At 64.7% G+C, this 56,842-nt stretch carries 50 protein-coding genes, 3 pseudogenes and 1 riboswitch (1 of these 54 running past the window's edge); of the genes and pseudogenes, 30 read left to right on the top strand and 23 right to left on the bottom strand.

Going from position 1 to position 56,842, the window contains the following annotated elements; all coding sequences use genetic code 11:
* Nucleotides 1–131, top strand: the end of a protein-coding gene (locus U5775_RS23390) for an MFS transporter (RefSeq protein WP_322060476.1). The gene continues 1,141 nt to the left of window position 1, outside the view; the window shows 131 of its 1,272 coding nt (coding positions 1,142–1,272); its start codon lies off the left edge, out of view; its stop codon occupies nucleotides 129–131.
* Here the strand turns inward: U5775_RS23390 and U5775_RS23395 are convergent.
* Nucleotides 99–1,067 carry a LysR family transcriptional regulator gene (locus U5775_RS23395; RefSeq protein WP_322060477.1) on the bottom strand — a complete coding sequence of 323 codons (969 nt, stop codon included), beginning with the start codon at nucleotides 1,065–1,067 and terminating at the stop codon, nucleotides 99–101. The genes U5775_RS23390 and U5775_RS23395 overlap by 33 nt on opposite strands.
* Nucleotides 1,068–1,221: 154 nt before the next feature.
* The gene (locus U5775_RS23400) at nucleotides 1,222–1,374 is read right to left on the bottom strand and encodes a hypothetical protein (RefSeq protein ID WP_322060478.1); all 153 of its coding nucleotides are present in this window, start codon (nucleotides 1,372–1,374) and stop codon (nucleotides 1,222–1,224) included.
* Between the two features lie 284 nt (nucleotides 1,375–1,658).
* Between U5775_RS23400 and U5775_RS23405 the strand changes: the two genes are divergently transcribed.
* Nucleotides 1,659–3,509, top strand: a complete 1,851-nt coding sequence (locus tag U5775_RS23405) for an acyl-CoA dehydrogenase (RefSeq protein WP_322060479.1) — start codon at nucleotides 1,659–1,661, stop codon at nucleotides 3,507–3,509.
* A gap of 136 nt (nucleotides 3,510–3,645) precedes the next feature.
* Here the strand turns inward: U5775_RS23405 and ugpB are convergent, their stop codons facing one another.
* Nucleotides 3,646–4,932, bottom strand: coding sequence for a sn-glycerol-3-phosphate ABC transporter substrate-binding protein UgpB (ugpB, locus tag U5775_RS23410; RefSeq protein WP_415913636.1), 1,287 nt, complete (start codon nucleotides 4,930–4,932; stop codon nucleotides 3,646–3,648).
* A 409-nt stretch (nucleotides 4,933–5,341) separates the two neighbouring features.
* On the opposite strand from ugpB, the gene U5775_RS23415 reads away from it, so the two are divergent.
* A complete protein-coding gene (locus U5775_RS23415) occupies nucleotides 5,342–6,874 on the top strand; it encodes a PAS domain S-box protein (RefSeq protein ID WP_415913637.1) in 1,533 nt (510 codons plus the stop codon).
* A gap of 94 nt (nucleotides 6,875–6,968) precedes the next feature.
* Here U5775_RS23415 and U5775_RS23420 read toward each other — a convergent pair whose 3' ends face one another.
* Nucleotides 6,969–7,157 (bottom strand): CsbD family protein, encoded by a 189-nt coding sequence (locus U5775_RS23420; protein WP_322060482.1) that lies wholly within the window; start codon nucleotides 7,155–7,157, stop codon nucleotides 6,969–6,971.
* A gap of 339 nt (nucleotides 7,158–7,496) precedes the next feature.
* Between U5775_RS23420 and U5775_RS23425 the strand changes: the two genes are divergently transcribed.
* The 4 genes from U5775_RS23425 (at nucleotide 7,497) to U5775_RS23440 (ending at nucleotide 9,411) form a co-directional block, all read left to right on the top strand.
* Complete coding sequence (locus tag U5775_RS23425; protein ID WP_322060483.1) at nucleotides 7,497–8,195, top strand: sensor histidine kinase; 699 nt, start codon at nucleotides 7,497–7,499, stop codon at nucleotides 8,193–8,195.
* A gap of 66 nt (nucleotides 8,196–8,261) precedes the next feature.
* Nucleotides 8,262–8,615, top strand: a complete 354-nt coding sequence (locus tag U5775_RS23430; protein WP_322060484.1) for a hypothetical protein — start codon at nucleotides 8,262–8,264, stop codon at nucleotides 8,613–8,615.
* A 146-nt stretch (nucleotides 8,616–8,761) separates the two neighbouring features.
* On the top strand, nucleotides 8,762–8,980 hold the full coding sequence (locus U5775_RS23435) for a hypothetical protein (RefSeq protein WP_322060485.1): 219 nt from the start codon (nucleotides 8,762–8,764) through the stop codon (nucleotides 8,978–8,980).
* 47 nt (nucleotides 8,981–9,027) lie between these two features.
* Nucleotides 9,028–9,411, top strand: a complete 384-nt coding sequence (locus tag U5775_RS23440; protein WP_322060486.1) for a VOC family protein — start codon at nucleotides 9,028–9,030, stop codon at nucleotides 9,409–9,411.
* A gap of 30 nt (nucleotides 9,412–9,441) precedes the next feature.
* On the opposite strand, the gene U5775_RS23445 is transcribed toward U5775_RS23440, so the two are convergent.
* The 3 genes from U5775_RS23445 to betC all read right to left on the bottom strand — a co-directional run bounded on the left by U5775_RS23445 (nucleotide 9,442) and on the right by betC (nucleotide 13,297).
* Nucleotides 9,442–10,638 carry a porin gene (locus U5775_RS23445; RefSeq protein ID WP_322060487.1) on the bottom strand — a complete coding sequence of 399 codons (1,197 nt, stop codon included), beginning with the start codon at nucleotides 10,636–10,638 and terminating at the stop codon, nucleotides 9,442–9,444.
* A 68-nt stretch (nucleotides 10,639–10,706) separates the two neighbouring features.
* Nucleotides 10,707–11,702 carry a choline ABC transporter substrate-binding protein gene (choX, locus tag U5775_RS23450; protein ID WP_322060488.1) on the bottom strand — a complete coding sequence of 332 codons (996 nt, stop codon included), beginning with the start codon at nucleotides 11,700–11,702 and terminating at the stop codon, nucleotides 10,707–10,709.
* Nucleotides 11,703–11,758: 56 nt separating this feature from the next.
* The gene (gene betC / locus U5775_RS23455; RefSeq protein WP_322060489.1) at nucleotides 11,759–13,297 is read right to left on the bottom strand and encodes a choline-sulfatase; all 1,539 of its coding nucleotides are present in this window, start codon (nucleotides 13,295–13,297) and stop codon (nucleotides 11,759–11,761) included.
* Nucleotides 13,298–13,479: 182 nt separating this feature from the next.
* Between betC and U5775_RS23460 the strand changes: the two genes are divergently transcribed.
* Nucleotides 13,480–14,424, top strand: coding sequence for a choline sulfate utilization transcriptional regulator (locus U5775_RS23460; protein WP_322060490.1), 945 nt, complete (start codon nucleotides 13,480–13,482; stop codon nucleotides 14,422–14,424).
* Nucleotides 14,425–14,522: 98 nt separating this feature from the next.
* Here U5775_RS23460 and U5775_RS23465 read toward each other — a convergent pair whose 3' ends face one another.
* The gene (locus U5775_RS23465; RefSeq protein ID WP_322060491.1) at nucleotides 14,523–14,678 is read right to left on the bottom strand and encodes a hypothetical protein; all 156 of its coding nucleotides are present in this window, start codon (nucleotides 14,676–14,678) and stop codon (nucleotides 14,523–14,525) included.
* Between the two features lie 88 nt (nucleotides 14,679–14,766).
* Nucleotides 14,767–15,036: a DUF4148 domain-containing protein gene (locus tag U5775_RS23470; protein WP_322060492.1), complete on the bottom strand. Its 270-nt coding sequence runs from the start codon at nucleotides 15,034–15,036 to the stop codon at nucleotides 14,767–14,769.
* Nucleotides 15,037–15,631: 595 nt separating this feature from the next.
* Between U5775_RS23470 and U5775_RS23475 the strand changes: the two genes are divergently transcribed.
* From U5775_RS23475 to U5775_RS23485, 3 genes are all read left to right on the top strand, one after another.
* Nucleotides 15,632–16,804: a porin gene (locus U5775_RS23475; protein ID WP_322060493.1), complete on the top strand. Its 1,173-nt coding sequence runs from the start codon at nucleotides 15,632–15,634 to the stop codon at nucleotides 16,802–16,804.
* A 51-nt stretch (nucleotides 16,805–16,855) separates the two neighbouring features.
* A riboswitch (yybP-ykoY riboswitch) is annotated at nucleotides 16,856–17,043 on the top strand.
* Between the two features lie 66 nt (nucleotides 17,044–17,109).
* Nucleotides 17,110–18,120 carry a sodium:calcium antiporter gene (locus U5775_RS23480; RefSeq protein WP_322060494.1) on the top strand — a complete coding sequence of 337 codons (1,011 nt, stop codon included), beginning with the start codon at nucleotides 17,110–17,112 and terminating at the stop codon, nucleotides 18,118–18,120.
* 193 nt (nucleotides 18,121–18,313) lie between these two features.
* Nucleotides 18,314–20,110, top strand: a complete 1,797-nt coding sequence (locus U5775_RS23485; RefSeq protein WP_322060495.1) for a hypothetical protein — start codon at nucleotides 18,314–18,316, stop codon at nucleotides 20,108–20,110.
* Between the two features lie 12 nt (nucleotides 20,111–20,122).
* Here U5775_RS23485 and U5775_RS23490 read toward each other — a convergent pair whose 3' ends face one another.
* The 4 genes from U5775_RS23490 to U5775_RS23505 form a co-directional block, all read right to left on the bottom strand.
* Complete coding sequence (locus U5775_RS23490; protein WP_322060496.1) at nucleotides 20,123–20,839, bottom strand: MIP/aquaporin family protein; 717 nt, start codon at nucleotides 20,837–20,839, stop codon at nucleotides 20,123–20,125.
* A gap of 136 nt (nucleotides 20,840–20,975) precedes the next feature.
* Nucleotides 20,976–22,481: a glycerol kinase GlpK gene (gene glpK / locus U5775_RS23495; protein ID WP_322060497.1), complete on the bottom strand. Its 1,506-nt coding sequence runs from the start codon at nucleotides 22,479–22,481 to the stop codon at nucleotides 20,976–20,978.
* 78 nt (nucleotides 22,482–22,559) lie between these two features.
* Nucleotides 22,560–24,107: a glycerol-3-phosphate dehydrogenase gene (gene glpD, locus U5775_RS23500; RefSeq protein WP_322060498.1), complete on the bottom strand. Its 1,548-nt coding sequence runs from the start codon at nucleotides 24,105–24,107 to the stop codon at nucleotides 22,560–22,562.
* Between the two features lie 331 nt (nucleotides 24,108–24,438).
* Entirely contained in the window at nucleotides 24,439–25,218 is a 780-nt protein-coding gene (locus U5775_RS23505; protein ID WP_322060499.1) for a DeoR/GlpR family DNA-binding transcription regulator, read from the bottom strand.
* Between the two features lie 251 nt (nucleotides 25,219–25,469).
* On the opposite strand from U5775_RS23505, the gene U5775_RS23510 reads away from it, so the two are divergent.
* The 4 genes from U5775_RS23510 (at nucleotide 25,470) to U5775_RS23525 (ending at nucleotide 30,041) form a co-directional block, all read left to right on the top strand.
* Nucleotides 25,470–26,516, top strand: coding sequence for an ABC transporter substrate-binding protein (locus tag U5775_RS23510; protein ID WP_322060500.1), 1,047 nt, complete (start codon nucleotides 25,470–25,472; stop codon nucleotides 26,514–26,516).
* 127 nt (nucleotides 26,517–26,643) lie between these two features.
* A complete protein-coding gene (locus U5775_RS23515) occupies nucleotides 26,644–27,948 on the top strand; it encodes an MFS transporter (RefSeq protein ID WP_322060501.1) in 1,305 nt (434 codons plus the stop codon).
* Between the two features lie 54 nt (nucleotides 27,949–28,002).
* The gene (locus U5775_RS23520) at nucleotides 28,003–28,680 is read left to right on the top strand and encodes a response regulator transcription factor (RefSeq protein WP_028220548.1); all 678 of its coding nucleotides are present in this window, start codon (nucleotides 28,003–28,005) and stop codon (nucleotides 28,678–28,680) included.
* Entirely contained in the window at nucleotides 28,677–30,041 is a 1,365-nt protein-coding gene (locus tag U5775_RS23525) for a sensor histidine kinase (protein WP_322060502.1), read from the top strand. Before U5775_RS23520 ends, U5775_RS23525 begins: the two co-directional genes overlap by 4 nt.
* Before the next feature lie 206 nt (nucleotides 30,042–30,247).
* On the opposite strand, the gene U5775_RS23530 is transcribed toward U5775_RS23525, so the two are convergent.
* Together U5775_RS23530 and U5775_RS23535 are read right to left on the bottom strand one after the other, a co-directional pair.
* A complete protein-coding gene (locus U5775_RS23530; RefSeq protein ID WP_322060503.1) occupies nucleotides 30,248–31,051 on the bottom strand; it encodes an MFS transporter in 804 nt (267 codons plus the stop codon).
* 154 nt (nucleotides 31,052–31,205) lie between these two features.
* Nucleotides 31,206–32,138: a LysR substrate-binding domain-containing protein gene (locus U5775_RS23535; RefSeq protein WP_322060504.1), complete on the bottom strand. Its 933-nt coding sequence runs from the start codon at nucleotides 32,136–32,138 to the stop codon at nucleotides 31,206–31,208.
* Between the two features lie 124 nt (nucleotides 32,139–32,262).
* Between U5775_RS23535 and U5775_RS23540 the strand changes: the two are divergent.
* Nucleotides 32,263–33,261: pseudogene (locus U5775_RS23540) on the top strand (alpha/beta fold hydrolase); the annotation flags it as partial.
* An 81-nt stretch (nucleotides 33,262–33,342) separates the two neighbouring features.
* Nucleotides 33,343–34,290, top strand: coding sequence for an alpha/beta hydrolase (locus U5775_RS23545; RefSeq protein ID WP_322060525.1), 948 nt, complete (start codon nucleotides 33,343–33,345; stop codon nucleotides 34,288–34,290).
* A gap of 8 nt (nucleotides 34,291–34,298) precedes the next feature.
* Here the strand turns inward: U5775_RS23545 and U5775_RS23550 are convergent, their stop codons facing one another.
* Nucleotides 34,299–35,414, bottom strand: coding sequence for an HPP family protein (locus tag U5775_RS23550; protein ID WP_322060505.1), 1,116 nt, complete (start codon nucleotides 35,412–35,414; stop codon nucleotides 34,299–34,301).
* 517 nt (nucleotides 35,415–35,931) lie between these two features.
* Here U5775_RS23550 and U5775_RS23555 point away from each other — a divergent pair.
* From U5775_RS23555 to U5775_RS23595, 10 genes and pseudogenes are all read left to right on the top strand, one after another.
* Nucleotides 35,932–36,324, top strand: a complete 393-nt coding sequence (locus U5775_RS23555; protein ID WP_322060506.1) for a hypothetical protein — start codon at nucleotides 35,932–35,934, stop codon at nucleotides 36,322–36,324.
* Nucleotides 36,325–36,488: 164 nt separating this feature from the next.
* Nucleotides 36,489–37,439: a LysR family transcriptional regulator gene (locus U5775_RS23560; protein ID WP_322060507.1), complete on the top strand. Its 951-nt coding sequence runs from the start codon at nucleotides 36,489–36,491 to the stop codon at nucleotides 37,437–37,439.
* Nucleotides 37,440–37,503: 64 nt separating this feature from the next.
* Nucleotides 37,504–38,178 (top strand): response regulator transcription factor, encoded by a 675-nt coding sequence (locus U5775_RS23565; RefSeq protein ID WP_322060508.1) that lies wholly within the window; start codon nucleotides 37,504–37,506, stop codon nucleotides 38,176–38,178.
* 247 nt (nucleotides 38,179–38,425) lie between these two features.
* Complete coding sequence (locus U5775_RS23570; protein WP_322060509.1) at nucleotides 38,426–41,704, top strand: efflux RND transporter permease subunit; 3,279 nt, start codon at nucleotides 38,426–38,428, stop codon at nucleotides 41,702–41,704.
* A complete protein-coding gene (locus tag U5775_RS23575) occupies nucleotides 41,694–42,977 on the top strand; it encodes an efflux RND transporter periplasmic adaptor subunit (RefSeq protein WP_322060510.1) in 1,284 nt (427 codons plus the stop codon). The genes U5775_RS23570 and U5775_RS23575 overlap by 11 nt, the downstream gene beginning before the upstream one ends.
* A gap of 73 nt (nucleotides 42,978–43,050) precedes the next feature.
* The gene (locus U5775_RS23580) at nucleotides 43,051–44,523 is read left to right on the top strand and encodes an efflux transporter outer membrane subunit (RefSeq protein WP_322060526.1); all 1,473 of its coding nucleotides are present in this window, start codon (nucleotides 43,051–43,053) and stop codon (nucleotides 44,521–44,523) included.
* Between the two features lie 124 nt (nucleotides 44,524–44,647).
* A pseudogene (locus tag U5775_RS23585) lies at nucleotides 44,648–44,827 on the top strand (serine/threonine protein phosphatase); the annotation flags it as partial.
* A gap of 288 nt (nucleotides 44,828–45,115) precedes the next feature.
* A pseudogene (locus U5775_RS39510) lies at nucleotides 45,116–45,557 on the top strand (STM2901 family protein).
* A 1-nt stretch (nucleotide 45,558) separates the two neighbouring features.
* Complete coding sequence (locus U5775_RS23590; protein ID WP_322060511.1) at nucleotides 45,559–45,927, top strand: DUF1493 family protein; 369 nt, start codon at nucleotides 45,559–45,561, stop codon at nucleotides 45,925–45,927.
* A gap of 749 nt (nucleotides 45,928–46,676) precedes the next feature.
* Complete coding sequence (locus U5775_RS23595; RefSeq protein WP_322060512.1) at nucleotides 46,677–46,817, top strand: hypothetical protein; 141 nt, start codon at nucleotides 46,677–46,679, stop codon at nucleotides 46,815–46,817.
* Nucleotides 46,818–46,891: 74 nt separating this feature from the next.
* Here U5775_RS23595 and U5775_RS23600 read toward each other — a convergent pair whose 3' ends face one another.
* The gene (locus U5775_RS23600; protein WP_322060513.1) at nucleotides 46,892–47,851 is read right to left on the bottom strand and encodes a sulfonate ABC transporter substrate-binding protein; all 960 of its coding nucleotides are present in this window, start codon (nucleotides 47,849–47,851) and stop codon (nucleotides 46,892–46,894) included.
* Nucleotides 47,852–48,052: 201 nt separating this feature from the next.
* Here U5775_RS23600 and U5775_RS23605 point away from each other — a divergent pair, with 201 nt between their 5' ends.
* A complete protein-coding gene (locus U5775_RS23605; RefSeq protein WP_322060514.1) occupies nucleotides 48,053–48,511 on the top strand; it encodes a Rap1a/Tai family immunity protein in 459 nt (152 codons plus the stop codon).
* Between the two features lie 205 nt (nucleotides 48,512–48,716).
* Nucleotides 48,717–48,992: a DUF4148 domain-containing protein gene (locus U5775_RS23610; RefSeq protein ID WP_322060515.1), complete on the top strand. Its 276-nt coding sequence runs from the start codon at nucleotides 48,717–48,719 to the stop codon at nucleotides 48,990–48,992.
* A 204-nt stretch (nucleotides 48,993–49,196) separates the two neighbouring features.
* On the opposite strand, the gene U5775_RS23615 is transcribed toward U5775_RS23610, so the two are convergent.
* The 6 genes from U5775_RS23615 to U5775_RS23640 form a co-directional block, all read right to left on the bottom strand.
* Complete coding sequence (locus tag U5775_RS23615) at nucleotides 49,197–49,892, bottom strand: response regulator transcription factor (RefSeq protein ID WP_322060516.1); 696 nt, start codon at nucleotides 49,890–49,892, stop codon at nucleotides 49,197–49,199.
* A 45-nt stretch (nucleotides 49,893–49,937) separates the two neighbouring features.
* On the bottom strand, nucleotides 49,938–51,410 hold the full coding sequence (locus U5775_RS23620; protein ID WP_322060527.1) for a HAMP domain-containing sensor histidine kinase: 1,473 nt from the start codon (nucleotides 51,408–51,410) through the stop codon (nucleotides 49,938–49,940).
* 39 nt (nucleotides 51,411–51,449) lie between these two features.
* Nucleotides 51,450–52,124, bottom strand: a complete 675-nt coding sequence (locus U5775_RS23625; RefSeq protein WP_322060528.1) for a response regulator transcription factor — start codon at nucleotides 52,122–52,124, stop codon at nucleotides 51,450–51,452.
* Nucleotides 52,125–52,328: 204 nt separating this feature from the next.
* Nucleotides 52,329–53,015 carry a response regulator transcription factor gene (locus tag U5775_RS23630; protein ID WP_322060517.1) on the bottom strand — a complete coding sequence of 229 codons (687 nt, stop codon included), beginning with the start codon at nucleotides 53,013–53,015 and terminating at the stop codon, nucleotides 52,329–52,331.
* The gene (locus U5775_RS23635) at nucleotides 53,012–54,586 is read right to left on the bottom strand and encodes a HAMP domain-containing sensor histidine kinase (RefSeq protein WP_322060518.1); all 1,575 of its coding nucleotides are present in this window, start codon (nucleotides 54,584–54,586) and stop codon (nucleotides 53,012–53,014) included. The genes U5775_RS23630 and U5775_RS23635 overlap by 4 nt, the downstream gene beginning before the upstream one ends.
* 341 nt (nucleotides 54,587–54,927) lie before the next feature.
* Nucleotides 54,928–55,080, bottom strand: a complete 153-nt coding sequence (locus U5775_RS23640) for a hypothetical protein (protein WP_322060519.1) — start codon at nucleotides 55,078–55,080, stop codon at nucleotides 54,928–54,930.
* Nucleotides 55,081–55,120: 40 nt separating this feature from the next.
* Between U5775_RS23640 and U5775_RS23645 the strand changes: the two genes are divergently transcribed.
* Entirely contained in the window at nucleotides 55,121–55,447 is a 327-nt protein-coding gene (locus tag U5775_RS23645) for a DUF4148 domain-containing protein (protein ID WP_322060520.1), read from the top strand.
* Nucleotides 55,448–56,842: the final 1,395 nt, after the last annotated feature.

The raw sequence follows: 56,842 nt of genomic DNA on the forward strand, positions 1-56,842 counted from the left end.
TGGGCACGGTGCTGTCGGGCGCGATGTGGGCGTGGGCCGGCTGGGACGGCGTATGCGCGGTGGGGTTCGGCTTCACCGGCCTCGCCTTCGTGCTCCGGCTAGCGGGCGCGGCCGACCGCAGCAATGTCTGACGATCCGGGGTTTGACGTTCCGGCGCTTGAAGATCCTAACCGCGCCGCTTCGACCCGCTCGCGCAGCAACGGCGTCGCGAAATCGAGGAACGCACGCAGCTTGAGCGGCAGCGGCGCCTGACCGCCGTGCACGAGGCTCACGGGCCACGGCGGCGGCTCGAACGCGTCGAGCACCACGGCAAGCCGCTGCTTGCGCACCGCCTGCGCGACCTGGTACGACAGGACCCGCGTGAGCCCCACGCCTTGCAGCGCGGCGTCGATCGCGGCCTCGGCGGTGTTCACGGCGAGCCGCGAGTACACGGGCTGCACCACGTCGCTCTTGCCCGCGCGGAAGGTCCACGCGTGGCCCTCGACGCCTTCGAACGTCACGCAGCGATGGCTCGCGAGGTCGCGCGGCGCGGCGGGCACGCCATGCGCAGCCAGATACGCGGGGCTCGCGCACACCACGCGGCGGATCGCGCCCACGCCCACGGCCACGAGCGCGCTATCGGGCAGCGCGGCGATACGCAGCGCGGCATCGACGTGCTCTTCCATCAGATTGACGACGCGGTCCGCCAGCACGAGACGCACGTCGATCTCGGGATACTGCGCGAGGAATGCGTTGACGATCGGCAGCACGTGCAGCCGCCCGAACACCACGGGCGCCGTGAGCGCGAGCGTGCCTCTGGGCGCCGTGTATTCGCCGGTTGCCGCGCGCTCGGCCTCGCCTACTTCCTCGAGGATGCGCCGGCAGGCCGCCACGTAGGACGCGCCCGCCTCGGTGAGCGAGAGCTGGCGCGTGGTGCGCGTGAGCAGGCGCGTCTTGAGATGCGCCTCCAGTTCGTTGACCTTGCGGCTGACCGTGGCGAGCGGCATGTTCAGGCGCCGCGCCGCCGCCGAAAGACTGCCCGCCTCGACCACGGCGACGAGCACGAACATCGCGTCGAGCCGGTCCATGAGGTTCTCGCTTTTCGGGAGGATGAGTGCCGATATTGCCGGATTCTTTCCGGCCGCGAAAGCCGGTGCGGTTGCCTCGCACGCCGCGCAAACCAAAAAAAGCCGGCAAACGAGGTTTGCCGGCTTTTGCGCCCAACTAACTAACTGCGTGAGCTTAGCTGTGGTTGCCCGTGATCACGAGGCTGAAGCCGCCATCGGTCTTGTTGTAGTTCACGTTGAGCGACGCGGACGACGGCGTCGTCTTGCTCGAGCCTGCGCCCGAGATTGCTTGCAGATTTGCCAGTTGGTCGCGTTGAACGATTTGCATGGTCAAACTCCTTGAGTGTGTGGTTTTGGGAACGCTCCCCAAATCGGAGGGCGGCGTCGAGATTAGGCCAATCCCTTTCCCAAAATCCTGTCTCCATTTCAAGATTCGTGAATAAGGATTGGCGCTTGACCTGCGTCAGCCGATGATCGAGGAACGACGACACCAGCGCGCCACGAAGTTGGAGAAATCACCAATAGCACGATCGTTCTATTTTGGTTAATCTAGGCGTCTTTCTGCTTCTTCCTGCTTTTTCCTGCTTTTTCCTGTTCGCGAGACCGCCCGCCATGTCGCTGATCTTCTCCCGCCGTGACCTGAACTTCCTGCTCTATGAATGGCTCGACGTCGAGCGCCTCACGCGCATTGCGCGCTACGCCGACCATACGCGCGAGACCTTCGACGCGGCGCTCGACACCTGCGAGAAGATCGCCACCGACCTGTTCGCGCCGCACAACAAGAAGAACGACCAGCACGAGCCGCACTTCGACGGCGAGACCGTCACCGTGATCCCCGAGGTGAAGACCGCGCTGAAGGCGTTCTGCGAGGCGGGCCTGATGGCCGCGGGCCAGGACTACGAATACGGCGGCATGCAGTTGCCGCTCGTGGTGGAGAAGGCCGGCTTCGCGTGGTTCAAGGCGGCGAACGTGGGCACGAGCGCCTATCCGTTCCTCACCATCGGCAACGCGAACCTGCTGCTCGCGCACGGCAGCGCGAAGCAGGTCGAGACCTTCGTGAAACCCGAGCTCGACGGCCGCTACTTCGGCACGATGTGTCTCTCGGAGCCGCAGGCGGGCTCGTCGCTCTCGGACGTGGCCACGCGCGCCGAGTTCGAGTGCGACTCGCCGCTCGGCGCGCAATATCGTCTGCGCGGCAACAAGATGTGGATCTCGGGCGGCGAGCACGAGCTCTCCGAGAACATCGTCCATCTCGTACTCGCGAAGATTCCCGGCCCGGACGGCAAGCTCATCCCAGGCGTGAAGGGCCTCTCGCTTTTCATCGTGCCCAAATACCTCGTGAACGAGGATGGCTCGCGCGGCGAGCACAACGACGTCGTGCTCGCGGGCCTCAATCACAAGATGGGCTATCGCGGCACGACCAACTGCCTGCTCAACTTCGGCGAGGGCACGAACTACGCGCCGGGCGGCCGCGCGGGCGCCATCGGCTATCTCGTGGGCGAGCCGCACAAGGGGCTCGCCTGCATGTTCCACATGATGAACGAGGCGCGCATCGGCGTGGGCCTCGGGGCGACCATGCTCGGCTACACCGGCTATCTGCATGCGCTCGACTACGCGCGCAATCGTCCGCAGGGGCGCGGCGTGGGCGCGGCGGGCAAGGACCCGGCCTCGCCGCAGGTCAGGCTGATCGAGCACGCCGACGTGCGCCGCATGCTGCTCGCGCAAAAGAGCTATGTGGAAGGCGCGCTCGCGCTCAACCTCTGGTGCGCGAAGCTCCTGGACGAAGCGCGCGCGAGCGAGGACGACGCCACGCGCGAGCGCCTCACGCTGCTGCTCGACCTGCTCACGCCGATTGCCAAGAGCTGGCCTTCGCAGTGGTGCCTTGCCGCCAACGATCTGGCGATCCAGGTGCACGGCGGCTATGGCTACACGCGCGAGTACAACGTCGAGCAGTTCTACCGCGACAATCGTCTCAATCCGATTCACGAAGGCACGCATGGCATCCAGGGCCTCGACCTGCTGGGCCGCAAGGTGACGATCCACGACGGCGCTGCGCTCAAGCTATTCGCGCAGCGCGTGCAAGCCACGCTCGAACGCGCGCATTCGAACGGCGATGCGCAGGACGCCGCGCATGCGCGTGCGCTCGAAGCGGCGCTGCGCCGCCTCATCGACGTGACACGAGCGCTCTGGGCCGCGGGCGACCCCAATGTGACGCTCGCCAATGCTTCGGTGTACCTGGAAGCGTTCGGGCACGTGGTGATGGCGTGGATCTGGCTCGAACAGGCGCTGACGGCGCGCGCGGCGCTAGTCCAGGCAAGCGGCGATGACGCCGACTTCTATCGCGGCAAGCTCGCAGCCGCCACCTACTTCTTCGCGTGGGAATTGCCGAAGACCGGGCAGCAGTTCGATCTGCTGGCGTCGCTCGACCGGACGACGCTCGATATGCAGGATGCGTGGTTCTAACCGCCACTCACCCCCATTAACCGCCATACCGGCAACCAGCGGTTTCAGCATTTCACTTCTCCCGCAGCGCTTCGCCCATAAAAAACGCCGCGACACCTCGCAAGAGGCATCGCGGCGTTCAATTCCAGCCCGGTTTTCAGCCGCCCTGCTTCTCGAAGCGCCTCAACAGCGCATTGCCGCGCGCGTTGGCCGAATCGAGCGCCTGCTGTGGCGTCTTGCTGCCCGTCCAGACCTGCTCGAGCTCCTCGTCCACTACGGTGCGGATCTGCGGCATGTTGCCCAGACGCAGCCCCTTCGTCCAGGGCAGCGGCGGCTTGTTGAGCATCTGCTTCGTGGCCGTATCGGCGCCCGGATGCGAGTCGTAAAAGCCCTGCTTGCGCGCGAGGTCGTAGGCCGCCGTGGTGACCGGCAGATAGCCCGTGTCCTCGTGCCACTTCGCGGCCACGGCCGGCGTATTCAGATACGCGAGAAACTTCGCGACGCCCTTGTACACCTCGGGGTTCTTGCCCGCCAGCACCCACAGGCTCGCCCCGCCGATGATGGCGTTCTGCGGCGCGCCCTTCACGCTCGGGTCGTAGGGCATCATGCCCGTGCCGTACTTGAACTTCGCATACTGCTGCACGTTCGCGAGCGCGCCCGACGAGCCCATCATGATGCCGCAGTCGCCGCTATAGAACTTCGCGGTGGCCTCGTCCTTGCGGCCCACATAGGTGAACGTGCCGTCCTTCGCCATTTTCTGCAGGAAGGCGATGTGCGCGACCTGCAGCGGCTTGTTGATTTCGAGCACGGCGTCGGTGCCGTCAAAGCCGTTGTTGCGCGTGGCGATGGGCGCGCCGTGCCAGGCGCTGTAGTTCTCGATCTGGATCCAGCCCTGCCAGCCCGTGGTAAAGCCGCAGTTCATGCCCGCCGCCTTGAGCTTGGCCGCGTCGGCGGCCACTTCGGGCCAGGTCTTCGGCGGCGTGTCGGGATCGAGGCCCGCCTTCTTGAAGGCGTCGCGGTTGTAGTAGAGCACCGGCGTGGAGCTGTTGAACGGCATCGAGACGAGATGGCCCGTCTTCGCGTCGCTGTAGTAGCTCGCGACGGTCGGCACGAAGGCCTTTTCGTCGAACGGCACGCCCGCGTTCTTCATCACGTCGTAGACGGGCACGACGGCCTTCTTCGCCTGCATCATCGTCGCGGTGCCTACTTCGTAGACCTGAAGGATCGCGGGCGCGTCGCCGCTGCGGTACGCGGCAATGCCGGCCGCCAGCGTCTGATCGTAAGTGCCCTTGAACACCGGCACGATCTTGTATTCGCTTTGCGAGGCGTTGAACTGCGTGGCGATCTCGTTGACGCGCTCGCCCAGCTCCGACTCCATCGCATGCCAGAACTGAATCTCGACCGGCGCCGCCTGAGCCTCGCGAACGCCGCCGCCAAACAGCATGCCGATGACCAGCGCACACGCAGCAGCCCGCAAACGGTCAGGCGAACCCATGCGCAATTTCTCGTGCTTTCTCATCTGTTTCTCTTCCTTGTTATGGATGTCGATACGGGATGTCGAAACACAAAACGGCCTGCCCGCATGCGGTTATTGTGCGGTGCGGCTGGACAAGACCCCACGCGGACAAGCAGACAAAAGGCAGCGCAAGGGTAGCACAGCGATTTGCACGGCCAGGCGAAGGTGCGCCGTGCCCAGTACAAAGCCACCGGGTGAAATCGTGCAATTCGATCTGTTCGGCGCGGGGCTTTTCATGCAGGATGGACAACGCGGCGTCGCGCAACGCCCCTGGGCGCGCCTGAAACCAGGGTTCGATGATAATGGCGTGGCCGCCTCACATTGCAGAGAGACGCCAATGGATTCCGCTTCCAGCAAGCCGCAGGTCGACAGAAGACAACTACAGCAAATCGTCGCCGGACTCACCGAGGGAATCCTGCTCGCCGATCCCGATGGCTCGATCGTCTGGGCCAACGAAACCGCCCTGTCGATTCACGGCATCGGCGCGGTTGAGGATTTCGGCGGCGACTCCGCCGGTTTTCAGAAGCGCTTCACGCTGAAGTACCGCAACAATCATCCGCTGCTCGCCGCGCAATATCCGCTGGCGCGCGTGCAGGCCGGCGAAGTGTTTCGCGACGTGATAGTCGAGGTCACGAAGCCCGGCGACGATGCCTTCCACGCCATCCACCAGGTACGCGGCCTCGTGCTGACCGATGCAGCCGACGAACCGCAGTCGCTGGTGCTCGTGATTCAGGACGTGACCGAGCGATTCACGGCGGAGGAGCGCTTCGAGCGGGCCTTCGGTGCGAACCCGGCGCCGGCCGTCATCTGCAGGCTGTCCGACCTGCGCTACGTGAAGGCCAATCAGGGCTTCCTCGAAATGACCGGGTACGCGCGCGATGAAGTCATCGGGCGCTCGGCCTATGAGTTCGACGTGCTCGGCGGCTCGGACAAGCGCGAGCAGGCCATCGAATATCTGCACGAAGGCCGCACGATCCCGCAGATGGAAAGCGTGCTGCGCGTGGCCGATGGCGGCAGCAAGTTCGTGATCGTGGCCGGCCAGCCGATCGAAGTCGGCGACGAGGACTGCATGCTCTTCACCTTCATGGATCTCGAGCCGAGGCGAAAAGCGGAGGCGGCGCTGCGGCAAACGGAAGAGCGCTTTTCCAAGGCCTTTCGCCTCGCGCCGGTACCGATGACCGTGAGCTCGCTCGACGACAGGTTATTTCTCGACGTCAACGAAGCGTTTGTCGCCGCAACCGGTTACTGCGCGGAGGAAGTCATTGCGCGCGATCCGTCGTCGCCGCAATTGTGGGCCGACGGTGAGGCTTTCAGCCAGTTCTGGAACACGGTTGAATCCACCAGCGGGGTGCGCAATGTGGAAATGAAGCTGCGGACCAAGAACGGCGACGTGCTCGACTGCCTGGTTTCCGCGGAGATGGTGACCATTCAGGAGCGGCGCTGCGTGCTGTGCGTGCTCCAGGACATCACGGAACGCAAACGCAGCGAAAGCGAACTGATCGCCGCCATCGAGGCAGTGATGCAGGACACGTCGTGGTTCAGCCGCACTGTGATCGAAAAACTCGCGGAAATCCGCCATCCCACGCGTGCGGGCCAGACGGGCGCCGGCCTGGATGATCTCAGCCCGCGCGAGCTCGAAGTCCTCGTGCTGATGTGCCAGGGCGGCGACGATGCGAAGATTGCCGAAACGCTGAATTTGTCGCGTAACACCGTGCGCAATTATGTTGCCGCCATCTACAGCAAGATCGGCGTCAACCGGCGCTCGGCCGCCATTATCTGGGCCCGCGACCGCGGCATCGACCGCGATGGCCGCGCGGCGGCTTCGGTGCGGCCGCGCCGCAGTTCGCGCGGTCCGGCCAGAAAAAGCTAGACGGGAAGCGCTACGCGGGCTCCGCTCCGGCAACGTGGGGATGTGCGAACGCTTTGCGAACACCTCGCCGCGTTCGCACATGCACGGCTAAATATTAGTTGTCCTTGTCAAGCTTTTCGCGTAGCTTGTCTTTAGCTTCGCCAACGTTGCGCTGGACCGTGCCCGTCGCTTTGTCGACTTTGCCTTCCGCTTCGGTCTCGCGGTTGCCCGTTACTTTGCCGGCGGCTTCCTTGATTGAGCCTTTGACCTCTTTCGCCGCGCCCTTGATCCGGTCGTTGTCCATGATCGCTCTCCAGTCGATGAGGGGAAAGCCCCTTGCCGAAACGGCAGGGACAAATTCAATGTAGCGAAGCGACGAGCCTTGCAACAGAGTCAAACATACCGGGCAATCCGGTATTGCTGTCACAAACAGGCGAAATGACGGGGCGCGTGAATATAAGCATAGAGAGTCGTGCCCGCGGTTCAAGCTTCAATGAAGGCCACCTGAGGCCACCTTGAATACCAGTATGGTTGTACCAGGTCTACCGGTACGGCGGCATCTGTTCAGTGCATAGGCCCGGCGATACAGTGACCGCATCCCGTAACAGGCCGCCGACCGGCATTGCGTCATGCCGGTCGCCTCATGCCAGCGATTTCCTTCTTTCCTTTCGCCATGAAACCAGTCTCCGATCCCGGGCCGGATTCCCGGAAAGATTCACAACAGGAGGATGCCCAGCAGGAGATTTCGTCGGTACAGGCGCTGCAAATACGAGAGCTGCATCATCGGATGCGCAACAGCCTTCATCTGATCGCCTGTGCCTTGCAACTCCAGTCGCGTCAGTCGGGCAATGCCGAAACCAAACACGCGCTCGACATTGCGGCGCGCCGCATCAACAGCGTCGCGCGCATTCACGAGCATCTCTACGGCAACGGCCAATGCGACGATCAGCCCGCGAGAGACTACCTGTCGAGCCTGCTGCAGGACTTGCACCACGCCCTGCTCGGTCCGGGCTCGGCCCGCATGCTGCGTCTGGCGCCGGGCGAAGCGTTCTCCCTCGATAGCGAGACGCTCGCTTCGCTCGGCTCCATCGTGGCGGAACTGGTGACCAACGCGGTCAAATACGGTACCGGCAACATCACCGTGACATTGGCCTGGCATACAGGCCGCGTGGAGGTCGTTGTCGAGGACGAGGGACTGGGATTCCCGCCGGGCTTCGATCCCGCGCGCGATGCCGGCTTTGGGCTTCGTCTCGCGCATCATCTGTGTAGCGTGTCGGGCGGCGCGCTGACGGTCGACATGGACGCAGGGCACGGCAGCATCAAGGCCGTGCTGATTCAATAGATTCGCCGGCGCAGATCGCGGGTGGCCCGTGTGGAATAAAATGTCGTTCTGCAACAGGAGCCCGCTATGAGACGACTATTTTTTCCACTGCTGTTCGGCGTCTGGGCGGCCAGCGCCCAGGCGCACGGCTGCAGCCAGGGTGCGCCGGTGAGTATCGAAGGGGATGTGCCCGGTGCGATCAGCTACGACATCTATAGCCATCTCTACCCGCTCACGCCGGTCAAGCTCGCGAGATTTGCGTCGGCCCAGCAGGTGAAGATGATTCCCGACGGCACCACGACATGCACGATCACCGACGATGGCGTCGATGATCCCGACGCCGTTCTGATCAATGGTCCGCGCGGGCAAATGAACTACTGGGTTTCCGGCGGTCACGTCAAGCCGCGAAGCCAGGGCCCGCATGCCGCGCCATCCATGTAATCCACGCGGCGGGCATGCCAATTGCTGCGAGTGACAGGCGAAGGGAACCGATGCGCGTCTACTCATGGCAGACGCCGCATCGGCCCGATCGCAGGCAGGAGATTAGCCGTTCCCACCAGTTCGAGTCTGGGTAGGAGGAGGGAATCATGCGACACGAGTACCACGGCTGGATCATCGACGCGACGCCTGATCATTCGTTTGGAAAATTTTTTGCTCACGTGCGGCTTGTCCGAACCTCATCGGACGATGGCGCGGAGCCGCCCATGCATATCGAGCGCGACATCGCCTGGTTCGACACTCAGGAGCCGGCGGTGCAATGTGCGCATCAGTGGGCCATGGCGTGGATCGACAAGCGCGAAGGCTGATTGAAGACTGATCGACCGGCAGACAGGTTTTTCGTCAGGAAACCCCCATGAAGCGCTTGTGGACGATCATAGGCGTCGCCGATGTGGCTCGCAGCTTTGGCTGGTATCAATCGCTGCTGGGCCAGCCGCCATCGGCCCCGGCTCACGACTACTTCGGCCAGATCCAGGACACGGACGGAACGGTCCTGCTCTGCCTGCACGCGTGGGGCGCCCATGAGCATCCCACGCTGACCAGTGCCGACCGCGCGGAACCTGGGAATGGCCTGCTGCTGTTCTTCCGGGTCGACGATTTCGACGAAGCGCTCTCGCGCGCCCGAACCCTCGTCGATCGGCTCGACGAGGAACCGCATTTGAATCCCGCCACGGGGACGCAGGAGTTCTCGCTCCGCGATCCCGATGGCTACTTCGTCATGGTCAGCGCCAACGCCTGAGCGATCCGCACGGGCCGTGCTCGCGCCAGGTTAGAACCGGTGACGCATGCCAAGCACGCTCAAGAACTGCGTTCGGCCTGTTCCGTAGAACCCTTCGTCGCCCACTGATGCCGTGGCCGGAACAAGAGCGCCTGCGTCGCTCAGCGTATTGCCGTTCGCCCGCTGGAAAGCCGCGGCGAGATAGAGATCGGTTCGCTTCGACAGAAAATAGTCCGCTCCCAGCGAGAGCTGATTGTAGTTCGCCGCTGCCCCGCCCCCCGTTGCCCTTGTAAAGCTGTATCCGGCCGCAAGATCGAGTTGAACGGCGGTCGCATAGTGGACGAATGCCGAGCCGCTGTTGAAGGTCAGCGTCGCGTCGGAGGCGAACTGATGAAAGCGGGAGTTGCTATAGGCGGCGCCGACGATCAGCGACCCGAATGCATAGTTTCCACCGACGCGGGCAATCTCATTGGAGCGGATGTTCGCGAATTGCACGATGGGATTGTCATAGGCGAGACCGTCGGCACTCGTCGTGCTCGTCACGCTGGCGATGCCATTGTTCAGGACAACCTGGTTGTCCACCCGGTTGACCATATAGCCCGCGGCGAGCGAAAGACCGCCGCCCGCGTACGAAAGGGCCGCGGCATAGACGCTGCCCGCCGAGACGGACCCCGCAACGCCGCCAAGCGACGCCATCCCTTCGAACGTGAATCCCCCGATGTTGGGACTCGCATACTTGATCGAATTACTGATGTGCAGTAACGCGTCATAGTTATCGACGTTGCCGGCCGTGGAAAACGGCGCACCGAAATCGATATCGGCCGTCAACGGTTCCAGCAGGTCCGTGATGGGATCGTACTGCCGCCCGAGCGTCAAGGTTCCGTACTGGTTCGACGCGAGCCCGACCCACGACTCCAGACTAAAGAGGGTGTCTTTTTCGGCGAGCGCGCCCGTGGAGGGCACGACAACGTTGCGCAGATTGAAGATCGCGGACAGCCCCGCCCCCAGGTCCTCCTTGCCTTTGAGGCCGAATCCGCTCGACTGGATATTGCTGTTGACGAAGCCGATTCGATGCGCGGCGCTCGTGCCTCCCGCGTTGGTGACATAGCCGAGCGACGTGTCGAGCACGCCGTAGAGCGTGACGCTGCTTTGCGCGTAACTGCTTGCCGACAGGCCCGACAACGCGATCAGCACGAGGGAAAGGAGCGCGCTGTGCGCCTTTCCACGCATGGGTAGTTGATAAGGCATCCTCAATTTGGTCTCCAGACTGGTCGAAAAATGGTTCTTTTATCTACGCACGCCCCTGACGCCCTGCGCTAATGGCCAGCAATCGCCGCATTGACGGCCTGCAATCCATTCGCGCCCCCTACCGTCGTCACACCGTCGAGCCACGGTCCCAGCAGATCGCCGTGCGCCTTCAGTGCATTGAGCGACGCCGTTTTGACATCCACCTTGTCTCGCAGCACGCTCGTCATGATCTGGTTTTCGAGGTCGACGTTGAAGGTCATTTGACGGAACAGCCGGCCCAGATTCGTGCACTGCTGCGCAAAGCCGGTACGCGTGACGGTATTGACCGTGGCGCCGCCATAGTTGGGACCGAAATACGCGTCGCCGCCCGACAGATAAGCGATGTGGAATCGCGTATTCATTTCGTGCGGCTCCCACGCGAGAAAGACGATCCACTTTTTGTCGCGTACCGCGCGCTCCACCTGGGTCAGCATCCCGGTCTCGCTCGATTCGACGAGCTTCCAGTCGCCGAGCCCGAATGCCTTCTGGTCGAGCATCTTCTTGATGTTCTGGTTCGCGGGCGCGCCGGGCTCGATGCCATAGATCGTGTCGTCGAATTTGCCCGCGTTCTTTGCGAGGTCCGCGAACGAGTGCACGCCCGCGGCGGCGACATAGTCGGGAACCGCGAGCGTGAACTTTGCGTTCGTCAGGTTCGCGTGCAATACGTCGATCGCGTGGCTATCGACGAAGGGCTTCACGAGCGGCGCCTGCGCCGGCATCCAGTTGCCGAGGAAGACGTCGATCTGCCCTTTCTTCAAGCCTTCGTACGTGATGGGCACGGACAGGTTCGACACGGTCTGGCTGTAGCCGAGCGCCTTCAGCACGATGCCGGTGATGGTATTGGTGGCGTCGATGTCGGCCCAGCCAGGACTGGCCATCCGCACATGCTCGCAGCTTTGCGGCTCCGCGGCCTGCGCCGCCAGCACGGGGGCCAGCGCCGTCGCGCATAGCGCAACCGCCAGCGCGCGTCGCAGCCAACCGGTCTCGCGGATTTGGCGGGTTTCTTTCGCCTCGTTTCGTTTCATGTCTCTCTCCTCTAGCCGGCTTGCGCCCGGGTCTCGCTGATCGTGGTGGGCAACGCTCACTCGTGCACGACACGCGGAAAGCGCGCCATCGCTTCCAGGGTGTCCAGCTCGATGTGATTGCGCATGTAGCGATTGCTCGCGTCGACGAACGGTTGCCAGTCCCACGACTGGATACGCCCCTGGGTCGTCGCGGCATAGTGAAAACGTCGGCGGCGCTGGCTGGCCAGCACTTCGCGATGCAAGGCATCGAGATCCCAGCGCGCCGCGATTTCCGCGCGAAACGCCGCGACTGTCTGCGCGTATTGCGCGTTCTCGGCCAGGTTGACGAGCTCCAGCGGATCGGCGCTCAAGTCGAATAGCTGGTCGGGATCGGCGCTCGTGTGGATGAACTTGTACGCGCCGCGCCGGACCATCACGATCGGCGCAATCGCGCCCTCCGCGAAGTATTCGCCGAACACCTCGTCGTGGCCGCCATCGCCCAGCAGATGGGGCACGAGGCTGCGGCCATCCACGGGATCGGGCCACGTGGCCTCGCGCGCTCCGCCGCCCAGTTCGACGAGCGTCGGCAGCAGATCGATCGTGGATACCGAGCCGGCGACGCGGCGCGGCGCGAAGCGCTTCGGCGCGTGCACGATGAGCGGCACGCGAGCCGCGTTCTCGAAGAACGTCATCTTGTACCAGAGACCGCGCTCGCCGAGCATGTCGCCGTGATCGGAGGTCACGATCACGATCGTGTCGTCGGCAAGTCCGCTCGCTTCGAGTGCATCGAGCATCGTGCCGAACTGCGCGTCGACATAGGACAGCGCGCCATAGTACGCCCGCCGTGCGTTGCGGACCTGCTGTTCGGTCGGTGGCGTGCGATCGTTCTCGCAGACGTGCCGCAACCGCTTCGAATGCGGATCGCGGGCCTCGTGGTCCGGCATCGTGCGTGGCAGGTCGATTTCCTCGTCGCGGTACAGGTCCCAGTATTGCGCCGGGATCGCGTAGGGATCGTGCGGATGCGTCAGCGACGCGACCACGCAGAACGGCCGCGTATCGCTGCCCGCCTGCCGCTCGCGCGCGATGTCGTAGAGCTTCTGCCGCACGGTGAACGTGACCTCGTCGTCGAAATCGAGCTGATTGGTGCGCACGCACGGGCCGGCGTCGAGCACCGAGCTCATGTTGTGATACCAGCTCGGGCGCGCCTCGGGACGATCCCAGTCCGGCACCCAGCCGAAATCGGCGGGGTAAATGTCGGTGGTCAGCCGCTCCTCGAAACCGTGCAACTGGTCGGGGCCGCAGAAATGCATCTTGCCCGACAACACCGTCCGGTAGCCGGCCGCGCGCAGATAATGCGCGAACGTCAGGGTTTGCGCGGGCAATTCTGCCGCGTTATCGTAGGCGCCGATCTTCGACGGCAGCTTGCCGGCCATGAAGGCGAATCGCGACGGCCCGCACAACGGGCTCGCGCAATACGCGGAGTCGAATACCACGCCGTCGCGCGCCAAGGCATCGATGCGCGGCGTCCTGGACACCGTGTTGCCATGAATGCGCAGTGCCGAAGGCGTCAGCTGGTCCGCCATCAGGATGAGAATATTGCTGGGCTTAGAGCTCATGATCGAGGACAGTTAGAATCGAGGGGCAATAGCGAATGGAGCATCCACGCGGCACGGGCTGCCGCGGTGCAACGAGATTCAGCGGCGCCCTTCCCGAAGGAACGTGCGGCGTGACCACAATATGTCGCCCCATTAAACGCGCGTGAAGACGCCCTCAACTTATGGCCCCATAAGGGACGCTTATGTCAGACCAGGATCGTTTGCCGCCGATGCAGGCGCTCACGGTATTCGAGGCGGCTGCGAGACTTGCGAGCTTTACCGCCGCGGCTCGCGAGCTCGGCGCGACGCAGCCCGCCGTGAGCCAGCGCATCGTGCAGCTCGAGGCGGACCTGGGCGCGCCGCTGTTCGAGCGCGGCCACCGCGGCGTGACACTGACGCCCGACGGCCAGCGTCTCTATGAGGCCGTGCGCCAGAGCCTCGCGACCCTGCGCGACGCAACCGCCGAAATTCGCGCGCGCCGTGCTTCAGGAGGACTAACGATTCTTACCGACGCGGGCTTCGCGACCTTCTGGCTGATGCCGCGTCTCGCGGGACTGAAACGGCTGATGCCGGACGTCAACGTGAAGGTCGTCACCTCGCAGCAGACCTTCGATCCGCGCCGCGATCATGCGGACGTCGCGATCGCGTTCGGCGACGACGACTGGACGCCTTGCACGTCCACGCGGCTGTTCCCCGAGGAAGTCACGCCGGTCTGCTCGCCCGCGTTTTACGCCCAGCATCGCCATGTGAAGACGCCCGCCGACCTCGCGACGCTACCGCTTCTGCACGTGCAGCCGACGGAGCCGGTGCGCTGGCTCTCGTGGGCCGGGTGGTTCGCGGCACATCATTTGCAGGCGCCGGCGGACGAACAGGGGATGACGTTCAACAGCTATGCGCTCGTGATTCACGCCGCGCTGATGGGCCAGGGCGTTGCGCTCGGCTGGACCCCGTTGACCGATTCGCTGGTCGCAAGCGGCCAGCTCGTGCGCCTGATCGATACGCCGGTCGTGACCGCGCGCGGCTACTTTCTCGTGCGGCCGCCCGTCCGCCCCGAGGCGCCCGCCGTGCCGCTGTTCCGGCGCTGGCTGTTCGACGAATGCCATACGGCTGCGCAACCGGCTTCAAGTGCCGCCGATAATCGCTATTGATCTGCGCTGACGCGGCGAGCTTCCGCTCCCGCCATGTGCTACGGCACACCCACTCGCTTGCCCGGCGCACGTGCACGCCGGGCAGCATCGACATCGCGTTACGAGCCGAAGAACGGCACGCAGTAGTCCGGCGGACCCACGCAATCGCCGGGGCCGTTAGGCTGGGGATGCAGACTTGCGCAGCCCGACATGGCGGCTGCCGCCGCGACGCACAGCGCCGCGCGCACGACATAAATGACAATGCGTGATTTCATGGAATCGAAACTCGGATGACGGGCCGCGAGGCGTATTTCCCGTCAAGGCGCGCGGCCCGGTGCGCCCAGACGGCTGTGCCCGGTCGCGTCAGTGGTGGGCGTAGACCGTGCTGTTGAGCAGTTTCAGTTGACCGTCCTGCTCGGCTTCAACGAGCTCGTGACGCACCTGGGCACGCGTGATGTGAGCCGTGCCGTCGCTGTTCCATGCGGGGTCGGCGGGCGCTGCCGCCGCCTGCGCCGCGGCGCCGGGCGCCATGCCGGGCGTCGCACTGTCTGGTGCGGCACTCCCTTGTGCATGCGCGAACGCCGACAGCGACAACATGAGCGCGGCACACGCGCAGTTCAAGCTCTTCTTCACTTCAGACTCCTGTCCGGCCACGTGGCCTTCACCGTTGACTGTTCCGGCGCGCCTGCACGCCGGTTCCCGATGCATCGCGCTACGGCAATGCAATTCATGCGGCAAGGATAGAGGCGCGAACCCTCGCGAATATCCGCAGGGAAATGAAGAAATGTTTAAGATCCGGCACAGGGCTGGCACGTCGCCTGTAGCCATCGGGATGAACACGAATTCGATCAATTGTCCTGATCGAATCGCGCGACGAATCGCACCTCGAATACCCGCGCTAAAGCCCGCGCGCGTGACGGGCCACACACCGTAATCTGCGCGCTGCACCTCCATCGGTGTGCTTATGCACACATGGCGACGCCGCGAATAGCCGCAAAAAAACAACACCTTCGCGCGCCACGCCCTTGCAGCGCCGTCCAGACGGGACGCACACGCAACTGCGTTTTCTGAAACTCAGTCTTTCCGTTTTTCAAATTCGCCCGCACCGCGCGTTACGCATAATCGCCCCTGAATTTGCCCGGCGCACTACCAGGCGCAGTTGCCGCGCTGCGATTCGTTTTCATGAAGTACACGCTCTCTCACGCCATTTTTTAATGAATATTCGCCAATGAAAAAAACCGCTCTGGCTCTCGCCGCCACGCTGGCCTCCATCGCCTCCGCCGCTCATGCGCAAAGCAGCGTGACGCTCTATGGCGCGCTCGACACCTCGGTCGCCTTCTTCGGCAACCAGGCGGGCAAGCATGGTTCGGGCAACACGTTCGAAATGATGTCCGGCAACGTCTCGCCGAACCTCTGGGGCCTGAAGGGCACCGAGGATCTCGGCAACGGCCTCTCCGCCATCTTCAAGCTCGAAAGCGGCTTCAACATCGACAACGGCAAGCAAGGCCAGGGCGACCGCATGTTCGGCCGTACCGCGATGGTGGGCCTGAACTCGAGCACGGCCGGCAGCGTCACCTTGGGCCGCCAGTACGATCCACTGATCGACCTGCTCCAGCCGATGACCGACGACGTGAACTTCGGCTCCGCGTTCGCCACGCCGGGCGACATGGACAACTACGACAACAGCTACCGCACCAACAACTCGGTCAAGTACACGAGCCCGAACTGGGCGGGCCTGCAGGTGAGCGCGATGTACGCGTTCGGCGGCCAGGCGGGCAGCATGGGCGCGGGGCAAACGTGGGCCGTCGCCGCTGCGTACAACCACGGTCCGTTCGGCTTCGGCGCGGGCTATTTCAAGGCCAACAGCAACAGCGGCACGGCGGCTTCGTTCGACGGCCTGAACCCGAACACCGACGTCAACGTCGATTCGCCGGCGATCACGGGAGGCTTCGTTTCGGCCAACTCGCTGCAGATCATCCGCGCGGTGGGCGACTACAACTATGGCCCGATGACCTTCGGTCTCTCGTACAGCAATGTCGATTACGCGAACTACCAGAGCGCGTACGGCTCGAACAGCGACACGAAGTTCAACACGGGCCAGGCCTTCATCAACTACCAGGTGACGCCGGTCGCGCTGATCGGCTTCGGCTACAACTACACGAAGGGTCACGGCAACGGGGTGGACGCGAGCTATAGCCAGTTCAGCCTCGGCGGCGACTACTTCCTCTCGAAGCGCACCGACATCTACGTGCTCGCGGGCTACCAGAAGGCATCGGGCCACACGATCGACGCCGATACGGGCGCGCTCGTCGACGCCAACGCCTCGTTCGCCGACTTCGGTAACGACGCGACCACCAACAAGCAGGCCATGGCGATGATCGGCGTGCGCCACCACTTCTGATCGAATCGAAGCGCTCCGCTTTGCCCCCGCGCGGTCACATTCGTCGGCTATAATGCGCGGGTCTTAGGGGAGTAGTCTGCGTCGCGCGCAATGCGTGACGCGCCGGCGTCAACATGATTGGCACGCAGTGCCATGGCGCCGGCAGCCGTTGTTCGGCCTGACGAGACCTATGACGTTATCCCTCACACCCGGGCTGGGCGGGGGGATCGCGTCATTGGTCCGTTCGTCCAGCCCGAGGAATGCGCCTACCCCATGTCCCGCTTTTTTCGCCTGCACAGCCACGCTCACGCGATGGAGCGTGCGTCATGATCTGGACGTTCGCCCTGCTCATCGCCTCCGCCGGCATCATCTATCTTTCGTGCGAGACCTTCGTCAACGCCGTGGAATGGCTCGGCCAGAAACTCAAGGTCACGCAGACGGCCACCGGCACGATCCTCGCCGCCTTCGGCACCGCGCTGCCCGAGAGCGTGGTCACGCTCGTGGCCGTCGCGTTCGGCGCGGATGCCGCGCACAAGGAAATCGGCATCGGCGCGGCCATTGGCGGCCCGCTCGCGCTCAGCACCGTCGCCTATGCGGTGGTGGGCGTCGCGTTGCTGGCGACAGCCGCGCGAGCGGGCCGCGCGCGCGCCGGCATCGTGGACGCCGACACACGCCGCCTGCGCCGCGACCAGCTCTGGTTCCTTGCGATCTTCGTCGTGAAGATCGGGCTCGGGCTCGTGGTGTTCAGCTTCAAGCCGCTACTCGGCCTGGCGTTTCTCGCGGCCTACGCGGTCTATTGCTGGAAGGAGCTCAGCGACGACGGAAGCGATGATCAAGTTGAAGACGTGGGGCTGGAGCCGCTCAAGCTGCGTCCGCGCGATGCGAACCCATCGCTGTTCTGGATCCTGCTGCAGACCCTCGGCGCGCTCGCCGTGATCTTCTTCGCCTCGCATCTCTTCGTGCAGCAGATTGGCGCGGTGGGGCCGTGGCTTGGCCTGAGCCCGCAATTGACGGCGCTGCTCTTCAGCCCGATCGCCACCGAGCTGCCCGAGATCATGAACGCGATCATCTGGGTACGCCAGGGCAAGGAGCGGCTTGCGCTCGCGAACATCAGCGGCGCGATGATGATCCAGGCGACCATTCCCACCGCGTTCGGCCTGTTCTTCACGCCGTGGCACCTGGGCACGCCGTCTATCCTCGCCGCGTTCACGACCATGCTCGCGATCCTGTTCCTGCAATGGGCGTTCCGCGCCCCGCAAGTGAAGAGCCGCCAGCTCACGCACGTGGGCTGGCTCTATGCGGCGTTTGCGGTTGTGCTCTGCGTGATTCCGAAGTGATGCGTGGGGACGCGTCAGCATCATCTTGAAGTTGATTGCCTGCATCGCGGCCCGACATGCTCGGGCCGCGTGCTTGAAATTTGCCCGTTTTCAGACTGATCCTATCGATTCCGCCACGAACGCCGCGAGAGCATTGCTTGCGAAATGGGAACCCCCATCCGTCGCTCATTGAATTCCTCGTGGAAATGCGTGAATGAATACATCAATCTCATCGGCGGGCGATACGTTTTTACCGGTCTTCAGGTCATTGCAATCCGATGGCTTCCATGCCGCGCAACAACTCGCCATGGCATTCGATCGCGCCGGCCAAAGCGTCCTGCTTGAGGCAGACCTGATAGCGGGCGTTGGCATGAACATCACGCCGGAGCAAACGGCTCAAGAAACTCCCTGTGTTCCGCCCCCCGGCATTCGACTCCTGCGATGGGCATTATTCGCAGGGGTATCGGGTCGCAAAAGCATCTCGTTGGAACTCCTGACGATTGCGTCCCAGACCCTCGATCCGGACGAGACCCTGCAATGGGCAACCTGGATAGAGGAAAAGATCGCTAGCCGCGCGACGGCGTTGCAACTCATGGCCGCGCTGGCGACCGCTTACGCGAACGATGCCCGCAGACAATGGCTGATCGCGTGCGCGGTATCCGGCCATACCGACGAAGCTTCACTGAGGTTGCGCCAGGCGACTTTGCTGCGCGCATGGCAGGTCAATCCGATGATTGATCCGGCATTGCCACTGCAACTGGCTTTGGAACGGCGCTTTGCGGGCGACTGGCAAGCGGTCGAGCCTATCTGCCGCGCGCAGCTCGCCCGCAGTCCCGGCGACCTCGAAATGTCGTGGCAACTGGCCTGTGCTCAGTGGCACCGCCATGACCCCGCTGCGGCCGAGGCAACCATGCGCGCCGCCGACGCCTTCCACCCGGGAAACAGCGACCTTATCGCTGCAGTGGCCCAGTTTGTTGCGGAGCAGGCGCGTTACGGCGCGGCACGGCAATTGTACGAACGTGCGCTCGAACTCCAACCGAACATGCCGACGCCATCGGTCGACCTCGCCGAACTCGAACTACGCGACGACGACTGGCCGCGCGGCTGGGCGCGATACGAAGCGCGCCTCACGCGAACGGACCGCGGTGCAAACAGCGTCGTGTCCATCATGGGGCGCCTGGCTCCGCACTGGACGGGCCAGTCGCTCGAAGGCCGCACGCTGCTGGTCTATAGCGAGCAGGGAAGCGGCGACGACATTCAGATGGTGCGCCTGGTCCCCGCGCTCGCGGCACGCGTGCAGGCGCAAGGCGGCCGTCTGGTGCTGGCCAGCAAGCGCATACTGCGCTCGCTCTTTTCGCGCTATTACGCGCCTTGCATCGAGATCGAAGCGAGAAACTACACGGAGCATGGGACTCCTGACTATTGCCTGCCCATGATGAGCGTGCCGTTCGCTCTGCGCCTGAAGCCGGAGCAGGTGCACGGCGCGCCCTATCTCATGCCGGACCCTGCGCGTGCCGCGCAATGGCGGTCTCGTGTCCGCGAGGCGACGCCGTTGCACGACGCGCTTCAGATCGGCCTCGTTTGGCGGGGCAACCCCAGCCACCGGCGTGACGCACAGCGTTCAATGGCGCTCGAAACGCTGGCGCCGCTCTTCGCGTTGAAGAATCGGGTTTTCCATCCGCTTACGCCGGGGCATACGAATCTGCCGGCGAACGTGCCCCACTGCGATTTGACGCCCTGGTACCGGGACGGCTTCGAAGATGTGGCCGCGCATGTCTGCGCGCTCGATGCGGTCGTGACGATCGACAGCGCGCCGCTGCATCTCGGTGGCGCGCTCGGCGTACCCGTGCTGGCGATGCTCGATTGCGTTTCGCAATGGGCCTGGGGAACCCAGGAAACACAGCGGTGGTACGACAGCGTGACCTTGTTCCGGCAGCCCAGGCCCGGCGATTGGCAGCCGGTGGTCGCGCGTGTCGCCGAGCGCCTGGCCGCCTTCAACGCCTCATCTTGAGGCACCTGGCACTCAATGCATCGCGTGCAAATACAGATACAGCGATGAAGCCGCCACGCCGCCCGCGAGCGGCCCGAGCACCGGAATCCACGCATAGCGCCAGTCGCTGTCACGCTTGCCCGGGATCGGCAGCAGCGCATGCATGATGCGCGGCGAGAGATCGCGCGCCGGGCTCATCGCGTAGCCCGTGGGACCGCCTAGCGAAATGCCGATGCCGAGCACGAGCAGGCCGACCGGCAGCGCATCGAGCGCGCCAAGCCCCACTTGCGGCGAGGCCAGATACAGCACGCCGAGAATCAGCACGAAGGTGCAGATGGCTTCGGTGATCACGTTGTGGCGCACGCTGCGGATCGCGGGCGCGGTGCAGAACACGGCGAGCTTAAGATCGGGGTCCGCTTCGTTCGCGAAGTGCTGACGATAGGCGAGCCACACGAGAAAGGCCCCCGCCATGCCGCCGAGCATCTGCGCGGCGATATAGCCGCCCACCTTCGACCACGCGAACTTGCCCGCGAGCGCGAGGCTGATCGTCACGATCGGGTTCAGATGCGCGCCGCTATACGAGGCGGTCACGTACACAGCCACGAACACGGCCATCGCCCAGCCCATCACGATGACGATGAGGTCGGCGCCGCGGCCTTTGGTCTTCGCGAGCAGCACGTTGGCGACCGCGCCGTTGCCGAGCAGCACGAGAATGGCCGTGCCGATGAATTCAGCAATATAGGGTGACATTTGAGTGTGTCTCTCTTTGATTGGCGAAGCGGGCGCGCGCAGCCGACGCAATGCGGCCGCGCGGCCCGCCCGCGGATTATTGTGTTTATGGGTCGAACGATTGAGCGAGATGCTTTTGCTGGATGCCGTGGCGGATTTACTGCGCGTCGTCGGCCCACGACTTGGCGGCGCGCACCGCGCGTTGCCAGCCCGCGCGGCAGGCGTCCACCTGCGAGGCCGGCATCGCCGGCGAGAAGCGCTTGTCTACGTGCCACTGGCTTCGCAGCTCGTTCACGCTCCCCCAGTAGCCGGTGGCGAGACCCGCGAGATAGGCGGCGCCCAGCGCCGTGGTTTCGGTGATCTGCGGACGCACCGCATCCACGCCGAGCAGGTCGGCCTGGAACTGCATGAGCAGGTTGTTTGCGCTCGCGCCGCCATCCACGCGCAGCTCGCCCACGCTGATGCCCGAATCGGCTTCCATGGCGGCGAGCACGTCGAGCGATTGATAGGCGATCGAATCGAGCGCCGCACGCGCGACGTGCGCCGAAGTCGTGCCGCGCGTCACGCCGAACAGCGAGCCGCGCGCATGCGCGTTCCAGTGCGGCGCGCCAAGGCCCGCGAACGCGGGCACGAGATAGACGCCATCGGTATGCGGCACGCTCGCGGCCAGCGCTTCGACTTCGGCGGCGCTCTTGATGATGCCCATGCCATCGCGCAGCCATTGCACCACAGCGCCCGCGATGAAGATGCTGCCTTCGAGCGCGTAATTGACCTCGTCGCCAATCTGCCAGGCGATGGTCGTCACGAGATTGTTCTTCGACTCGATGGGCTTCGTGCCCGTGTTCATCATCAGGAAGCAGCCCGTGCCGTAGGTGTTCTTCACCATGCCCGAGGCCGTGCACATCTGGCCGAACAGCGCCGCCTGCTGGTCGCCCGCGATACCGGCGAGCGGAATCTTCGACGCGAACACCGTGGTCTTCGTAGGACCATATATTTCGGATGACGAACGGACTTCGGGCAGCATGCTGCGCGGAATGTCGAGTGCTTCGAGCAGCTCGTCGTCCCATTTTCGGGTGTGGATGTTGAAGAGCATCGTGCGCGAGGCGTTCGTGACGTCGGTCACGTGCAGCTCGTGCTTCGTGAAGTTCCAGACGAGCCAGCTATCGACGGTGCCGAATGCAAGCAAGCCTCGCCGCGCCTTTTCGCGCGCGCCTTCCACGTTGTCGAGAATCCAGCGGATCTTGGTGGCCGAGAAGTACGAGTCGATCGGCAGACCGGTCTTCGCGCGCACCATGGCTTCGAGGCCCTGCGCCTTGAGCTCGTCGCAGAAGTCGGCCGTGCGGCGGTCCTGCCACACGATGGCGTTATAGATGGGATGACCGGTCTCGCGATCCCAGACGATGGTGGTCTCGCGCTGGTTCGTGATGCCGATGGCGGCGATGTTGGTGCCGTTCAGCCCCGCGCGCGTGACGGCTTCGGCGGCCACGCCTGCCTGCGTCGACCAGATTTCCTGCGGATCGTGCTCGACCCAGCCCGGCCGCGGATAAATCTGCTCGAACTCCTTCTGGGCAACCGACACAATCTGCCCCTGTCGGTCGAACAGCATCGCACGCGAACTCGTCGTGCCCTGGTCGAGCGCAAGAATGTACTGTTGGTCCTGCATGTCTCTCATCTCCATCCGTCGGTCATTGTGATTCGCGCCGCACGTCACGGCGCGTGGGGGTGGTGCTGCACACGGTCCTCAATTCGCCTGCGCCTGGTGCGGCGCTTCGGCCCGCGCGCGGCGCGCCGCAAACCACGCTTCGAGCGCGGCCGTGACCGCGTCCAGCGTGCCCGGCGCCACGTGCAGGCCGAGCTTCGAGCGGCGCCACAGCACGTCTTCGGCGCAGGTCGCCCATTCGGTCTCGCGCAGATAGCGCAGCTCCGCCTCGTAGATGCCGGGGGCAATTTGCGCACCCAGTTCTTCGAGCGATCTGGCCTCGCCGACGAGGCGTTCGGCACGCGTGCCGTAAGCGCGCGCGTAGCGCAGCGCGAGCGGCGCGGGCAGCCACGCGAAGCGCTTCGCGAAGTCTTCCGCGAAGGGCGCAAAACGTGCGTTCGCGATGTCGCCGCCCGGCAGCGCCTCGCCCGCGGTCCAGCCAGGCGCGCCGCTGCCCAGCGCGCGGCACAGTATGTCGCCGGCTTCTTCCGCGAGCTTGCGGAACGTGGTGATCTTGCCGCCGAACACGGAGAGCAGCGGCGCACCTTCGGCGTCGTCCATCTCCAGACGATAGTCGCGCGTGACCGCCGATGCGTTCTTCGCGCCCTCTTCCTCGAGCAGCGGCCGCACGCCCGAGTAGGTCCAGTGCACGTCGGCGGGCGAAATCTTGCGCTTGAAATAGCGGTTGATCGAGTCGCACAGATAGCGCGTCTCGTCGCCGTCGATCGACACCTTCGCGGGATCGTTGCGGTATTCCACGTCGGTCGTGCCGATCAGCGTGAAGTCGTGCTCGTAGGGAATCGCGAAAATGATGCGCTTGTCGGGGTTCTGGAAGATGTACGCGTGATCGTGCTCGAACAGCCGCTTCGTCACGATATGGCTGCCCTTCACGAGACGCACGCTATGCTGCGCGCCGCGCCCGAGCGCGCCGTGCAGCACCTCGCCCACCCACGGCCCCGCCGCGTTCGCGACCGCGCGGGCGCGCACGTCGAAGGTGCTGCCGTCGGGGCGGCGCAGGATGGCCAGCCACTCGCCGTTCTTGCGCTGCGCGCTCACGAGCTTCGTGCGCGTGAGAATCTGCGCGCCGCGCTCCTGCGCGTCGAGCGCGTTGAGCACGACGAGGCGCGCGTCGTCCACCCAGCCGTCCGAGTAGACGAAGCCGCGCCGGATGGTGTCGATGAGCGGCGCGCCGGCCGCGTGGCGGCGCATGTCGATGCCGCGCGAACCGGGCAGCAGCTCGCGCTTCGCGAGGTGATCGTAGAGAAAGAGCCCAATGCGGATCAGCCACGCGGGGCGCAGGTTGGGCATGTGCGGCATCACGAAGCGCAGCGGCCACATGATGTGCGGCGCCGAGCGCAGGAGCGTTTCGCGCTCCTGCAGCGCCTTGCGCACGAGGCCGAACTCGCGGTACTCGAGATAGCGCAACCCGCCGTGAATCAGCTTGGTGCTGGCCGACGAGGTATGCGAGGCGAGGTCGTCCTGCTCGCAAAGGAGCACGGAAAGCCCGCGCCCGGCGGCGTCGCGCGCGATGCCCGCGCCGTTGATCCCGCCGCCCACGACGAGCACATCGTAGCGATGCTGTTGAGTCACCTGCGTTTCCTGATAGTCCTGTAATGGCCCCGGATTGAGCCCGATGCGAGTCCAGAAGCGAACCCAAAATGTTCGAATACGAAATTTAACGAACAAAATCGAAAAAGTAAAGTTCGTTTCGATGGCGTGGGGGATGTGTCAGGGAAAAGCGGTGCTTCGGGCCGAAAGTACCCGATGTAAAGGGGGTTTTCCCTGAATTTAGAGCAGGAATTCGGCTTCGATGGGCGCCAGGCGGCTCATCCGCCAGGAACAGAAACAAGCGCGAAAATCTTCGAATGATGTTCGTATCGCTTTCGTTTTGGCGCGCGAACGCGCGCCGACTGAGTCGCGCCTAATCCGCGACGTACACGGCCGTCCCCGCCTGCGCCACTGTCTCGTTCATTTCGGCGGGCAGTGGCTTGTCGGTGAAGAGCGCGTCGATCTGGCTCAGATGCCCCTGGCGCACGAGCGCGGGCCGGCCGAATTTCGAATGATCCGTCACCAGATAAACGGTGCGCGCGTGCTGGATGATCGCTTCGGCCACGCGCACCTCGCGCGTATCGAAGTCGCGCAGCGTGCCGTCGATCTCGATCGCCGAGGTCCCGACGATCGCGTAATCCACCTTGAACTGGCGAATGAAGTCGATGGTGAGCTCGCCCACGATGCCCTTGTCCCAGGGCCGCACGATGCCGCCCGTAATGAGCACCTCGCATTCGGGGTAGCCGCTCATCATGCTCGCCACGTTCAGATTGTTCGTGATGACGCGCAGGCCGCGATGGTGGTTGAGCGCGCGCGCGACTTCCTCGGTCGTGGTGCCGAGGTTGATGAAGAGCGAGGCCTGGTCGGGAATGTGCGAGGCCGCGAGCGCCCCGATGCGCCGCTTCTCCTCGTGGAACATCTGCTGCCGCGCGCTATAGGAGACGTTTTCCGCGCTCGTGGGCAGGCTCGCGCCGCCGTGGTAGCGGCGCAGGAGGTTCATGTCGGCGAGCCAGTTGACGTCGCGGCGGATGGTCTGCGGCGTAACGCCGAAATGCGCGGCGAGATCGTCCACGGTCACGAAACCGTCGCGCTGCACCCATTCGAGCAATTCCTGCTGGCGCGCGTTGAGGGTGAGGCGGGGGTCTCGTGTCATGGTTTCGTGGTGGATGCGGATAGGGACCGGCACTATTGTAAGGGGAGTCGCGCCGGGCATCGCGGGGCCCAGCAGTCATCGCACGAGCCACCGTGCAGGGCCGCCGCGCCGGGTCTCCGGTGTCGACCGAACGGTCGTACGGGGGTAAATACCGAGAAAATCCCTTCCGGGCGGAAAGCAATCAGAAGGCCACGCTTTCTTATACTTCCACCCATTCCGGCACACCGCCCGTCACGAGGAGATCCGCAGACATGCTTTCCAGCGCCCAGCATTTCGGTCGCGCATTGCTCGTCTGCATCGCGCTTGGCGCCGCCCCGCTGGCGCGCGCCGAGCCTATCCGGCTGATGATGGGAGGCATGTCGAAGATCGTCTATCTGCCGGCCGTGCTCGCCGCACAACTGGGCTACTTCAAGGACGAAGGGCTCGACGTGCAGGTGGTCTCGGGGCCCGCGGGCATCGATACGTCGACGGAGCTGATCGCCGGCGCGATCGAAGGCGCGGTGGGCTTCTACGACCACACGCTCGACTTGCAGAGCCGCGGCCAGGACGTGCTCTCGGTCGTGGTGCTGCAACGCGCGGCGGGGCTCGCCGAGCTCGCCTCGACGCATTCGGACGGCGGCCGCGAGCTGGCCGGCGCGGTCGCGACGAACGCAGCGGCGAATGCCCCGGCGATGAAGGCGGCGCAAGGCAAGCGGCTCGGCATCACGGGATTTGGCGCCTCCACGTGGGTGCTCACGCGCTTTCTGCTCGCTCGCGCGGGCGTGGCGCCCGGCGACTACACGGTCGTGCCGCTCGCCTCCGACACGCGCTTCGTCGAGGCCTTCGAGCAAGGCAGCATCGACGCGGGCATGGTCGAGGAACCCACGGCCACGCGCCTCTTGACGAGCGGCGCCGCCAGGGTGGTCGCGGACATGCGCACGGTCGAGGACACGCAGCGCTGGCTCGGCGGCCCTTATGCGGGCGCCTGCCTCTATCTGCGCCGCAACTGGATGCTCGCGCACCGCCAGGAGAGCGCGCAGATGGTCCATGCGCTCGTGCGCGCGCTGCGCTTCATCGGCACGCATTCGGCGGAGCAGATCACCGCCGTGCTGCCGCCCGAGGTTATCGGCAACGATCGCGCGGGCTATGTGCGGGCGCTCGCCTCGGCGAGAGGCGCCTTCTCGCAGGACGGTCGGATGCCCGACGGCGCGCCGCAAACCGTGCTGAAGGTGCTGATGACGGCAGGTTCAGGATTGACGGCCCGGCATGTCGATCTTTCGAAGACCTACACAAATGAATTCGTGAAGGGCTCGCCGTAGTTCGACGGACCCTTGTCACTCACAGCCGCGTTATTTTCAACCGCGTTTTCAACATCGAATCAAGCCATACGGCGGGCAGCATGGCGGGCCACACGGCCGCCGGGATGCGCTCGTCCAACCTGCAAGGATGTCCAACATGACTTCAGCCATCAGCGCCGCGCCGGGAGAATCGAAAGCCCGCACCGTGTTTCGCGCGGTCAGCGGCAACTTTCTGGAAATGTACGACTTCATGGTGTACGGCTATTACGCCGCCGCCATCGCGAGCACGTTCTTTCCCGCCGGCAACGAATTCGCCTCGCTGATGCTCGCGCTCTCCGTGTTCGGCGCGGGCTTCCTGATGCGCCCGCTCGGCGCCATCGTGCTCGGCGCGTACATGGACCGCCATGGCCGCCGCAAGGGCCTGATTCTCTCGCTCTCGCTGATGGCGGTGGGCACGATGTGCGTGGCCTTCGTGCCCGGCTACGCCACCACTGGTCTCGCCGCGCCGGTCATCATCCTGGTCGGGCGTCTGCTGCAAGGCTTCTCGGCCGGCGCGGAGCTCGGCGGCGTCTCGGTCTATCTCGCGGAAATCGCCACCAAGGGCAACCGCGGCTTCTACTGCGCGTGGCAGTCGGGCAGCCAGCAGGTCGCCGTAGTGTTTGCCGCCGCGCTGGGCGTGGTGATGCACAGCCTCCTGCCCGCGCCCGAAATGAAGGACTGGGGCTGGCGCGTGCCGTTCGTGATCGGCTGCATGATCGTGCCCTTCCTGTTCTATATCCGCCGCACGCTGCGCGAAACCGATGAGTTCACGGCGCGCCGCCATCATCCGAGCCTCGGCGAAATCACGCGCGCCATCGCGAGCAACTACGGCATCGTGCTCGCGGGCATGGGCCTCGTGATCATGACGACGACGTCGTTCTATCTGATCACGGCCTATACGCCCACGTTCGGCAAGGTCGAGCTGCACCTCTCGTCGCTCGATGCGCTGCTCGTGACCGTCTGCGTAGGCGTCTCGAACTTCATCTGGCTGCCGATTGCCGGCGCCGTGTCGGACCGCCTCGGCCGTGCGCCGGTGCTGCTCGCCTGCACCGTGCTCGCCGTGGTGAGCGCCTATCCGGCCATGCGCTGGCTCGTGGGCGCGCCCTCGTTCGCGACGCTCCTGATCGTGGAGCTGTGGCTCTCGACGCTCTATGCGTGGTACAACGGTGCGATGGTCGTCGCGCTGACCGAGCTGATGCCAGTGCACGTGCGCACCACGGGCTTCTCGATGGCCTATAGCCTCGCGACGCTGGTGGGCGGCTTCACGCCGGCGATCTCCACGTGGCTCATTCACTTCACCGGCGACAAGGCCGCGCCGGGCGCATGGCTGAGCATCGCGGCCGCGTGCGGCCTCGTGGCGACCCTGTTCCTGTACCGCACGCGCATCGCACGCGAACAGTACAAGGCCGCCTGATGCCACCTGGTGCAAGGCCGGCTGACTGAACGGGAAAATGAACGGGAAAAGGGCATGAGACTGCTGCTCGTCGAAGACAACGAACAACTCGCGCATTGGCTCGTGCGCACCTTGACCGATGACGGCTTCATGCTCGACCACGTAGGCGACGGCGAGGCAGCCGAAGACGCGTTGCGCGCCTCGCCCTACGACGTCGTGCTGCTCGACCTCAATCTGCCGCGCATGTCGGGCAAGGCGCTCCTGCGCCGCATGCGCTCGCGCGGCGACGCCACGCCCGTGCTGATCCTCACGGCCACGGGCGCCATCGACGAAAAAGTCGTGTGCCTAGGCGCCGGCGCCGACGACTACATCGTCAAGCCCTTCGACGCGCGCGAGCTGGTGGCGCGCGTGAAAGTGCTCGCGCGCCGCCAGGCGCCCTCGCGCACGAACCGCGTGCGCTGCGGCAACCTGCTCTACGACATGGACACGCTGCGCTTCTACGTGGACGAGGAGCCGCTCACGCTCACGCCGCGCGAGCACACCGTGCTCGAAACGCTGATCCTGCGCGCGAAGAAGACCGTGTCCAAGGCGGCGCTCGCGGAATCGGTGAGCGATGCCGACGCGCCCACCAGCGAAGACGCCATCGAGATCTATGTCTCGCGGCTGCGCAAGAAACTCGAAAAGAGCACAGCGACCATCATCACGCTGCGAGGGCTGGGCTACCTGCTCGAAGATGCCGAAGCCGAGGAATGAAGCCCACCAATAGCCTGCGCGTCCGCCTCCTGCTCTGGCTCGTGCTGCCGATGACGGTGTTCATCGCGGCGGCCGGGCTGATCACGCGGGGCAACGCATGGCGCACGGCGAACCTGCTGCAGGACGATGCGCTGCTTTCGGCGGCGCGCGTGATGGCCGGCGACATCGGCTGGGAAGGCAACGACCTGAGCGCGGCGGTTTCGCCGAGCGCCATCGAAATCCTGCGCACACCGCACCGCGATCAGGTGTTCTTTCGCGTGCAGGAAATCGGCGGCCCCATCATCGCGGGCACCTCCGACTTTCCGCAGCACATTCCCGAGACCTCGCCCCAGTGGTACGACGCGCGCGTGAACGGCGCGCCCATCCGCGCGGTCTCGCTGATCCGCGAGATGTACGACGCGGGCGCGACGCGCCGCGTGATCGTCTCGGTCGGCCGCACGCTGAATGAACGCGACGCGATGGCCGCCGCGCTCTGGCGGCCGCAGATGTTCTATTTCGCGGCCATCGTCACGGTGGCCGTCGTGCTCGTGTGCGTCGCGCTCACGCTGGAGCTGCGTCCGCTCACGCGGCTCGCGCGCGGGCTGCCGCAACGGGTGCGCACGTCGTCGGTGCGCATCGACGTCGAGCCGCTGAGGAGCGAATTGCGCCCGATCGTGAGCGCGTTCAATGAATGCCTCGACATCATCGAGCGGCAGACCGCGATGCAGCGGCGCTTCGTGGCCGATGCAGCGCATCAGTTGCGCACGCCGCTCACGCTGCTCGGCACACAGCTCCAATATGCGCGCCGCCAGCAAGATCCCGCGCTGCTTCACGAGACGCTCAAGGCGATGCATCAGAGCAACCGCTCGCTCGTGGGGCTCACCAATCAGTTGCTCACGCTCGCGCAGGCCGAGGCCGCGGACTATACGCAATTCGAAGGCGTGAGCGTGGACATGCGCGCGGTCGCGACCGGCGTGATCGAGCAGTTGGCCCTGCTCGCGCAACGCCGGCGCGTGGAGATCGTGGCCACGCTCGCCGAGCACGCCGAGGTCATGGGCAACGAGCAGCTACTCTCGGTGCTGGTGTTCAATCTCGTCGATAACGCCATTCGCTATTCGCCCGAGGGCGGCGCGGTCATGGTGACGCTCGCCGTGGCGGCGGGGCTCGTCACCTTGAGCGTGGCCGATGAAGGCGCCGGTATCGCCGAGGAACTGCGCGACAAGGTTTTCGAGCCTTTTTTCCGGGCCTCGACGCAGCCCGGCAGCGGACTGGGGCTCGCGATCGTGCGCGAGATTGCGCGCGCGCATCGGGCGGAGATAAGACTCGAGAACGGTCCGGACGGGCGCGGGACGGTGGCGGTGGTGCAGTTTGTGACGGTGTGAGGCGATGCTTGTCCGCATGATGTCCGCCGCCATTCACCCGCAGAACGTCAGCCCGGAAAGCAAGGCCAGCAATGCGGAAGACGTGAGATACCCCGCGAATGCAAGCACCGCGAGCGCGACCAGGGCTGCGCATACCGCAATCGCGGCGACCTTGCGCGTCGCTTGCGTAAGCCTTGCGCCTGCGTGACTGCCCCGCCGGTTCGCATTCATGCGGCCCGCACGCCCTGCAAGGCCACGCGCGCAACGCGCCTGTCGTCGATCGGCAGATGCAGCAACCCCGAGATCAAGCCTAGCCAGATTGAACCTTGCCAGAGCATTGCATAGGAATGCGTAGCATCGAATACAACGCTGCCGAGCCATACCCCGAAAAAACTGCCGAGCTGATGACCGAAGAACACAAACCCGAATAGCGTCGCGATATAGCGCACGCCGAACACCTGCGAAACCAGCTCGGCGAGCGGCGCGATCGCGAGCATCACGGCGGCCAGCACGGCGATGGCTGCGGCCCAGCCGATCGAGCCGATCATGTCCTGCGCGAACGGCACCATGCAGAACTGCCCGAATCCGCCGATCATGCCCGCCATCCCCAGTGCCCAACTGCGCCGCTCGGCCGGAAACAGGCGCGAGAGCGCGCCGTACACGGTGCCGAACGCCGTGCCCGAAAGCGCAATGCCCACCAGCACGCCCACGCCGAACGTATAGACGCCAACCGTCGCCGCGTAGGCCATGATCGCAAGTCCGAGCGCATAGAGCACGATGCCCGCGAAGATCACGCGTGCAGAGCCATAACGGTCGGCAATCATGCCGGTGAGCGGCTGGGCGAAGCCCCATAGCAGGTTCTGCAACGCGAGCGCGAAGCCGAACGTTTCGCGCGACCAGCCCCGGTCGAGCGTCACCGGCAACAGGAACAGCCCCTGCACGTTGCGCACGCCCAGCGCGGCGCCCATCACGATGCCGCCCGCCACCACCAGCAGCCAGCGCCGCCGCCATGCCTCATCGGTCGATACCACCGCCGCTCTCCTTCGCGCGCGGCGCGTCCGGCGCGCTACGCACGCCTGGCAAACGCAGCCGCCATGAGCGCAGTAAAGCGCGAGCGCTCAGCAATGCTCAAGTGAGCTTTTTGCGGGCTTCGCATGCGCGCCACGCATGCGAGACCGATCAGGCTCAGGCCACGACAAACGACGCGGCGTCGGCAATGCCCGAGCGTGCTTCGTCCAGCATCCATTCGACGACCGCTGCCACGTCCGCGCGCGGCGCTTCATCGGCCTGATACAGCCAGTAGGCGTAGCCGGTCGGGCGCCGCGTGCCGGTCTCGCCCACCGCGACGAGCCGCCCGTCCGCGAGCATGGGCCCGACGAGCGCGAGGCGGCCGAGCGCAATGCCCCGGCCCGCGAGCGCGGCCTGGATCACCTGGTCGTAGTGGTTGAAGCGCAGGACGCCGCGCGCGTGCTGCTCGTCGAGGCCGAGCGCGTGGAGATGATCGGGCCAGCGCAGCATCGGGCGGCGCGGCCCTTCGAACTCGAGCAGCACGTGGCGCGCGAGCGTGTCGGCGTCGAGCTTCGCGACGCTCAGCGACGGATGCGCCACGGGCACGACGAATTCCTCGTAGAGCCGGTGGGCCATGGGCGGCGCGCCGCTCGCGCTCGCGTAGCGCAGCGCGAGATCGATGCCTTCGGCGCGCAGGTCGAGCACCTTGTCCGTCGCGGCCACGCGCAGGTCGATGTCAGGATGGCGCTGCTGCAGCGCGCCCAGACGTGGCAGCAGCCACAACCCCGCCACGCCGAGGCTCGCGGTAACGGTCACGGGCTGGCGCGCACGGGGCTGGATGAGCGCGTCCACCGCGTCCTGCAACTGCTGGACCGCGCCAGCGGCCGTGCGAAAGAGGCGCTCGCCTTCCGGTGTGAACGAGATCGAGCGATAGCCGCGATTGAGCAGACGTACCCCCAGCATCGTTTCGAGCGCGTTGATCTGGCGGCTGACCGCGGACTGCGTGAGGCACAGGTCATCGGCGGCGAGCGTGATGCTCATGCGGCGCCCGACCGCGACGAAGCCGCGGAGGAAATCGAGCGAGGGAAGTTTGGCGAGCGGGACTGGCATGCGTCCTCCTCATGCGAACGATGCGAGAAGATTGATTGAGCCCAACGCCGAGGTCAAGTGAAATGCTGTGATGGACACACGGCGCCTGCGCAGCGCGCCACACACATCCACACGCACGGCAGCCATGCATACGCACACCAAGGAAGCGCCCTCGACCGACGAGGACATCGGGGCATCGCAGCCTCTACCGGTCACGCTAACGGCCAGCGACGGCTATCGCCTCGGCGGCTTCGTCTGGCGCCATCGCGAGCCGCCCGCTCTGGGTGCCCCGCGCCCGGTCGTGATCGTCAACGCGGCGACCTCGGTGCGCTGCCGCTACTACTTCCACTTTGCCGCGTGGCTGCATCGTCACGGCTGCGACGTGATCGTCTACGACTATCGCGGCATCGGCGCATCGCGGCCCGCGAATCTCGCGGCACTCGACGCCAGTTGGCTCGATTGGGGCGAGCGCGATTTCGAGGCGGTGCTGCGCTACGCGCATGGCGCCTTCGCGGGCCAGCCGATCGACGTGGTGGCCCATAGCATCGGCGGCTTCGTGATCGGCCTCGCGCCGTCGAACGCCCTGATCCACCGGGTGCTCACGATGGGGGCGCAATATGCGCACTGGCGCGACTACGCATGGCGCAGCAAGCCGGCGATGCTATGGAAATGACATGTGGTCATGCCCTCGCTAACGAAGCTCTGCGGCTACTTCCCCGCCGCGCGGCTGGGCTGGATGGAAGACACGCCGCGCGGCGTCGCACTCGCGTGGAGCCGTAGCCATGCACGCTTCGAGGATACGTTCGAGCATGCGCCGATCGCGTGCAGCCCATCGCAACGGCAAGCGCTCGTGAGCCGCTTCGCGTCGCTGCGCGCACCGATACTTGCGGCAAGCGTGACCGACGATCCGTTCGGCACGGTCAGCGCCATCGAGCGGTTGCTGCGCTATTTCACATGCAGCGACTCCATCCATCTGCGGATTGCGCCCGCGGCGATCGGTGTCCGCAGCATCGGCCATTTCGCGTTTTTTCATAGCCGCTTCGAAACCCGCCTCTGGCCGATCGCGCTCGGCTGGCTACGCACGGGCCAACTCGCGGCGGCAACGCGGCCACGCACGACCGATCCGCCTATACTCGCTTCACCCACGCATGTCGATTCAGCGCCTCCCGAGGAGCCTATGAACGCACCGTTCGAACACCGCTACGCGTACACCAACGGCATTCGCATGCACTACGTCGAATATGGCGAAGGGCCGCTCGTGCTGCTCTGTCATGGCTGGCCGGAATCCTGGTATTCATGGCGCCATCAGATCGAAGCGCTCGCCGCCGCCGGCTACCGCGTGGTCGCGCCCGACCAGCGCGGCTATGCGGACACGGAAGCACCGCTCGAAACGGCGTCGTACGACATTGCCAACTTGACCGGCGATCTGGTTGAGCTCGTCAATGCGCTCGGCGAAACGCAGGCGATTCTTGTCGGGCACGACTGGGGCTCGGTCGTCGCGGCCACGGCGGCGTTGCTCCGGCCCGACCTGTTCCGCGCGCTCGCGCTGTTCAGCGTGCCTTACCTGCCGCGCGGGCGCATTCGCCCGGCGGTGCATCTGCAGACGAGCGCCACGGACAAGCATTTTTATCAGGAGTACTTCCAGCAACCGGGCCGCGTCGAGCGCGAGCTCGAAGAAGACATCCGCCGCTCGCTGCTCGGCATCTATTACACGGCGGCGGGAGAAAGCCGGCGCCATCCCGAGCATCGGCAGCGGGGCTTCATCGGCTTCGACAAGAATGCGCGCTTCGTCGACAGTCTCGCGTATCCCGACACGCTGCCGGACTGGCTCAGTGCAGACGACCTCGACGTCTTTGCCGCGCAGTTCGCGAAGAGCGGGTTTCGCGGCACGATCGACTGGTATCGCAATCTCGACCGCAACTGGGCGCTCACGCCGTTTCTGGACGGCGCGCGCATCCTCCAACCCACGCTGTTTATCGCGGGCGAAGCCGACGGCGTCATCCACATAATGGCGAAGGCCTACGAGCGCCTGGAGAGCAACGTGCCGCATCTCGCGAAGAAGGTGCTCATACCGGAGGCCGGGCACTGGATTCAGCAGGAGCGGCCAGCCGAAGTGAACGCGTTGCTGCTAGAGTTCCTCGCCGATCCGGCCGTGCAGCAGGCGATGGCTTGAGTTCGGGCTCAGCTCGCGTCGGCGAGCGGCCGGGCCGCATCCGCATAGGCGGCACCCGCGTGCTGATGAAGCCAGCGAATCATGTCCGAATGCTTCACCACGCCGATCAACCGCCGTGCGTCGTCGAGAACAGGTACTTCGTAGCACGAATGATCGGCGAAGATCGAAGCGAGGTGGGCGAGCGGCGTCGCGCGATGGACCGCCTGGACGCCCGATGCCATGACCGCTTCGACCGTCTCCTCCACTTGCACCGTCTTGCGCCACAGCGCGCGCCATAGCCTGCGCGCGAAGGCCATCGGCCGCCCGTTCGCCAGTTCGTGATGCGTGACCGTGCCCACGAGGCGATGCGCGCCATCCACCACCGGCAACGCGTGCACGCCGTGACGGCGCAGCGTCTCCCATGCCGCATGCAGGTCCATCGTTAGCGGCACGGCGTGATCCGCGCTCGACATGAATTCCTCGCATGTGAGCGCATCGAACGAGAGGCGCTGCGGGTCGGTCGCCGGTTCGCCCTGCTGTTGCGAAGGCTGCGTGGCACCGGGCGCGGTGGCCTTTGCGTTCGCGGGCGCCGCCGATCGCCAAACCGCGCGCGGATAACGGTGACCCGTGAGCGCATGAAAGACGAGCGCCGCGCTCAGCAATGCAAACGACTGGAACACGATGGGCACGGCCACGAAGCGAAAGCCCAGCGCATGCACCGCGGGGCCGCCGAGCACGGCGGTCAACGCAACGGCGCCCGAAGGCGGATGCACGCAGCGGCACAGGAACATCGCGCTGATGGCCAGCGCGACCGACACGGCGGCGGCGAGCACCGGCGTCGCGATCCACTGCGCGCAGGCCACGCCGACCAGCGCCGAAACGAGGTTGCCGCCCACGATCGACCAGGGCTGCGCGAGCGGGCTTTCGGACGCGCCGAACAACAGCACGGCCGAGGCGCCCATGGGCGCGACGAGCATCGGGATGTCGCCCGCGCTGCCGAACAGCAGATGCGTGGCGATGCCCGTGAACGCGATGCCGAACAACGCGCCCCCGGCGCGACGCACACGCTCGCGCCACGCGGGCGCGCCGGGATGCGGGATGAAATTCATCAGCCAGTCGTGGAGTGCGAGGCGGAAACGGGACATGGGCGTCGGCGCGTCGGGGGTGGGCTCTACGCCGCGCGAGTCCTTTGCAGGGTTCACGCGGCGCCTCAGGCGATTTGCGTCCGTTGAGGTTACCCAGGCGCTTCCAACATGAACAATTGCGAATTCTTCGCTTATATATAATTCATTATGTATGCATCTTTACCGGCGCCCTCGCGGGGAGAAAGGCATGCCCCGGTCCCCGTACTTTTATTCGCATTCCTGATTGACAGGCATCGTCAAGCCTGTGAAAGGCGATTGATCGATCAACCATGCATCCATTTGTCGGCCACGAATGACTATGGCGCTCCGCTGGAACGGCACATGACATCGCTGTCATGAAACGACGTCGCTGCCCGCCTCGTTACAGAAGCCTTTCCTCACCGCTTGTCATGTAAATGCCCATACGCCTCGCGCGTTTCTAAATTAGTTTTCATGTTGAGTGAGCGCCAACTTAAACCACCCGTGCTATTCCGGAACCGATAATTCCCTCCAGTTTCAGTACTGCGAGGAACGTAACATGCACAAGCCGATGTCGATCGAACTCATCAACGAATACGGCGAGCACGCTGTCCGCGTGAGCGTCGAAGGGCACGCCGCGCTGCTCGACGCGGCCGAGGTGGACGGGCTCATCGAGGAACTCGGCAAGCTGCGCGCGACCATGCGCCCCGCCGTGCCCGAGCAACCCCTGCGCACGCATCAATATGTGCTCGAAATCGATCCCTGCTGGTACACCGAGCGCAATCCACTGTTCGATGGCGCGGTCGTGTTCCTGCGCCATACCGGCCTCGGCTGGGCCGGCTTCGCCATTCCCACCGAAAGCCTCCATCGCCTCAAAGATGCGCTGAGCGCGCACGAAGCGGCCGCGAAGCGTGAGGCGCATAACCGGCCTGTGCACGCGTTGCCGAACTAGGCCCGCGCACCCGAGCGCAAACAGCGCCGGGCACACGCCCCGCGCGCCCAACTCGTGAAATCAGGCTCGCGCGAAAGCGTGCGCCGCGCCCGCTCGCCCCTACCATTCAGGGCAGCTTTCGCGCGGCCTTGAGCTTTTCGCCTTCACCGGCACGGACTCGTCACATGAACCAGCTACAAGCCATGCGTGTCTTCACGCGCGTTGTCGACCTGAGCAGCTTCAGCCTCGCGGGCAAGCAGCTCGGCATGTCCGCCGCGGCCGTCACGCGCAGCGTCGGCATGCTGGAAGCGCATCTGAACATGCGCCTCCTGAACCGCTCCACGCGCAGCCTCTCGCTGACCGAGGCGGGCCGTCTCTATCTGGATGGCTGCCGCGCCGTGATCGAGAAGCTCGACGAAGTGGAGTCCGAGCTCGTGCGCGCCACGCGCGACCCGAGCGGCGTGCTGCGCATCGCCGCGCCCTCGGTGTTCGCGAGCGGCGCACTCACCGCGCTGCTCGGCGCGTATCGCGACGTGAACCCGCGCGTGGATTTCGACGTCACCGCGTACGACAGCCATATCGACATGATCGAAGGCGGCTTCGACGTTTGCTTCGCCACCGACCGGCAGCAGGTGAACGCTTCGCTCGTGAGCCGCAAGCTCACTTCGGTAAAGGAGATCGTCGTGGCCGCGCCCGGCTATCTCGCGCGTAAAAGCGTGCCGCGCACGCCCGCCGATCTCGCACAGCACGATCTGCTGGCCGTCTCCGACTCGCCGCGCAGCTGGGAATTCGCCAATGCGGAAGGCTTGCAGCGCGTGAGCGTGAATGGCCCGCTCACCGCGAGCGGCTACGCGACCGTGCGCGCCGCGGCGCTCGCCGACATGGGCGTCGCGCTCCTGCCGCTGCCGCTCGTGGCCGACGACATCGCGCGCGGCACATTGCTGCCCGTGCTCAACACGTTCGACGTGAACGGCGGCATGCAGCACGTCTCGATCGTGTACTCCGGGCGCAACTACCTCACGATGAAAGTGCGCAGCTTCATCGACTTCGCGGTCGAGCAGTTCCGCACGCACTCCGCGCATGCAGTCAACGGCGTCGCGCCGGTCGCGCTGCGCGCCGTCGCGCATGCCGCTTGATGAGCATGCCGCACGGGCGTGACACGCACCACCTCTGATTCACCGTCAAGACACCTGGAAGGCCATGCCCAGAATACTGACCATCGAAGACGACGCCGCCATGGAGCAAAGCGTCGTCCCCACGCTCGCCTCGACCGGCTTTACCGTGGACGTCGCCCGCTCCGGCCGCGAAGGGATCGCCATGGTGATGGCGGGCGACTATGACGTCGTCGCGCTCGAGCGCCGCCTGCCCGACCTCGACGGCCTCACCATCGTCACCACCATGCGCGGCGTGGGCATCGAAACGCCCGTGATCGTCATGAGCTCGACCACGGGTGTGGAAGAGCGCATCCAGGGCCTGCGCGCGGGCTGCGACGACTATCTCACGCGGCCCTTCTCCATCGACGAAATGTCGGCGCGCGTCGAGGCGCTCGTGCGGCGCCGCACGCGCCCCGTGGCCGCGGAAACCGTCCTGCGCGTGGGGCCGCTCGAACTCGACCTCGTCAAGCGCAAGCTCACCTGCCGCGACAAGATCCTGCGGCTGCGGCCCACCGAGCTGCGCGTGCTGGAATTCATGATGCGCCACGCGGGCCAGGTGCTCACGCGCACGATGATCTTCGAAGGCGTCTGGGGCGGCCGGTTCGACCCCGGCACCAACCTCGTGGACGTACACGTGGGACGCCTGCGCAACCGCGTCGATACCCCGGGCCAGCCGTCGCTCATCCGCACGATACGCGGCTCGGGCTATCTGCTCGGCTGACGCATTCGAAACGATTGCGGGCCAAGGTGTTTTCGTGGAATTTCGTAGTCCTTTTTGTTAACGAATTCCGCCGTCGACTAAAACTTGTTTCATCTGCCTGGTTGCTGGACGTTACACCGCGCCGGCCACAATACCGGCGTCGGCTTCCCGAGTTTTCTCCCGTACTTTTCAGGCTGTTTTTGCGCCATGCCGGCGCACCAGTACGCCGCGGGAACCGGCGCCGATGTTCTGAACGGAGCCCCTTCTGATGTTGAAAATCGTCCGGCTGGCCTTGAACCGTCCGTACACGTTCATCGTGCTGGCCCTCCTGATCCTGATCGCGGGCCCGCTCGCTGCGCTACGCACGCCTACCGATATCTTTCCGGATATCCGCATTCCCGTTATCAGCGTCGTCTGGAACTACGCGAATCTTTCGCCCGACGACATGTCGGGCCGCATCGTCACCTATTACGAGCGCACGCTGGGCACGACCGTCAACGACGTCGCCCATATCGAGTCGCAGTCGTTTCGCGGCTACGGCATCGTGAAGATCTTTTTCCAGCCCGACGTGGACATCCGCACGGCCACGGCGCAAGTGACCTCGGTATCGCAGACGGTGCTCAAGCAGATGCCGCCCGGCACCACGCCGCCGCAGATTCTCAACTACAACGCGTCCACCGTGCCGGTGCTGCAGCTCGCGCTCACGAGCAACACGCTCAACGAGCAGCAGCTCGACGACTACGCGGCCAACTTCATCCGTCCGCAATTGCTCTCGGTGCCCGGCGTGGCCATTCCCACGCCGTACGGCGGCAAGGTGCGCGAGGTGCAGATCGACCTCGATCCGCAGGCGTTGCAAGCGAAAAAGCTCTCGCCGCAGGATGTTGCGGACGCGCTCGCGCAGCAGAACCAGATCATTCCGGCGGGCACGCAGAAGATCGGCCGCTTCGAATACAACATCACGCTCAACAACAGTCCGGTCTCGATCGAGGCGATCAACGATCTGCCGATCAAGACCGTGAACGGCGCCGTGATCTATATGCGCGACGTGGCCCATGTGCGCGACGGCAACCCGCCGCAAACGAATATCGTGCGTGTGGACGGTCATCGCGCCGTGCTCATGTCGATCCTCAAGAACGGCTCGGCCTCCACGCTCGACATCGTCTCGGGCGTGAAGGCCAAGCTGCCGCTCATCGAGCAGTCGCTGCCGCCGAGCCTCAAGCTCGTGCCGCTCTCCGATCAGTCCGTGTTCGTGAAGGCGGCCGTGAGCGGCGTGGCGCGCGAGGGCATCATCGCCGCCGCGCTCACCTCGGCCATGATCCTGTTGTTCCTCGGCAGCTGGCGCTCCACGCTCATCATCGCGGCTTCGATTCCGCTCGCGGTGCTCGCGGCCATTGCCGGGCTCTCGGCCTGCGGCGAAACGCTGAACGTGATGACGCTGGGCGGCCTTGCGCTCGCGGTCGGCATCCTGGTCGACGATGCGACGGTGACCATCGAGAACATCAACTGGCACCTCGAACAGGGCAAGGACGTGCGAAGCGCGATTCTCGACGGCGCCGCGCAGATCGTCATGCCCGCGCTGGTTTCGCTGCTCTGCATCTGCATCGTGTTCGTGCCGATGCTGCTGCTCAACGGCATCGCGCGCTTCCTGTTCGTGCCGATGGCCGAGGCCGTGATCTTCGCGATGATCGCCTCGTTCGTGCTCTCGCGCACGTTCGTGCCGATGATGGCGGGCTATCTGCTCAAGCCACACGCCTCGCAGGGCCATGCCTCGGGCGAGCTCGCCGCGCTGATGGCGCCGCACGGCGCGCATGATCGCGTCGTGCGTTCGCGCAACCCGCTCGTGCGCTTCCAGCGCGGCTTCGAGCGCCGTTTCGAGCGCGTGCGCGCCGGCTATCGCAACGTGCTCGGCCTCGCGCTCACGCATCGCAAGGGCTTCATCGTGGGCTTTCTCGCGATCGTGATGGTCTCGTTCGCGCTCGTGCCGTTCCTCGGCCGCAACTTCTTCCCGAATATCGATTCGGGCGAAATCGAAATTCACGTGCGTGCGCCCGTCGGCACGCGCGTGGAGGACACCGCCGATCTGTTCGACCATATCGAGGACACGGTGCGCGAGGCGATTCCCGCCGATCAGCTCACGAGCATCATCGACAACATCGGCCTGCCTAACAGCGGCATCAACCTCACGTACAACAACAGCGGCACGATCGGGCCGCAAGACGGCGACATCATGATTTCGCTCGCCAGGGACCATGCGCCCACGGCGCAATACGTGAAGCAGTTGCGCACGCAACTTCCTCGTCTGTTCCCCGGCACGACGTTTTCGTTCCTGCCCGCCGACATCGTGAGCCAGATCCTGAACTTCGGCGCTCCCGCGCCCATCGACGTGCAGGTGAGCGGCCCGAACATGCGCGCAAACCAGCGCTACGCCAACGAGCTGCTGCACCGCGTAAGCAAGATTCCGGGCATTGCCGATCCGCGCATCCAGCAGGCCTCCACGTATCCGCAGTTTTCGGTGGCCGTGGACCGTTCGCGCGCCGACGAGCTCGGCATCACCGAGCAGGACGTGACGAACTCGGTCGTGGCCACGCTATCGGGCACGAGCCAGGTGTCGCCCACCTTCTGGCTCAATCCGAAGAATGGCGTGTCGTATCCGATCGTCGCCGAAACGCCACAGTACCGCATGAGCACGCTCTCGGACCTGCAGAACCTGCCGGTCACGGACAAGAGCGGCGCCTCGCAGATTCTCGGCGGCATCGCCTCGATCACGCGCGGCGTGAGCGACGCCGTGATCTCGCACTACAACATCGAACCGCTCTTCGATATCTACGCGACCACGCAAGGCGCCGACCTCGGTTCGGTATCCTCACAGATCCAGCAGGCCATCCACGCCACGGCAAAAGACGTTCCCAAGGGCTCCACGGTCACGATGCGCGGCCAGGTGCAGACCATGAACACCGCGTTCACAGGCCTGTTGCTCGGTCTCGCGGGCGCGGTGCTGCTCATCTATCTGCTGATTGTCGTGAACTTCCATTCGTGGGCCGACGCGTTCGTGATCGTTTGCGCGCTGCCCGCCGCGCTCGCGGGCATCGTGTGGATGCTGTTCACCACGCATACGCCGCTCTCGGTGCCGGCGCTCACCGGCGCGATTCTCTGCATGGGCGTGGCCACCGCGAACGCGATTCTGGTGGTGTCGTTCGCGAGAGAGCGCCTCGCCGTGACCGGCGACGCCATGCGCGCCGCGCTCGAAGCCGGCTTCACGCGCTTTCGCCCCGTGCTCATGACCGCGCTCGCAATGATCATCGGCATGGCGCCGATGGCGCTCGGTCTCGGCGACGGCGGCGAGCAGAACGCACCGCTTGGCCGCGCCGTGATCGGCGGCCTGATCTGCGCGACCTGCGCCACGCTGCTGTTCGTGCCCGTGGTGTTCAGCCTCGTGCATCGCCGCGATGGCCGTGGCGGTCACGACGACCTCGACGACACGACCACGCCCAGCGATTCCCATCATCCGGATCAACTTGCCCTTGAGGAAGAATCCCATGTCTACTGAAGTCGACATCGCCCCGCCGCAAGCGCTTCGCCATCTGAAGGCCGTCGCCGCCGTGGCGCTGCTGGTCGCCACCGGCATCGTTTCCGGCGGTCTCTTCAGCCGCGTGCATGCACACCAGGAGCTCACGTCCTGGACCGACGCGCAGGCCGTGCCCACCGTCGCCACCGTGCTGCCCGAGCCCACGCCGGCTTCGCAGCCGCTCGTGCTGCCGGGGCACCTCGCCGCTTATATCAACGCGCCCATTTACGCGCGCGTTTCCGGCTATCTGCATGCGTGGTACGCCGACATCGGCACGCATGTGAAGGCGGGCCAGTTGCTCGCCGTGATCGACACGCCCGATCTCGACCAGCAATTGCAGCAGGCGCGCGCCGATCTGCAGAACTCCGTCGCCAACGAGAAGCTCGCGGCCACCACCGCGAAGCGCTGGACCGAGATGCTCAAGCAGGACTCGGTCTCGCAGCAGGACGCCGACGAAAAGACCTCGGACCTGATCGCCAAGCAGGCGACCATGGAGGCCAATGAGGCGAACGTGCGCCGCCTCGAAGCGCTCGAATCGTTCAAGCGCCTCACCGCGCCGTTCGACGGCGTGGTCACCGCGCGCAAGACCGACGTGGGCGCGCTCATCGACGCGGGCAGCGGCAGCGGCCCCGAGCTCTTCACGGTCTCCGACGCGAGCCAGCTACGCGTCTACGTGAGCGTGCCGCAAAGCGACGCCGCCTCGATCAAGCCCGGCATGCACGCCACGCTCACGGTGCCCGAGCGGCCCGGCATGACCTTCGACGCGAAGCTCGTGGACACCGACCAGTCCATTTCGCAGACCTCGGGCACGATGCTCGTGCAGCTCGCCGTCGACAACAAGGCGGGGCTGCTGTTCCCGGGCGAATACACCGAGGTTCATCTCGACATGCCCGGCGACGCGCACGCGCTCTTCGTGCCCGCGAGCGCGCTGATCTTCCGCTCGCACGGCATGCAGGTCGCGGTGGCCGGCGCGAATCATCGCGTGCAGTTGCACGACGTGACGATCGGCACCGATCTCGGCACGCGCGTGGAGATCACGGCGGGCCTGAAAGCAGGCGAGCCCGTGATCGACAATCCGCCGGATTCGCTCGCGAACGGCGATATCGTGCGGCTCGCGGCGACGGCAGCGACGAATGCGCCCAATGCGGCAGTGGCCAACGCGTCCGTTAACAAACCCGCCGGCGCCCCCACGCACGCGGCCACGAAAACCGCCTCGGCCAATCCCGCGCAGAATGCGGAGCGTGCGCATGGCTAAGCGGTTTGTCCAGCGCTCGCGCGCGAGCGGGCCCTGGCGTTTGCGCGTGGGCCTCACGGCGCTCGCCGCCGCCATGCTGCTCAACGCCTGCTCGTTCGCGCCCACGTATCACGCACCGGCCACGGCCATCCCCACGCATTTCAAGGAAGCCGGCGACTGGCAGCTCGCGCGCCCCGCCGACCAGTTGCCGCGCGATGGCTGGTGGAAGGCATTCAATGACCCGATGCTCGACCAGCTAGAACCCCAGGTGGCGAAGGCCAACCCGAACGTGGCCGCCGCGCTCGCGCGTCACGATGAAGCCGATGCGCTCACCTCGCAGGCACGCTCGGCTCTGCTGCCGACCATCGGCACCGATGTGCAGGTCGACCGCGAGCGGCAGTCGGCGCTGCGTCCGCTGCGCGGCGCGGGTCAGCCCAACGTCTACGACTCGAACACGCTCGACGTGGGGATCGGCTACGATCTCGACCTGTGGGGCAAGGTGCGCAACGAAGTGAAGGCCGGTGAAGAGAAAAGCCAGGCGAGTGAAGCCGATCTCGCCTCGCTGCAACTGAGCCTGCAGGCGAAGCTCGCGACCACGTGGTTCAACCTGCTCGGACTCGATCAGCAATCCAAACTATTGACCGACACGATCGCTACTTATCGGCACGCGCTCGAACTGACCGAGAGCCGCCATCGCGGCGGCATTGCTTCGTCGCTCGACGTCTCGCGCGCGCAGAACCAGCTCGCCGCCGCGCAGGCCTCTTATGACGACGTGAGCGCGCGCCGCGCGCTCTACGAGCATGCGATCGCGACGCTCATCGGCGTGCCCGCCTCGCAGTTCAACGTCGCGTCCGACACGATCCGCCCGCATCTGCCCAATCTGCCTGCGGGACTGCCCGCCGCGCTGCTGCAGCGGCGTCCCGACATCGCGGCCGCCGAGCGCCGCGTGGCCGCCGCCAATGCGCAAATCGGCGTGGCGAAGGCCGCGTTCTTCCCCGATCTTTCGCTGGGACTCGACGGCGGCTTCCAGAGCGACACGTTCTCGCCGTGGCTCGCCGCGCCCAACGAGATGTGGTCGATCGGCCCCGAACTGATGATGACGATCTTCGACGGGGGCCGCCGCGAGGCGATCGTGCGCGGCGCGCGCGCGAAGCTCGCCGAAAACGGCGCCGACTACAAGGCCACCGTGCTCAATGCGTTCCAGCAGGTCGAGGACAACCTCGCGCTGCTGCATCACCTCGGCGACGAGGCGCAACGCGAGAACGAGGCGCTCACGGCGGCGCAGCAAACGCTCACGCTTTCGATGTCGCAGTATCGCGACGGCGTGGTGAGCTATCTCGACGTGGTGACGGCGCAGACCACCGAGCTTTCCACGCAGATCGCCTCGCTCGAACTGGACACACGGCGGCTCGACGCCACCGTAGGCCTGATCCAGGCGATAGGCGGCGGCTGGAGCACGCAGCAGATTGGTGAAGACACGGCATCGGTTGCGAAGGCCGCGGTAACGCCGGCAGCGACGAGGACCGACGCCGCAGCGGTAACCACAAAGGCCTCGTCCACGTCATAACGCAACATCAAACGCCAGGACATTCGCCGCAATTCGCCCGGCACATGCATTGCGCATGTGCCGGGCGCCGTTTTTTCAGCAGCGCCGTGCGCGCTTGCGCTGCGCAGTCACGAGGCGATTCGACATGACGAAAAAGGACGCTCCCGACGCATCTCCCACCGACACCGCCGCAGGCGTCTCGCGCCGCGGCTCCCTCAAGCTCGCCGGCGCTTCCGGCTTCGCGGGCGCGGCCGGCGCCGCGGCCGCGCTCACCGGTGTCGCGAAAGCCAGTCCGGCCGCGCCCGACGGCACACCCGAGCAGATTCGCTCACTATCTTTGAGCGCTCCACGATCTATCTGCGCGTATCCACAAATGGAACGCCGCAAGAATGGATCGTAGACGGCGCTTGCACGCGCTGACTTGACAACTTGATACACTTCGCAGACACCAACACGGATATTCCTGATTGGTTTCGGTAGATTGACCTGTGCACTTCCGGCGAATTGAGATAGCCGCATACGGATTACCCGAACGCGATTTGGTGGGGCCTGGGGATAACGTCTTTTGAGATGGCATCGGACTCCGGTAAAGTGACGGCAATTAAAACCGTATATCCCAGATACGAGCACGAATTTATATTCATACGGCATACACCGGAATATCAGCGCGGGTGAACTGTTTTTCTACGTTGCACTCGATCAAACCCGCAAGGAATTGGGCCTGGATGATCTAGCCGCTGCTGCGTCTATCCTCTTGAGTCAGAACGACGTTCCCGTTGCCGGAAAACTTGCCGGGACTGTCGCCGGTACGTCCGTTATGTCGGTGGCCGCGCGCAAGTTTCTGCCGTTCAAGATTGCGATACGGTTACCGACCATCGTTAAGGCTGGCGCAGGAGGTCTACGGATTGCGATGACCCGCAGTCTTGGGAGCGTTTGTGGGGCGTGCTATTCCCGTTGTCGGGACGGTAATGCTTGGCCGGGACGCGTTCCTGATCATGCAGAACACGATTTCCACATACAACCGCCTGGCGAAGGCTGAAGACCGGGTTCTTTGATATGGCAGACCAGATTTGGGAAGCGCTTGAGGCGTTCGCACGTGAAGAACTAGGCCGCCCGCTGTTCGGACGCCTTGAGCTAAGGCCAGAATCACGCATCGAAGAGGATTTGCGGCTTACCGGCGTGGACGCCGTTGAGTTCATCGACAAGTGGGCGGAAAAGTTCAATATCGATGCTCCGGACGGTTTTCCATATGCCCGATACTTTGGCCCGGATTCACTAGACGTTGTGCGCGTGGTCGCCGGGTTGTTCTCAAAGAAATTCCGCGATGCCCCGCTTGTGCCAATCACGCTGGGAATGCTCGCTGAAGCAATGCGACGCGGCAAATGGGACACAGCGGAAATCGAAGCAGCAAGCGCGCGCAATTAATTGAACCAGCCAAACGGCTGGTTTTTTGTTTTGCGCGTAATCATAAGCTGAGCGTGAAAGTACGATTTTTCGTCACCGGGCGACAGATTAGCCCCGTTGCCAAATAGTCGAAATCTTGTTAAGGCGCTCTACGATATTAGCGGTAAGCATCCCATAGTTCGATTGCATAATTTCAACGCCAGTACCGGTCAACGTGGCAACAGTATAAACATCTATCCCCTGTGCAACGGCCTCCGATATGTATGTATTCCGCAGGCTGTACATAACCGCATCGGACAGCTTCGCTTTTCCCTCGACTCTACGAACGATCGCCAATAATCTTTAGACGTCCAGCGTCTACCATCGGCTCTAACCAATAACGGGGCAATGCCAATACGGTCTTTCGTTTGCTGCGTGAAGAATTCCCGCGCCGTAACTGATAGCGGTATTTCGCGCCGTCCGGTCTTTCCATCCAAAAACGGCGTACCGGCGTTCTTATCGAAGTCGGATATGTTCGCGTTCGTCAACTCTCCAGGACGTGCACCAATCAAAAGCAAAGCGGTTGCCAATATACACAGATCGTCCAGCATAGCGCCCAGAAGTCGCTTACGCTCTTCCGCTGTCAACCATCCCTTTCGACACACCCCGACATTCGGAAATGCATTAACCTCTTTCCATCCAATATCCGTAGACACAAGCTTTATACTTTTCCCGAAGTTCAACGCGGCTTTCAACGTGTTCAATTCCCGGGTACCGGTTATGGGATCGCCGTGTTCGACGTGGACCCGGGCGAGCACGGCGGCAAGACCACCATCACGATGAACTACTATCACGCGCCGGGCGCCGACCAGACGCCCACGCCCAACTACGAACTGTTCGAGACGATCACGCTCGCGAAGCCGCGTAAGTGAGTGAGCACTTCAAGTGAGCACTTCGCCGGACGTGGCTAGCCCGGCCCCGGCTCAGCGGTGAATCGCGGCGGCGCTCAGGCCAGCCCCGGCGCCGCCGCTTGCAGCACGTCCACGCGTTTGGGCACGAGGCCGAGATCGAGGAAGGTATCGGCGATCTGCTGCTGTTCGCCGAGGATCGCCTTCGTGATCGGCACCGTGCCGAACTGCGTGCGATCGACCGCCTGCGCGACCACGGGCGCGGGCAGCCCCCAAAGCTTCGCGAGCTCGGCGGAATAGGCCGCGCGATTGTTCTTGCCCCATTCGTCCGTTTTGGCGACCTCGTCGACCACCACGCGGATCACGTCCGGGTTCTGGCTCGCGTAGCTGCGCGACGAAAAGTAGAAGCCACGATTGACCACCACGCCGCTCGCATCGGCAAGCACGCGCGCGCCGAAGCTCGCCTGCGCCGCCGCGAAGAACGGGTCCCAGATGACCCAGGCGTCGATGGAGCCGTTCTCGAAGGCCGCGCGCGCATCGGCCGGCGCGAGGAAGACGGGATGCACGTCGCGGTAATCGAGGCCGTGCTTGCGCAGCAGTTGCACGAGGAAATAGTGGACGTTGCTGCCCCGGTTGAACGCGACGCGCTTGCCCTTGAGATCGGCGACCTCGTGCAGCGGCGAGTTGCGCGGCACCAGCACCGCCTCCGATTGGGGCCGCGGCAGCGTGGCCGCCACGTAGGCGAGCGGCGCGCCCGCGGCCTGCGCGAAGATGGGCGGCGCCTCGCCCACGTCGCCGAAATCGATCGAGCCCACGTTGAGCGCCTCCAGTTGCACGGGGCCCGCGTTGAACTCCGTCCACGTGACCTTGACGCCCAGCGGCGCGAGACGCTGCTCGAGCGTGCCACGGCCCTTCAGGAGGCTCAGCGCGCCCTTCTGGTTACCGATGCGCAGGATGCGTTCGGGGGCCGCTGCAAAAGCGCGAGGCGCGCTCAGGGCGGGCAGCGCGGCGGCAGCCGCACCCAGCGAAAGTTTGAGAAATGCGCGGCGTGTGCTCATGGAGTCCTGGCGACGGTCGTGACGGAAAGTTCGACCGATTCTACGAAGCGTCTACGCAAATCAGAACGATGGAGTTTTCCGATTCAAATCAGCTACAGGACTAAGGCCGCCGGTGGCCGTTCGCCTCCTTGATGCAGGGCAAATTATGAGACCGGCTGGCCGCTAGGCTAGCAGCCCGCACGCACGTGCACCGCGCGCGGCATGACCATGCGGCACGCGCGTTGTCGTCTCCCGATCAACCGTTCCACCCACGCTCACATGAAAAATGCTCTCCTTGCCGGGCTGGCACTCGTTGCCGCGCTCGGCGCCGGCAATGCGGCCGCTCAATCCACTCAAGCCACGCAGCCCAGCCAACCCGCACAGGCGGCCCCTGCCGCTCCGTCCACTTCGATCGATCAAACCGATGTCTTTCTGAACGTCTGCCAAAGGCCGGAAAACGTCGATGCCTGCGTCATGTATCTCGCGGGCTACACGAACGGCGCGCTGGTTCAAACGCTGATCGACAAGCAGCCGCCGCGCTACTGCGTCCCGCAAAATCTCGGACGCAAGGAGCAGCTCGGCGTGATCCTGGCGTGGATGAAAGGTCACCTCCAGTTCGTTCTCGAACCCACCGCCGCCGTTATCTACAAGGCGCTGATCGGCACGTTCCCCTGCCGCTAATCGCAGCCGCGCCCGGCGCTCGCGCAACGCGGCGCCCGCGCGCGACGAGGTTGCTCTTTCAACGAAATCTCGCGCATTGGTAAACATTTCTTCATATTCCTGCATCGGGTTCGATAGGCTGACCTAACTATTCTCTCAATACCGGGATGCGACACATCGCATTCGCTAACCGGCTAACCGAATATGTTCTCTGGAGGATAGTTCCATGAAGTCGCTCATGATCGTTGCAGCTCTCGCCGGCGCCGTTGTCACCACGTCCGCTTTCGCTCAAACCACCGCCCCGGCGCAAAGCACCTACCCGGCCAACACGACGACCGTTGCCATGAACAACACGGCAACGGCTTTCCAGCAAGGCGGTTGGGTAGCGCCCGATGGTGTGCAGGTCGCTCCGAAGACGCGCGCGCAGGTCTATCACGAGCTCGTGCAGGCGGAGCAGGACGGCCAGCTCGCGTACCTGAATTCCACGCTCTACGCACACTGAAGCCTTGCTGCGCCTGGCGCGCAGCCCGCAAGCAGCATGCAGGAGAACGGCACGCCACGCGCGTGCCGTTTCTGTTTTTAGCGCGACAGGTACACGCGCGTTGCCGCGCATGTGACCTCAAATCCCACAAACGGTTACCTTCGGTGTGAGGCGCGGATTTGTCTGAGCGTTGAGCGCCGCGCGCGACGCATGCCCTGGTAACGTTCAGACCGCCTTGGGCAGCGTGAGCTGATAGCCGTATCGGCTGATGGTTTCGATGCGCACTTCAATGGCCTCGCGTTCGAGCTTGCGACGCAACCGCGAGACGACGAGGTTCACCGTCGACGGATCGATATCGTCCTTCTCGGGCCACGCATAGCGAATCATCTGGTCGCGCGGCACAGGCATGTTGGCCTGGCGCAGCAGGCATTCGATGAGCAGATATTCGCGGCGCGTGAGTTCCGCGCGGCGCGCGCCTTCCACGATCTCGCGCGTGCTCGCGTCGAGCAGCGGCGCCACGGCGGCACCCGGTTCGCAGGGCGGCGCCAGCGTCGCGCCCGTGCGCAGCAGCGCGAGCATGCGCTCGTGCATTTCGATGAACGAGAACGGATAGCGAAAGCACGCATCGGCGCCCGCGCGCAGCAACTGCGAGCGCTCGTGCGCGCCGGCTTCGATGCCGAGCACCGCGATGATGGTCGCGCCGTTCGTCGCTTTCGCAAGGCCGGGCAGCAGCGTGAGCAGTTCGGGCAGTAAGGCACCGTCGAGCGCGACGGCGATCACCGCATCGAAGGGTTCGTCGCCGGCGAGATAGAGGCCGTCGCGCAGCTCGTGCGCGCGTTGCAGGCTATGGGCGCTTTCCTGCAGGGCCTTTTGCAGCCAGGCGCCTTCGGCATGGCATGGCGAGATGAGGAGGATGCGCATAAGCTCGTGTTGTCGTTTGACTCGATTTGGCTCGGTCTGCCTCGGTCAGGTCAGCGCGCGCGGCCAGCATTCGACGCTCATGCGCGTGCCCGGTCCGCCGTCTGCTTTATTCGCTTCGGTCGCTTCATTCGCTCGATGCGCTTCATTCGCTCGATGCGCTTCATTCGCTCGATGCGCTGCGTTCGCCAGATCGCGCGCGTCGTCCATATGCAGCGTGAAATCGTGCACGCGCATGACCGCCGCCACCACGCTCAGGCCCAGACCCGAACCTGCTATATGGCGCACGGCATCGCCCCGATAGAAACGCTGCAGCACGGCCGCGCGCTCGCCCGGCGCGATGCCCGGACCGTTATCCGCCACTTCGAGCAGCGGGCCCAGCGCCGTGGCGCGCAACGTCACGCTGACGATGCCGTCCTGCCCCGGCGCGAACTTGATGGCGTTGTCGATGAGGTTGCTGAAGGCTTCGAACAGCAGCGCACGATCGCCGTGAATCTCGCTGACCGGCTCCGCGCTCACGCGCCATTCGATTTCGCGGCTTTCGGCAAGCGGCTCGTAAAGCTCGGCAAGCTCGTGCACGAGCGCCTGCAGATCGACGGTCGCAAAGCCGCCTCGGCGATGCAGCGTGCCGATCTCGGAGATGCGCAGCATCGCGCGAAAGCGTTCGAGCAACTGGCCCGTCTCGGCGCGCGCGCGCTCCACGAGGTCCGCGCCCGCCTCGTCGCCACGCAGGCTCTCGCGTTCGGCGATGCGCGCGAGCAGCGTATGCAGATGCACGAGCGGCGTGCGCAGATCGTGCGCGATGCCATCGCATGCACCCTTGACCTCGCCCATCAGCCGCTCGACCTCGTCGAGCATGTGGTTCACGAGATGCGCGAGCATGTCGAGCTCGTCGTCGCCGCCCACGGGCAAGCGCCTGTCCAGGTCGCCGCGCGCGATGCACTGCGTGACGCGGCGGATCTCGCGCACGCGCCGGATCTGCCGCATGCCGAGCACGAGACCGCCCGCGAGCGCCGCGCAAAGCGCGAACACCGCACCCACGGACAGCGTGCGCACCACGATCTCGCGGATGCGCAGCACGCTCGTCATGTCGCGCGCGACAACGAGATGCATGCCGTTGGGGCGAACCTCGCCCACGATGCGCACGATCGGCGACTGCGCGTGATCGGCGGGCTTCATGACATGCTTGAGCGTCGAGCCCACGCGGTCATAGCTGAGGTTCGGCGGCGCCTCGACGATGTCACCGGCCACATAGCGGCCATCGTTCGTGAAGAGGCCGTAGTAGTTCACGTGCATGCGCTCGTGCTCGAGCCGCTGATAGATCGCGGCGGGCAGTTGCGCATCGGGAATCGAATCGAAATAGATGAGCTGCCAGCCCATGATGGTGTCGGCGTCGTGCTCGATCGAATTGGTCGCGGTCCACGCGATGAAGCCGACGAGCAGCGTGAGAAACACGCCGAACAGCGCGGTGTAGGCGCACAACCAGCGAAACGTCGTGGTGTGCCAGCGCCGGCGCGGCATCGCGGGCGCGGGGGAGGAGGGACGGCTCGACACGCGGGGTTATCCGAGAATGTAGCCGGAACCGCGCACCGTCTGGATGAGCGGCGGCACGCCCGGCGGATCGATTTTCTTGCGCAGGCGGCCCATGTGCACGTCGATCAGGTTGGTGCCCGGATCGAAGTGATAGCCCCAGACCGCTTCGAACAGCATGGTGCGCGTGATGGTCTTGCCCGCGTGGCGCATCATGAATTCGAGCACGCGGTATTCGGTGGGCAGCAGCACGACTTCTTCGCCGTCGCGGCGCACCTTGCGGGAGATGAGATCGAGTTCGAGCGGGCCCACGCGCAAGGCGGTCTCGCGCGCGACGCTCGCGCCCTGGCGGCGGCGCAGCAGCACTTCGAGGCGCGCGGTGAGCTCCTCGGGGTCGAACGGCTTGGTGAGGTAATCGTCGCCGCCCGCGCGCAGACCACGCACGCGTTCGTCGACGTCGCCGAGCGCGCTCAGCATCAGCACCGGCGTCTGGATGCCGACCGTGCGCATGGCCGTGAGAATCGACAGGCCATCGACGCCGGGCAGCATGCGGTCCAGCGTGATGGCGTCGTATTCGTCGCTCATCGCGCGCGCCATGCCGTCGCGGCCGTTATCGACCCAGTCGACGGCAAAGCCGCGTTGCGTCAGTTCGCTGACAATTTCATTGGCTGTGACGGCATCGTCTTCCACCGTCAATACGCGCACCTGGCTCATTTCCTCGCACTCCGCCGCGCTTCACATGCGCGGCCTCTTTCGAAGTGCAAGTTTACCGTCGTAAGGCCGCCGCGCCGCGCCTGCTTTCATGAAATTAAATTTAGTTTGCTAACGCTTGCTGCCGCTTTGACCTTGGCTTTGACCGTGCAGCGCATGCTTTCAATTCCCTTTCGCGGCGCTGTGTGGCAGACATCGTCATTCGGCGGCACGCGCGGAATCGCCGCGCAAATCGAGCTGGTAGCCATAGCGGTTGATCGTCTCGATCTGCGCACGCGCGCCGTGCGTGATGAACTTGCGGCGCAGCCGCGACACCACGAGATTGACGCTCGAAGGCTCGACATCGCCTTTCTCGGGCCACGCATAGCGGATGAGCTGCTCGCGCGCGACCGGCGCATTCGCGTGACGCAGCAGGCATTCCACGAGCAGATACTCGCGCGTGGTCAGCGAGATGCGCCGCTCGTCGACGACCAGATCGCGCGTGAGCGGGTCGAGCCGCGCCGCGCACGAGCTCGCCTGCGCAAGCGCGGTGCGCCGCAGCGCGAGCATGCGCTCCTGGATCTCGAGTATCGACCAGGGCTGCACGAAGCAGGCGTCGGCGCCCGCGCGCAGCAGTTGCGCACAGTCCGCGGGGGTCGCGCGCGTGAGCGCGATGACGACCGCCGGCGCGTCGGGCAACCGCGTGAACGCGCCGAGCACATCGACGAGACCGTCGTGCGCGTGCGCGCCGGCGCAGAGGATCACCGTGTCGAACGACTCTTGGGAAGCGAGGTAGACGGCGTATTGGAGGTTGTCGGCAACCTCGACGCTATTGAGGCTCTCGCTCAGCGCCTTGTATAGATAGCTCCGCTCCGCGTCGGAGGAGGAGCACAACAGGACTCTCATTGATAGCGCGTGTTGGGCCGGGAATGAGCAGGCCAGCAGTCGATGGTGATGGTCGTGCCCGTGCTCGCCGGCCCGGCCGTGTCGGGCGCGGCGCCGTCTGCGAACTCGGGGGCGAGGTGGGATGCAAAGTTGAAGGCGAAGTTGGAGGCAAAGGCGGGCACCGCCGCGCCGATGGCGAGCCGGTAGTCGTGCAGCCGCAAGACCGCGGCGACGATGCCGAGTCCGAGTCCCGTGCCCGGCACATGACGCGCCGCGTCGCTGCGGTAGTAGCGGCCGAGCACCGCGTCGCGCTCCTCGGGAGCGATGCCGGGGCCGTTGTCGGTGACGCTGAATTGTGCGCCCGCAGGTGTCGCGCGCAGCGCGACACACACGGCGCCCTCGTGAGGCGCGAATTTGATCGCGTTGTCGAGCAGATTGCTGAAGGCTTCAAAGAGCAGCGCGCGGTCGGCATAAACCGGGGCGACCTCGGCCAGCACGATGCGCAAGTCGATGGCCTTTTCCTCAGCGAGCGGCGCATACAGTTCGCACAGCTCGGTCACGAGATCGGGAAGCATCACGAGTGCGAATGCACTGCGCCGCTTGATCGCGCCGATCTCCGAGATACGCAGGAGTGCAGAGAAACGTTCGAGTACGATGTCGGCCTCCTCGCGTGCGCTCACTATCACGGCGGCCATAGCGGGCTCGCCGCGGCGCTGCATCGCTTCGGCCGTATGCGAAAGACGCAGGCGCAGCCGCGTGAGCGGCGTGCGCAGATCGTGCGCGATGCCGTCGCAAGCGCTCTTGACCTCGCCCATCAGCCGCTCGACTTCGTCGAGCATGCGGTTGACGAGATGGGCCAGCATGTCGAGTTCATCGCGGCCCGCCACCGGCAGCCGCTCGCCGAGATCGCCGCCGGCTATGCGGCCGGTCGCCCGGCGAATCTCGGCGACGCGACGAATCTGCCGCATGCTCAGCAGCAGCCCGGCGCACAGACTGCCGCACAGACACAGCAGGCCACCGCCGTAGAGCGCCTTGAGCAGTTCGCCATGCACGTGACGCACATCGGAGAGCGAGCGCGCCACGACGAGGCGCGAGCCGTCCGCGCGCACTTCGCCCATCGCACGCAGCGGGGGCTGCGCGGCGCCGACGTCGAGCATCATGGTTTGTCCATGCGCGTGCTCGTGCGAGCGGCCCCAGGGGTCGAGCACGAGTTCGGCCGGCATCGCATGGATGTCGCCGGCGATCCAGTGGCCGTCGGCTGAGAACAGGCCGTAAAAGTTCTGGCGCCGGTTTTCGCGGCGCAACCGGGAATCGATGGCGGCGCCGAGCGACGCGTCGCTGCGCGAGTCGAAGTAGCGCAATTGCCAGCGCAGGCCGCTGTCGGTCTCGCGGATCATCGCGTGGGTCACCGAATACTCGATGAAGCCGAGCAGCACCATGAACGACACCGAAAAGATCGCCGCGTAGGCGGCGAACCAGCGGAAGGTCGTGGTTTGCCAGCGGTCGTGGCCGATGTCGACCGCCGCCTGCACACGCGGCGCCTCGGGCACGAACGCGCCCGTCTTGCCCGCCACCCAGCCCGGGAGGTTCATTGCGGACCTCGCACCGGATGCGGCAGGTACGCCGTGATTTCGCTGACTGACATGACTCTCCCGATGGCGATCCGCGCCGACGATGAACGATGCGCGCGCCAACGACCCCGGCAACCTGACGACCCACTGAGGACCAGTACGCGCGCCTGGACATGATAGTGGGGGTGCTGCACCGCAACGGCATCAGCACGATGAAGAGCGAGTCATGTTCTTACCGGCGCATAACGCCCGGCTGTCAGTTGTCAATTCGGAGGAACGCGAAGGGGGCGCGGTGCAGGTCTGAACAAGGCGCCTGCCGCATACGTTAGAGGGCTGCGCGGTTCGTTGTGTTGGCATCGGCTTCATCGCTCCATCGCGCCCGTTGAATCGATGAAAGTTGTTTCATCCTGTTGAGCCCATTCCAGATCTGCCTGCTGCTTATGCTCGACGCTCGTTGGCATGCCCTCGGTGCGATGTCGTTTTTCGTCGCCGGCATGTCGCGGGTTCGTCGGCATCTGTGCCGACTCATTTGTCCATAAACAGCTGGAGGTCACCATGAAGCGTTGGCTCAAGTTCGCATTGATCCCTTTCCTTGGCGTCGCAAGCGCGAGCGCGTTCGCCGCCCCTCACCTCACACCGCAGGCGTGCCATAGCTATCCGTTCGTGCGGTCCGCTCGCGAGGTCACGCACGGCGAACTCATGCAGGAACTCAGGGATCTCTCGCTGGTCGGCTACCAGGCGCATGCGGTAGACAACGATTACCCGTCCGATCTCGAGACCGCCCAGCAGCGGCTCGGCAGCCTCTATCGGCACGATTGTCTTGTGGGGACCTCGGCGTCCGTATCGCAACAGGCGACGCAGACCCAGGCGCAGGCAGAGTGAGACGGTTGAGCGCGCGCGTGAAGGTCACCTATACGGAAGGTTGCGGTGCACCTTGTGCCACTGACGGGCAATTGACCGTGACTCACGCGCCGGTTTCCCATATCCGGTGACCTGGCTTAGGTAACCCGATATGGGAAGTGGATACCTTTCGACAGGTATCCTGGAAAGAGGCGCCGCTACGCAGTGCCACGGGACCGCGTAGACGGATTCCGGGTTTCCGAACGCCAGGTGTCTGGTCCGGCGGCGAGCTTCTCAAGTGGCACACCAATCCCATAGGCAGTTACCTTTTCGGGCTGACCTGTCCCATAGGCAGGAACCATTCGGTTTCTTGTCTATATAAATCATATAGTTATGGTTGAAATTGAATGTCGATTCTTATGAATCGGCGTAAAGGTCACGTGTTTTGGGAGCCATACCGATGCACTTCGTCTTGTAGGTCACCGGTTTTGGGACAGCAGCGGTTGGTGATCACTCACATCTCCATAGGGTCCCGGTTTTGGGAGACGTCTTTCTCATCGGACACGTGTTTCAGTGTTTACCTTTTACGCTTTAGAACCTTTAGTAAACCTTTAGGTGGCGCAAAGCCTTATCTGGCAAGGGTTTGCGGGCGATTTGGTTGCAACTTATGGGGTGCTGGGTACCCGCTATGGGAGTTCGGGGTTGTGGATATGGGGATTCGGTAGCCTCGCATGGGGAGTTGAGGTTGTGGATATGGGGAAAAGGTTGCCCGGTATGGGAAAAATTGCCGAAACGCCCTCAGGTCACTGGTTATGGGATCGCGTAAAGGTAGCGCGATATGGGATGCGTGGGCGGTATTTTCACAATCTGGAGGCCGTTCGGGCTGTCGAACGGTAGCCGTCTATGGGGGATCTCTTGGGTAACCGGTCATGGGGACGTTACTGCAACGCCTTTTTAAGGTAACTCCAGCCAATCGACGTAGGTGCCGCATAGTGACTTGGGAGCCCGGTCAGTCGCCATGGCCAGGTAGCCATCTATAGGATGAATCCTTGGTACCCGGTTATGGGAGTGCTCTCTTGACCGCCGATCGAGAAAGGCCCTGATTCAGGCTATTTGAGGTTCCCATTTATGGGATGGTTCAAAGGTCACCGGTAATGGGACATCTTTTACATGCTGCTCGCCGAAAGTCCCCGAAGTGACTGCTTTTCGAAATCTCCCATAAACGGGTACCTGTGAGTAACCTGATTGAGAGTGAGCACTTACTTGTGACCTCAAGGTAGCGTGTTATGGGAGTGATTTCTGGTTGTCAGGTCCTAATGGTTACCGGATATGGGATCGAACCTGAGCGGCTGGAACGCGCTTCGGTGACCTTCCCGCTTCGCCGCGCGGCGGCTCAAGGCATGCCTGTCAACTTTTCCGGCAGGCAGTGTCGTGGTC

Source organism: Paraburkholderia sp. J63 (assembly GCF_905220245.1).
GTDB lineage: Bacteria > Pseudomonadota > Gammaproteobacteria > Burkholderiales > Burkholderiaceae > Paraburkholderia.

Excerpts from the sequence above, each read along its gene's own strand:
- U5775_RS23395 (WP_322060477.1), bottom strand. The coding sequence starts at position 1,067 with ATGGACCGGCTCGACGCGATGTTCGTGCTCGTCGCCGTGGTCGAGGCG.
- U5775_RS23400 (WP_322060478.1), bottom strand. The coding sequence starts at position 1,374 with ATGCAAATCGTTCAACGCGACCAACTGGCAAATCTGCAAGCAATCTCG.
- U5775_RS23405 (WP_322060479.1), top strand. The coding sequence starts at position 1,659 with ATGTCGCTGATCTTCTCCCGCCGTGACCTGAACTTCCTGCTCTATGAA.
- ugpB (WP_415913636.1), bottom strand. The coding sequence starts at position 4,932 with ATGCTGTTTGGCGGCGGCGTTCGCGAGGCTCAGGCGGCGCCGGTCGAG.
- U5775_RS23415 (WP_415913637.1), top strand. The coding sequence starts at position 5,342 with ATGGATTCCGCTTCCAGCAAGCCGCAGGTCGACAGAAGACAACTACAG.
- U5775_RS23420 (WP_322060482.1), bottom strand. The coding sequence starts at position 7,157 with ATGGACAACGACCGGATCAAGGGCGCGGCGAAAGAGGTCAAAGGCTCA.
- U5775_RS23425 (WP_322060483.1), top strand. The coding sequence starts at position 7,497 with ATGCCAGCGATTTCCTTCTTTCCTTTCGCCATGAAACCAGTCTCCGAT.
- U5775_RS23430 (WP_322060484.1), top strand. The coding sequence starts at position 8,262 with ATGAGACGACTATTTTTTCCACTGCTGTTCGGCGTCTGGGCGGCCAGC.
- U5775_RS23435 (WP_322060485.1), top strand. The coding sequence starts at position 8,762 with ATGCGACACGAGTACCACGGCTGGATCATCGACGCGACGCCTGATCAT.
- U5775_RS23440 (WP_322060486.1), top strand. The coding sequence starts at position 9,028 with ATGAAGCGCTTGTGGACGATCATAGGCGTCGCCGATGTGGCTCGCAGC.
- U5775_RS23445 (WP_322060487.1), bottom strand. The coding sequence starts at position 10,638 with ATGCCTTATCAACTACCCATGCGTGGAAAGGCGCACAGCGCGCTCCTT.
- choX (WP_322060488.1), bottom strand. The coding sequence starts at position 11,702 with ATGAAACGAAACGAGGCGAAAGAAACCCGCCAAATCCGCGAGACCGGT.
- betC (WP_322060489.1), bottom strand. The coding sequence starts at position 13,297 with ATGAGCTCTAAGCCCAGCAATATTCTCATCCTGATGGCGGACCAGCTG.
- U5775_RS23460 (WP_322060490.1), top strand. The coding sequence starts at position 13,480 with ATGTCAGACCAGGATCGTTTGCCGCCGATGCAGGCGCTCACGGTATTC.
- U5775_RS23465 (WP_322060491.1), bottom strand. The coding sequence starts at position 14,678 with ATGAAATCACGCATTGTCATTTATGTCGTGCGCGCGGCGCTGTGCGTC.
- U5775_RS23475 (WP_322060493.1), top strand. The coding sequence starts at position 15,632 with ATGAAAAAAACCGCTCTGGCTCTCGCCGCCACGCTGGCCTCCATCGCC.
- U5775_RS23480 (WP_322060494.1), top strand. The coding sequence starts at position 17,110 with ATGATCTGGACGTTCGCCCTGCTCATCGCCTCCGCCGGCATCATCTAT.
- U5775_RS23485 (WP_322060495.1), top strand. The coding sequence starts at position 18,314 with ATGAATACATCAATCTCATCGGCGGGCGATACGTTTTTACCGGTCTTC.
- U5775_RS23490 (WP_322060496.1), bottom strand. The coding sequence starts at position 20,839 with ATGTCACCCTATATTGCTGAATTCATCGGCACGGCCATTCTCGTGCTG.
- glpK (WP_322060497.1), bottom strand. The coding sequence starts at position 22,481 with ATGCAGGACCAACAGTACATTCTTGCGCTCGACCAGGGCACGACGAGT.
- U5775_RS23505 (WP_322060499.1), bottom strand. The coding sequence starts at position 25,218 with ATGACACGAGACCCCCGCCTCACCCTCAACGCGCGCCAGCAGGAATTG.
- U5775_RS23510 (WP_322060500.1), top strand. The coding sequence starts at position 25,470 with ATGCTTTCCAGCGCCCAGCATTTCGGTCGCGCATTGCTCGTCTGCATC.
- U5775_RS23515 (WP_322060501.1), top strand. The coding sequence starts at position 26,644 with ATGTCCAACATGACTTCAGCCATCAGCGCCGCGCCGGGAGAATCGAAA.
- U5775_RS23520 (WP_028220548.1), top strand. The coding sequence starts at position 28,003 with ATGAGACTGCTGCTCGTCGAAGACAACGAACAACTCGCGCATTGGCTC.
- U5775_RS23525 (WP_322060502.1), top strand. The coding sequence starts at position 28,677 with ATGAAGCCCACCAATAGCCTGCGCGTCCGCCTCCTGCTCTGGCTCGTG.
- U5775_RS23535 (WP_322060504.1), bottom strand. The coding sequence starts at position 32,138 with ATGCCAGTCCCGCTCGCCAAACTTCCCTCGCTCGATTTCCTCCGCGGC.
- U5775_RS23545 (WP_322060525.1), top strand. The coding sequence starts at position 33,343 with ATGCACTACGTCGAATATGGCGAAGGGCCGCTCGTGCTGCTCTGTCAT.
- U5775_RS23550 (WP_322060505.1), bottom strand. The coding sequence starts at position 35,414 with ATGTCCCGTTTCCGCCTCGCACTCCACGACTGGCTGATGAATTTCATC.
- U5775_RS23555 (WP_322060506.1), top strand. The coding sequence starts at position 35,932 with ATGCACAAGCCGATGTCGATCGAACTCATCAACGAATACGGCGAGCAC.
- U5775_RS23560 (WP_322060507.1), top strand. The coding sequence starts at position 36,489 with ATGAACCAGCTACAAGCCATGCGTGTCTTCACGCGCGTTGTCGACCTG.
- U5775_RS23565 (WP_322060508.1), top strand. The coding sequence starts at position 37,504 with ATGCCCAGAATACTGACCATCGAAGACGACGCCGCCATGGAGCAAAGC.
- U5775_RS23570 (WP_322060509.1), top strand. The coding sequence starts at position 38,426 with ATGTTGAAAATCGTCCGGCTGGCCTTGAACCGTCCGTACACGTTCATC.
- U5775_RS23575 (WP_322060510.1), top strand. The coding sequence starts at position 41,694 with ATGTCTACTGAAGTCGACATCGCCCCGCCGCAAGCGCTTCGCCATCTG.
- U5775_RS23580 (WP_322060526.1), top strand. The coding sequence starts at position 43,051 with ATGCTGCTCAACGCCTGCTCGTTCGCGCCCACGTATCACGCACCGGCC.
- U5775_RS23590 (WP_322060511.1), top strand. The coding sequence starts at position 45,559 with ATGGCAGACCAGATTTGGGAAGCGCTTGAGGCGTTCGCACGTGAAGAA.
- U5775_RS23600 (WP_322060513.1), bottom strand. The coding sequence starts at position 47,851 with ATGAGCACACGCCGCGCATTTCTCAAACTTTCGCTGGGTGCGGCTGCC.
- U5775_RS23605 (WP_322060514.1), top strand. The coding sequence starts at position 48,053 with ATGACCATGCGGCACGCGCGTTGTCGTCTCCCGATCAACCGTTCCACC.
- U5775_RS23610 (WP_322060515.1), top strand. The coding sequence starts at position 48,717 with ATGAAGTCGCTCATGATCGTTGCAGCTCTCGCCGGCGCCGTTGTCACC.
- U5775_RS23615 (WP_322060516.1), bottom strand. The coding sequence starts at position 49,892 with ATGCGCATCCTCCTCATCTCGCCATGCCATGCCGAAGGCGCCTGGCTG.
- U5775_RS23620 (WP_322060527.1), bottom strand. The coding sequence starts at position 51,410 with ATGCCGCGCCGGCGCTGGCACACCACGACGTTTCGCTGGTTGTGCGCC.
- U5775_RS23630 (WP_322060517.1), bottom strand. The coding sequence starts at position 53,015 with ATGAGAGTCCTGTTGTGCTCCTCCTCCGACGCGGAGCGGAGCTATCTA.
- U5775_RS23635 (WP_322060518.1), bottom strand. The coding sequence starts at position 54,586 with ATGAACCTCCCGGGCTGGGTGGCGGGCAAGACGGGCGCGTTCGTGCCC.
- U5775_RS23640 (WP_322060519.1), bottom strand. The coding sequence starts at position 55,080 with ATGCCGACGAACCCGCGACATGCCGGCGACGAAAAACGACATCGCACC.
- U5775_RS23645 (WP_322060520.1), top strand. The coding sequence starts at position 55,121 with ATGAAGCGTTGGCTCAAGTTCGCATTGATCCCTTTCCTTGGCGTCGCA.